Below are 42,996 nucleotides of genomic sequence, written 5' to 3'. Positions count from 1 at the left end.
CACGACGATCGATGTCGTCAGGAGCGACGGCACCGCCATGGCCGGCGTCAGCTCCGGCTTTCTCGATGCCGGCGTCATCGGCAACACGGTCACCTACACGCTGACCTTCGGCAGCGCCGTCAACATCACCCAGTTCCAGATCGGGGAGTTCGCGAACAATACCGGCAGCGGCAACTACGTCTTCACCCCGAACACCGGAACCGCGGTCGTAATCGCCGACGACAGCGGGTCCCTCGCTGGTTCGGTAGCAACGCTAACCCCCACCGACTGGACCGGCGTCACCAGCTTCACCGTGTCGTACACCGGCTCCGTCAGCTATCGGATCGGCCTCGACAACATCAGCTTCACCTCCGCCGGCCCGGCGACGCCGGGCACGCCGGACCTGCTGGCGGCCAGCGACACCGGGGTGTCCAGCACCGACAACATCACCAGCAACAGCCTGCCGACCATCGCCGGCACCGCCGATGCCTCGACCTCGGTGCACATCCTGGTCGGCGGCGTCACCGTCGGAACCACCACGTCGGACGGCGGCGGTAACTGGACCTATGCCTTCACCAGCACGCTGGCGGCCGGCGCCAACAGCGTCACGGCCATCGCCGACAACGGCACGACAGAGTCGAGCGCGTCGACCGCGCTGAGCATCACGGTCGACACCACGGCACCGACGACGCTCGGCACGCCGGATCTGCTGGCGGCCAGCGACAACGGGGTGTCCAGCACCGACAACATCACCAACGCGACCACCCAGCAGTTGAGCGGTTCCGCCACCACCGGCGACATCGTCAGCATCCTGGTCGGCGGCGTCACCGTGAACAACGTGACGGCGGCCGGCGGGTCCTGGTCGTACACCCATACCCTGACGGCCGGCACCTACTCGATCACCAGTCAGGCGACCGACACCGCCGGTAACGCCGGTCCGGTGTCGACCGCACTGAGCATCACCATCGACACCACCGCGCCGACGACGCTCGGCACACCGGACCTGCTGGCGGCCAGCGATACCGGCGCGTCCAGCACCGACAACATCACCAGCTCGACCACCCAGCAGTTGAGCGGCTCCGCCACCACCGGCGACATTGTCAGCATCCTGGTCGGCGGCGTCACCGTGAACAACGTGACGGCAGCGGGCGGTTCCTGGTCGTACACCCACACCCTGACGGCAGGCACCTACTCGATCACCACCCAGGCGACCGACACCGCCGGCAATGCCGGGCCGGCGTCGACCGCGCTCAGCCTGACGGTCGACACCACGGCCCCGGCCACCGCCGGCACGCCGGATCTGCTGGCAGCCAGCGACACCGGGGTGTCCAGCACCGACAACATAACCAGCAACAACCTGCCGACATTCACCGGCACGTCCGAGGCCTCGGCGTCCGTCCACATCCTGCTCGGCGGCACCACCGTCGGAACCACCACGGCAGACGGCGGCGGCAACTGGACCTACACCTTCACCACCACGCTGGCGGCCGGCGCCAACTCCATCACGTCGGTGGCGACCGATGCCGCCGGCAACGCCGGTCCGGCGTCGACCGCGCTCAGCGTGACGGTCGGCAACGCCCCGGTGTTCTCCAGCCTGAACGGCGGGGCCACGTTCACCCAGAACGGTACCGCCGCGACCATCGACAGCGATGTCACGGTCTCGGACACCGAGTTCGCGGCCCTGAACGGCGCCAACGGCAATTTCGCGGGCGGCTCGCTGGTCATCGTGCGCAACGGCGGTGCCGTCACGTCGGATACGTTCGCCTTCAACGCTTCCGGTGGCGTGACCCAGAACGGCACCAATCTGCTGTCCGGCGGCAACACCATCGCCAGCTTCGACACCACGACCGCCGGGCAGCTGACGGTCACCTTCGCCAACAACGGCACGATCCCGACGACCGCGCTGGTCAACACGGTCCTGCAGAACATCACGTTCTCCAACGCGGCAACCGCCCAGGTGGGGACGGCCACGCTCAACTGGACATTCAGCGACGGCACGCTGACCAGCACCGGCACGAACCAGTCAACGGTGACGATCGCTGCGGCGCCCGATAACGGCGGCGGCGGCGGCGGCGGCGGCGGCAGTAGCGGCGGCGACAGCACCGGAACGATCGTGGTGACCCCGACAACGCCGACGGTGATCGCGACCAACACCTCGCAGACCATCACGAACAACGGCAGTGCGGCCGGCAGCGCAGCAATCGTCCAGAACACCGGCAACAACAGCAACCTGGTGACCGCCACCCTGCCGGCATCGGTCAGCATCACCTCCGAAGGTCCCGCAACCGCCCAGTCCGGCACCACAGCCAGCGCCACGCTGGTCACGGCCATCCAGGCCCGCGGCTCGACCGGCCAGACCGGCCTCGTCAACAACGCCGGGACCTTCCTGAACCGGTTGAGCACCACGTCGACCCTCGACATCCGAACCATCGTGCCAACGCAGTCGTCGGGGGCGACCACCAGCGACCCGATCATCATCACCGGCAGCACCGGGACCGGCCAGTCCGAGGCATTCGTCATCGACATGCGCTCAATCACCGGCAAGACCCTGCAACTCGACAACATCGAGTTCGCGTCGATCATCGGCAACGCAACGGTCAGCGGCGGGTCCGGCAACAACTACGCCACGGGCGACGACGCCAGCCAGTTCATCTCGCTCGGCGTCGGCGACGACACGCTGTTCGGCGGCGAGGGCGACGACACGGTCGCGTCCGGCGGCGGTCTCGACGAGTTGTACGGGGAAGCCGGCAACGACATGGTGATCGGCGGAGCCGAATCCGACACCGTATACGGTGGCGCCGACCAGGACGTCGTCTACGGAAACCAGGCCGCGGACGTGGTCTACGGGAACCAGGGCGTCGACACGCTGTACGGCGGACAGGACAACGACACCCTCTTCGGCGGCCAGCACCAGGACCTGTTGTACGGCAACTTCGGCGACGACGTGCTGTACGGCAACCTGGGCGGCGATACGATGTACGGCGGCCTGGGCAACGACGTGCTGTACGGCGGTGACAGCGAAGGCAGCCACCTGAGCACTGAGTCGATCGACTACCTGTTCGGCGGCCAGGGCAACGACACGCTGTATGGCGGCAAGGGTGCCGACCTGATGGCCGGCGGCGACGGCAACGACGTCGTGGTGATCCAGGCCGACGGCGGGGCGGACACGGTGTCCGACTTCGCCGGAGCGTCGGGCGACCGGATCCACATCACGGCCAACGTGAACGGCACCTCGATCGACACCTTCGCCGAACTGCAGGCCGCGGCGGCCAACAACACCGACGGCAACGCGGTCATCACGCTCGGCACCGGAAACACCCTGACACTGACCGGCGTGAACACCAGCCAACTGCAGTCCGACTGGTTCCTCTTCATCTGACGGGGGCGGCCGACCTACGGATGGATCGGGCCGGAACCGGTGGGGTCGTCGGAGCGTAAGCTCCTTCGGCCCCATCGGCTCGTCCGCGACCGGGCCGCGCCTGCACCCCTGCTGACCTCTCTTCGGATCGACTCGGCCCTCTGCCGACGGCCGTGAAAGCGTGCGGCCGCGCCGTCGGCCCGTGCACCCTCGGCACCGATGGCGCGCCGGGGGCGGGATGGGGTATCAGGACGGACGACCGCCTCCCCCACCGCCACTTTCGGGCGCCGGACGGACACGAGGAAACGGCCCGATGCAGAACCTGACGACGTTCCTGCGCTACCACGCCGACCGGCGGCCCGAGGCGCCGGCGATCCTGTACGGCGACGCCCGCATCACCTACCGCGACCTGCTGGACCGGGCGCTGCGGCTGGCCGGGTGGATGCGCGGCGAGGGTGTCGGCGAAGGCACCATCGTGGCGCTGGTGATGAAGAACAGCCCGGCGTTCCTTGAGCTGGCGTTCGCCGTCAGCCACCTGGGCGCGGTCCTGCTGCCGGTCAACTACCGGCTCGCCGCCTCGGAGGTCGCTTACATCCTCGACCACGCCGGCGCCGGCATCGTCTTCGTCGACGACGAGCTGCTGCCCGCCACGGCGGCGACGGCGGTCCGGGTGGTCCCGGTCACCGGCGCGATGCAGGCCGACATGCGCGCCGTCGCCGGCCGCGACACCGAACCCGCCCCGGCGGCGCGGCGCCAGCCGGAGGACCTGTTCCGGCTGATGTACACGTCGGGCACCACCGACCGGCCGAAGGGTGTCACCCACGACTACGCCAACATCTACTGGAAGTGCATGGACCACGTGGTCGACCTGGCGGTGACCCGCGACGACTGCCTGTGCGTGGTCGGGCCGCTGTACCACGTCGGCGCGTTCGACCTGCCCGGCCTGACCGTGCTGTGGATGGGCGGCACCCTGACGATCATCCGCGACTTCACCCCCGAGGCGGTGCTGCGCACCATCGAGCGGCACCGGGTCACCGGCATCTGGATGGCGCCGGTCATGACCAACGGCGTGCTGGCCTGCCCCGGCCGCGACCGGTGGGACGTCTCGTCCCTGCGCTGGTGCATCGCCGGCGGCGACCGCACCCCGGAATCGCGGATCCGCGAGTTCGCCGAGGCATTCCCCGGCGCCCGCTACATCGACGCCTACGGCCTGACCGAGACCTGCTCCGGCGACACGACCATGGAAGCCGGCATGGAGATCGCCAAGATCGGCTCGGTCGGCCGGCCGCTCGCCCATGTGGAGATCGAGATCCGCGACGACACGGGCGCCGCCCTGCCCGCCGGCAGCGAGGGCGAGATCTGCCTGCGCGGCGCCAAGATCACCAGGGGCTACTGGAAGGATCTGGAGCGCACGGCGGCGGCGTTCTGGCCGGACGGCTGGTTCCGCAGCGGCGACGTCGGCTACCTCGACCCCGACGGCTTCCTCTACCTCACGGACCGCAAGAAGGACCTGATCATCTCCGGCGGCGAGAACATCGCCTCGTCCGAGGTCGAGCGGGTGATCTACGAGCTGCCGCAGGTCAGCGAGGCCGCCGTGGTGGCCCGCCCGGACCCGCAGTGGGGCGAGCGCCCGGTGGCGGTCGTGGCCCTCAAGCCCGGCGGCGTCCTCGACTATCCGGCGCTGCAGGCCCACTGCCGCGCCCGCCTGGCCGGCTTCAAGGTGCCCCGGGAGCTGCACCTGGTCGATGCCCTGCCGCGCAACCCCTCCGGCAAGGTGCTCAAGCGGGTGCTGCGCGACCGCTTCCAGTCGGCGCCGCAAGCCGTGCCGCACCACCCAAAACCTTGAAATCCAACATGCCTTTGCGCGCGGATCTTGGTACACTCCCCGCTGCTGATGGGTAAGTGAAACTGCGACCAGAACAGCCCGGATCATCGATGTCGGAACTCACGCCGCTGCGTCCTGTCAAACAACGACGACTGTCCCGGGACGAAAAGGCGCGCGATACCTACAAACGCCTTCTGGAATCAGCCGCTCAAGTGGTCGGCGAGGACGGCTATGCCGACGCGTCGGTCTCGAAGATCACCCGGCTGGCCGGCGTCGCGCAGGGTACGTTCTACAACTACTTCGAAACCCGCCAGGACGTTTTGGACCGGCTGCTGCCCTACATGGGACGGCAGATGCTGGACCACATCGGCCGGTCGCTGGCCCACGACCTGACCGGCGCCGAGCGCGAGGAGGCGCGGTTCCGCGCGTTCTTCGACTACCTGAACGAGCACCCGGCGTTCTACCGGATCCTGTACGAGGCCGAGATCTTCGCCCCCGACGCCCACGACGAGCATTTCCGCATCCTGGTCGACGGCTACAAGGGCGCTCTCGGCCGGGCGGTCGAGCGCGGCGAGATCAAGGGCTACAGCGACCAGGAGCTGGAAGCGGTGATCTACATGCTGCTGTCGGCGCGCTCGTACCTCGCCATGCGCTACGTCCACGACGGCAAGGGCGGCACCGGCCCGCTGCCCGGCCACGTGATCGACGCCTACGTGAAGTTCGTGACCCGGGGGCTGTTCGCAGCGGGATAGCGGCTTTTTTGCTTAGCAGGGCTCAACCCTTAGGTTGAATAAATACAATACCTCACAATCTGATGGAGCGAGAGGCGGCTCCAGCTACCCTCCGGCCACCTTAAACCAGGGCATCGCCGATTCACTCAGGACGTTCTGGAAAGACGCTTTCCAAGAAGGCAAGCACGTAGCCCGCCTTGAGAATATAGAAAGCATTCGCACCGCCCCGTACTATAATGCCCGCGAAAAATGCGCGCGGCACTTGGTGCTCCAATTGGATGACAAATGCTGAACCTCCGCTCATACCGTCAGAGTTCGCACCAAGAGAACGCTCTGGCCGAACAGCTAGGAGCGCTTGGTCAGTCGGCTGCCCATGGGGCAGACAAATGATCTGACGACGGGCAAGACCAAGATGGTTGCCTTCGTGGAGCTCATATTTCTGATCAATGGCCGGATAACCGTTCAACAGCACACCAAGGATATGGTCGCTCGGGACGTTGGGCGGACCGACGGTCAAGTTGAAGAAGCGCTTCTTGAGCTCCGGTCGTTCCTTACAGGGCTCGGTGAAGTCAAATGCAGCGATATCGAATGCGTCAGTATCCGGTCGGGGACTGTAGGCGCGAAGTCCGCCTGAGGTGATGAAATACGCACCAGAGTCGGTGAGCATACCGACCCGTGTCTCGTCAAACCCATTCAGTTGGTGTTGAGTCGCCAGCAAAATCTCGCGACCACGGAAGCGTACGGCTGTTGCAGAGCCAATAAGTAAAACCCTGTAGGTCTGATCATCATCGTAGGCCATCAAATTAAAGGTATGGCGTGCTAGAGTACTTTCGATCAAATGCGCTGGAATTACCACGCCGTTGACGCCAACGCCGAGCTTAACGAACCGACCAAGAATAGTATCGCCGCCTTGATCCGTGTGACCCACTCGCCAACTCGCGTATCATCTCAGGTATGTCCACAGTGGTTCAAACTACCACGATCGAGTGACACCTAGTTACCATTGACATCTATCAACGAGTGGCCGCTTCAAATCCTCAGCGGACACACTACGGTTCAACAACCCAGCGCCCAAGCTCTACGTCCTCCTAAAGCGCCAAATACCGCTTGGTCACCGCCTCGTTCGCCCGCAGCCCCTTGATGGTGTCGCGGTACACGATGTGGCCCTTGTCGATCACCGCGGCGTCCTCGGAGATGCCCAGGCAGAAGTGCATGTTCTGCTCGGCCAGCACGATGGTGACACCCATGGCGCGCAGGGTGCGGATCAAGGCGGCGATCGACTGCACGATGATCGGGGCGAGGCCCTCCGACGGCTCGTCGAGCAGCAGCACCTCGGGGTTGCCCATCAGGGTGCGGGCGATGGTCAGCATCTGCTGCTCGCCGCCCGACATCAGGCCGGCGCGCCGTTCCTTCATCTGCGCCAGGATCGGGAACGCCTCGTAGACCTTGTCCAGCGTCCAGGCGTCCTGGCCGTCGGGGCCGCGCTTGGCGCCGATCAGCAGGTTGTCCTCCACGCTGTGCATCGGGAACACCTGCCGGTCCTCCGGCACGTAGCCGATGCCGGCGCGGGCGATCACGTCGGGCCGGGCGCCGGCCAGCTCGGTGGCGCCGAGCCGCACGCTGCCCTTGCGCGGCCGGGCGATCCCGGCGATCGCCTTCAGGGTCGTGCTCTTGCCCGCACCGTTGCGGCCCAGCAGGGCCAGGGTGCGGCCGCGGCCGATCTCCAGGTCGACCCCGAACAGGATCTTGGAGGCGCCGTAGAACACATCGATGCCCTGGACGGTCAGGATCGTGTCCGTGGTCATGCCGGTACCTCCTCCGGTGTCTCGGTACCGAGGTAGGCCTCGATGACTTCGGGATTGCTGCGAATGTCATCGGCCGAGCCGGTGGCCAGCACCGAGCCGTAGCGCAGGACGTGGATGGTCTCGGCGACCTCGAAGACGATGTCCATGTCATGCTCGATGAAGATCAGGGTCATGCGCCCCTGCTCCCACAGCCGGCGCACCGTCGCGATCATCTGCCAGCGCTCCTCCGGTCCCATGCCGGCGGTCGGCTCGTCCAGCAGCAGCACCCGCGGCTCCAGCGCCAGGGCCAGGCCGATGTCCAGCAGCTTCTGGTCGCCGTGCGAGATGTTCGAGCACAGCAGCCGGGCGACCGGCGCCATGCCGAGCAGATCGATCAGCTCGCCGGCCCGCTCCCGCACCGAGCGCGGCGGAAACGCGGTCAGCAGGCTTTCCGACATGTGGACGTGCGAGGCGACCGCCGCCATCAGCGATTGCTCGACCGTCAGGGTCGGGAAGATGCTGGCGACCTGGAACGCCCGGCCGATGCCCTTGCGCACGATCCCGGCGGGCGCCATGCCGGCGATGTCGTCGTCGGCCAGCAGGATGCGCCCGCTGTCGGGCACCAGGTGACCGGTGATCAGGTTGAACAGCGTGGTCTTGCCGGCACCGTTCGGGCCGATGACCGCGCTCAGCGAGTCGGTCGGAAAGTTCAGCGACACGTCGTTGGTGGCGACCACGCCGCCGAACGACTTCACCACGTTTTCCAGGCGCAGCATGCTCACGCCCCCCGCTGGCGGACGCCGCCGTAGGGGTGCCAGGACCCGGCGCAGAAATAGCCGACGTCGACCGGCATCGCGATGCCGGTGACGGCCGACGCCTCGTCGGACGCCAGGAACGCCACCGCCTTGGCGATCTCCTCCGGCTCGACCATCCGGCCGAGGGCGGAGTTCTCCTCCAACAGCGACGGGTCGCGGTAGCCGCGGTCGATCTGGTCCTGCAGCGCCGGGGTGCGGGTGTAGCCCGGCTCCACCGTGTTCACCCGGATGCCGGCCCGGCCCCATTCCGACGCCAGCCCCATGGTCAGGTTGGTCACCGCCGCCTTGCTGGGCGCGTAGGCGTGCAGCGGCACCGACCGTTCGGCGGTCACCGAGCTGATCGTGACGATCGACCCGGCCCGGCGCTTCAGCATGTGCGCCGCATAGGCTTTCGCGGTCAGGTAGGTGCCGCGCAGGTTCACCGCGATGACGTTGTCGAACAGCTCCAGCGGCAGGTCCTCCGGCGGGTGCGGCGGCTGGACGATGCCGGCGGAGGTGACGAGGATGGCGGTCGGGCCGACCTCCTTCTCGGTGCGGTCGGCGAGCGCCTGCACCGCGTCGGCGTCGCGGACGTCGATGGCGAACGCCACGCCGCCGACTTCCCCGGCCACCCGCTCGGCCGCCTTCCCGTTCAGGTCGGCCACCACCAGCCGGGCGCCACGCGCCGCCATCAGGCGCACGCAGGCCTCGCCGATGCCGCTCGCGCCGCCGGTCACGACCGCGATGCGGCCCTCCAGGGATCCTACGGTCGTATTCATCACTGCTGACTTTCCCGGTTCTCGGCCGCGAGCTTCGCCTGCTGCCGTTCCACCCACCAATCCTTCGCGAAATCGAGCACGCCGCGGCGCAGCCCCAGCACCACGAACAGGATCACCAGGCCGATCACGATCTCGGTGTGGCTGGTGTACATCTGGACCACGTCGTTGAGGATCCGCAGGGCCACCGCACCCAGCAGCGGCCCGAGGAACACGTTCAGCCCGCCCAGCATGATCATGAAGATCGCCTCGCCGGACTGCGCCCAGAACGCCCACTCCGGATAGGCGCCGGAAGTGAACAGCGCCAGGATGACGCCGCCGACGCCGGCGATCGATGACGACACCACGAAGCAGATCAGCTTGACCCGGGTCACGTTCACGCCGAGGAACGCCGCGCGCTGGGCGTTGTCGCGGATCATCCGCAGGGTGTAGCCGAACGGGCTCTCGGTGACGATCCGCATGATCAGCATGCAGAACACGAAGATCACCGCGCAGAACGCGTAGCGGTGATAGGGATCGGCCAGGTCGACCCCGAGGAACACCGGGCGCGGGATGCCGCCCATCAACCCCTGGTCGCCGCCGGTCAGCGCCACCCAGCTCAGGATCACGCTGTACAGGAACATCTGGAACGCCAGCGTCAGGAACGCGAAGTAGATCTCGGTCAGCCGCACGCAGATCGCGCCGATCACCAGGGCGTACAGCGCGGTGCCGGCGACCGCCGCCAGCAGCGCCACCGGCACCGAACCCTGGCCGAGGGTCGCGGTGAAGTCGCCCCACTGCAGCAGCAGGCCGAAGATGTAGCCGCCGAACGCGAAGAACGCCGCGTGGCCGAACGACACCAGGCCGGTGTAGCCGATCAGCAGGTTGAGCGACATCGCCAGCAGCCCGATCGCGAAGATCGAGGTCAGAAAGTCGCGCGGCCAGGCACTGTCGATCCCGAAGCCGATGGCCAGAAGCACGGCAAGGGCGCCGAGCGCGAGCAGGACGTCGCGCCGGAATTCACGGAACAGGCTCATCGCAGCGTCCCCTGGCCGAGCAGACCGGTCGGTCGGAAGATCAGGACCAGGGCCATGATCATGAACATGGCGCCGTCCACGAACAGCGGGAACCCGACGCTGCCGATCGAGCGGGTCAGGCCCAGGATGATCGCCGCCAGGAAGGCCCCGGGGATCGAGCCCATGCCGCCGATCACGGTGACGATGAAGCTTTCCACCAGGATGCCCAGGCCCATGCCGGGAGTCAGCGAGCGCACCGGTGCCGCCAGCGCGCCGGCGACGCCGGCCAGCGCACAGCCCAGCCCGAACAGCAGGGCGAAGTAGATGTTCACCCGGATGCCCAGCGCCGAGACCATCGGGGCGTTGTGGGCGGCGGCGCGGACGATCTTGCCGAACCGGGTCTTGGTGACGATCAGCAGCGAACCGATGCCGATGATCACCGCCATGGCGACCAGGAACAGGTAGAACGGCGGCACGAACCCGCCGGCCAGCCGATATGGCGGCAGCCGGAACTCCGCCGGGATGCCCATCGCCAGATACTCCGCGCCCCAGACGATCTTCACCAGGTCGTCGATGATCAGGATGAACGCGTAGCAGACCAGCAGCTGCATCAGCAGGTTCTGGCCGTACACCCGGCTGATGATGAAGCGCTCGAACACGATGCCGCTGATCGCAGCGCCCAGGGCGCCGGCGGCGGCGGCCAGGAAGTAGTTGCCGGTGACCTGGTACACCGTGAACGCGAAATAAGCGCCCAGCATGTAGAAGCTGCCATGGGCGAAATTGATGACGTGCAGCACGCCGAAGATCAGCGTGACCCCGGAGGCCACCAGGAACAGCAGCATGCCGATGATCAGCCCGCTGGTCGTCTGGTTGACCAGGCAGGCGGGCGTCGACAGGCAGGCCGATAGCGCGTCGAGTTCAAGCATGAGGATCGATCCGGTGGTCACGGAGAGGACGGCGCCGGAGATCCGGCACCGCCCGGGACGTGGGACGGGGCGGCTGCAGCCAGCACGCCCCGCCGTTGAACGCAACCTCAGAGGTAGTTGTTCCGCTTCTTCCAGTCTTCCTCGTGCTTGTAGATCTCGGCCCAGTCGGTCTGGGTGAAGCCGACGATGTACGGCTCCTTGGCGATCGTCTTGCCGTAGCCGACCATGTAGTTGACCAGGGTGTGGTCGGCCGCGCGCATGGTCAGCTTGCCGCCGACGCCGAACGGCGAGTCGATGGTGCGCCCGGCGGTCGCCGCCGCCATCTTCTCGGCATCGGTGTTGCCGCCGGTCTCCTGCAGCGCCGCCACGATGAAGTCCATGCCGGTCGCGTTCTCCCAGCTCCAGTTGGTCGGCAGGACCTTGGAGTTGGCGATGAACTCCTCGTACCACGCCTCGTTCTCGGCGGTGTCCGGGATGTCCTTGTGGTAGCGGCTGCCGGAGTGCACGCCCTCGGGTCGGCTCTTGATCGCCGTGATCACCGGGTAGTCGCCGAGATTGACCGCGAACGCCTGGAACTGGTCGAACAGGCCGTACAGGCTGGCCTGGTCGAAGAACGCCACCAGGTCGCCACCCCACAGCGCCGAGTACACGGCCTGCGGCTGGGCGTTCAGCAGCGCCGTCACGTTCTCGGTGTAATCCGGCTGGAAGATCTTCGGCCAGGTCTGCTCGACGATCTCCACGTCGGGCGCGAAGATCTTGACGTACTCCATGAACTCCTTGGTGTTGTCGCGGCCATAGGCATAGTCCGGCGACACCGTGGCCCACTTCTTCAGGCCCTTCTCCTTCGACACCTTGGCGGCATAGAGCCCACCGCCGACGGCGTCATGGATGCCCTGGCGCGCGGTCCGGAACACCCACGGCACCCGGTTCTTCGGATCCGCGGTCAGCGACGAGGTCTCGGAGTTGGTATGGATGCAGAACTTCTTGACGTCGCGAACCACCTCGTTGACCGCGAACGAGGCACTCGACGCCTCGGCGTCCAGGATGATCTCGCAGCCTTCGTTGTTCACCAGGTCGCGGGTCATGCGGGCCGCTTCGTCCGGCTTGCCGCGGGAGTCGCGCACCACCAGCTCGAGCATGCGGCCGTCGATGCCGCCGGCCTTGTTGACCCGCCGGACCGTGACCATGGCGGCGTCAACCGACGACTCGCCCAGGATCGCCACCCGGCCGGACATGATCGTCGGCATGCCGATCTTGATCGGCTTGCCGGCAGCCTTCAGGTACGCCGGAAAGCCGGTGATCGCGGTGCCCAATGCCGCGGCGCCGACCGCGCCCTTGAGAACGGTGCGCCGGTCGATGCCCTGACGCAGGCCTGTGCTTGTCTTCTTCATTGCGCTCCTCGCTGGGTTGCATGCCTCGCCATGGCGTCGATTTCGGCCGGCACGTCATTTTGTTCGTATGAATTCGATCGTCGGGAGTCTGGTGACCCGGCCGCTCGGCTGTCAAGGTAAATGAACTCTGACTCATTGGTCATTTACACTTCTCTCGTGCCTGCGGTTCACCTTCCGCCTTCGCCGTTACTCCGACGCCGCTGCGGCTCGCGATTCCGCGATCCGTTCGCGCAGCAGATCGATGCGATCACCGCCCCAGAACAGTTCGCCCTCGAACACAAAGGTCGGCACGCCGAACACGCCCATCGCCTCGGCTTCGGTCACGATCGCATCCTGTTCCGCCCGGCCCGGCCCCTCAGCGTACGCTTCGAACGCCGCCGGGTCGCCGCCGACCGACCCGATCAGCGCGGACACCTCCGACAGCACGTCGATGTCCAGTTCGCGCTTCCAGAACGTCTCGAACACCGTGTCGTGATAGGGCCGAAAGATCCCGGTTCGCTGGGCGAAGACCATGCCGGCGCTGGCGTAATAGCCGTCGTAGACCCGTTTCGGCCCCTTCAGCGTCAGGCCCTGCTTGTTGGCGTAGCGCCGGGCGTCCATGTACGAGTAGCGGACCCGCCGCCAGGAGTGCTCGGTACGCTCTTCCACCGACCCCAGGTACTCGGAGATCCTCAGGGTGTAGGGCAGCCACTCGAGCTCGAGGTCGAGCGCCTCGGCCAGTTCATAGGTCGGCTTGACCGCGATGAAGGCATAAGGGCTCTTGTAGTCGGTATAGACCCGCACGACGGGCTTGCTCATAAGGTGTGTTCCTTTGTCTGACGGTCCCGGTCCCAGCACTCCGGTGTCAAACCGGTGCTGCGCAGCACGTGCTTCTCGACTTTCGCGGTCGGGGTTTTGGGCAACTCGTCGATCACCCGGATGAACCGCGGGAGCATGAAGCGCGCCAGTCGCGGCTCCAGATGGGCGATGATCGCGGCCGGATCGATGGTCCGCCCCGGCACCGGTGCAAGGACGGCGAGCACCTCGTCCTCGGTGTACTCGCTGGGCACCGCGACCACGGCGGCCTCGCGCACGTCGGGATGGGAAAGGATCTCCAGTTCCACCTCGTAGGACGAGATGTTTTCCCCGCGGCGGCGGATCGCGTCCTTCAGCCGGTCCACGAACGCATAGTCGCCATCGGCGTCGCGTACGAACACATCGCCGGTGTGGAACCAGCCGTTGCGCCACGCCGCCGCCGTCGCCTCGGGCCGGCCGTGATAGCCGTGGGTCATGGTCCAGGGCATGTCGGTGCGGATGACCAGTTCGCCGGGCGTACCGTCCGGCACCCGGCAGTCGTGCTGGTCGACCAACCGGACGTCGACCCCAGGGCGCGGGCGGCCGCAGATGTTGGGCTTGGCCGGGTTGGCGCCGGAGATCAGCGGCGTGCTGATCTCCGTCATGTTGAACAGCGTGAACACGTCGACCCCGAACCGCTGCCGAAACGGCGGCCCCGCCTGGTCGAGCGGCACGATCATCACCGCGCGCAACGGATGCCGTCCATCGTCCTCGGACGGCGGCTGCTTCAGCAGGAAGGTCGCCATCGCCCCAAGCAGGAACACCGAGGTCACCTCGAGGCGCCGGACCGTCGACCAGAAACGGTCGGTGCGAAACCGGTCGACGACCGCGACCGATGCACCGACGCACAACGCCATGCTGGCGATGAAGGCGCCGCCGATGTGAAAGATCGGCATGTGCAGCAGGTGCCGGTCGTCCGCCCTGGTGCAGGTCCAGGTAGCAGGATTCATCGCGGTGTAGCTGTGCAGGTAGGATGACAGCACGCCTTTCGACCGCCCGGTGGTACCGGAGGTGAAGATGATCGACTGGGTATCCCAGGGCTGGATCGGCCGCTCCAGCGGCCCCAGCTCGGCAGACGGGTCGAGCAGGACCTTCTGATCGTGGATCTCGATCGCCGCCGACGTGCGCGACGGCAGGTCATCGCCGGCCACCACGATGCGCTTCACCGGGCCGGTTGGAACTGCCAGCACCTGATCGAGCACCTCGGAATGAACAACTGCCAACGCGGCGCCGGCATCCGAGATCACATGCTCCAGCAGGGCGCCTCGATAGGCCGTGTTCACCGGAACCATGACGGCGCCGATATAGTTGGCGGCGAACATGGCCTGCAGGCCGAGGGCGCCGTTCGGCAGCATGATCAGCACGCGGTCGCCCTGCCGGACGCCGAGCCGCTGCAGTCCGGCCGCCATGGTCCGTACGGCCGCCAGGGCGTCGGCGAAGCTCCACCGCCCGCCATCGTCGAATACCGCAAAGATATCGGCGCCCCGCGTCTGGGCGTGACGCTCCAGCGCGTATCGCAGTACGCACGCGTCGACGGGTCGCAGTGGTTGGGTGCTGTCCGGCATCCGGCGGTCCCTTGGCTGGACCTCTTCCTATCGGCTCAGGACGAACCCTTCATAACCCTTGGCCGCCACATCGTTGCAGATGCCGCGGTAGCGCGCCATGCCGCCGGCGTAGGGCATGAACACCCGCGGCTTACCGGGGACGTTGGCCCCCAGATACCAGGAATGGTTGGCCAGCGGCAGCAGCGTGGCATTGGCCGCGGCGTTCACTTCGTCGACCCATTGGTCCGCGGCGTCGGCCGAGGCTTCGATCCGCTTCACACCGCTGGCGCGCAGGTGCGCGATGCAGTCGGTGATCCACTCGACGTGCTGTTCGATCGCCACCGGCATGTTGCACAGCACCGACGGGCTGCCCGGCCCGGTGACCGTGAACAGGTTCGGGAAGCCTGCCACCTGCAGGCCCAGATAGGTGCGCGGCCCGGCGCTCCAGGTGTCCTTGAGCGACTGGCCGTCCCGCCCGGTGATGTCGATGCTGAGCAACGGGCCGGTCATCGCGTCGAAACCGGTCGCGAACACGATGACGTCCAGATCGTAGGACGCCCCGTCGCGGGTGACGATACCGGTCGGGGTGATGCGCTCGATCGGCGCCGCCCGCACGTCGACCAGCGACACGTTCGGGCGGTTGTAGGTGCCGAAGTAGTTGCTGTCGATCGGCGGCCGCTTGGTGGCGAACGGATGGTCGATGTCCGACAGTTTCGCCGCGGTCTGCGGATCCTTGACGATCTCGCGGATCTTGCGCTTCAGGAAGTCGGCGGCCGTGTCGTTCGCCGCCTTGTCGACCAGAAGGTCACGGAAGCTGGCCCGGAACTGCAGCCCGCCCTTGGCCCAGGCCGCCTCGTACACCGCCTCGCGCTGCTCCGGCGTCAGGTCGTGGGCCGAGCGGTCCTCAATCGCGAACGGATGGCCGTTGGCGGTGGAGTGCATCAGCTCGCGGATCGCCGGATGGTTCTCCTTCACGTACCGCTTGAACTCGGGCTTAAGCGGCGCGTTGTGGGCCGGGATGCTGTAGTTCGCCGTGCGCTGGAACACCGTCAGGTGCTTGGCGGTCTCGGCGATCACCGGGACCGCCTGGATGCCGGTGGAGCCGGTGCCGATTTGGCCGACCCGCTTGCCGGCGAAGTCCACCCCGCCATGCGGCCACAGGCCGGTGTGGTACCACTCGCCCTTGAAGTCCTCGAGCCCTGGGATCTTCGGGATATTGGTGGACGACAGGCAGCCGACCGCGGTGATCAGGTAGGTTGCGGAGTATCGCTCGCCCGCCTCGGTTTCCACCGTCCAGCGGTTCGCCGCATCGTCGAAGCGGGCGGTGGTCACCCGGGTACCGAACCGGATGTCACGGCGCAGGTCGAACCGGTCGGTCACGTGGTTCAGGTAGCGCATGATCTCCGGCTGTTCCGGATAGCGCTCCGACCACTCTTACTCCTCCAACAGTTCCTTGGAGAAGGTGTAGCAGTAGGAGTGACTCTCCGAATCGCAGCGCGCACCGGGGTAGCGGTTCCAGTACCAGGTGCCGCCAACCCCGTCGCCGGCCTCGAGGACCTGAGCGGACAAACCCAGACGATCGCGCAGGCAATACAGCTGATACAGGCCCGAGAAGCCCGCACCGATGATCAGCGCGTCAAAGTCGGCGGCAGGCGTGGTGCCACTCACGGTCGATCCAAGGGTCATATCCGGCAGCGCTCCATTCGAACAAAAATGACTTATGAACCATTATTCATTTTTATCGCAAACCTCCGCCTGCGTCGACTCATAATGCAGTCACGGGGCAAAACACCACGCCCACCGGCATCGCGGCCCTCTCCCCGCGATTCGGGCTATAGAGGTCTGGCCTGTATCAGGCGGCTGCCAGCGGTTCCGTGGATATCGCGACCTGCTTCCAAGCCGGGTTCCATGGCCGTGCTGCGGACACCAAGAAGCCCACTAAACCGTTGGTCTATCGGGCCAATCCTCGTTGTAGGGGGCTCGGTTCCACCTATACCGAAGGGCCTTCAGGTTGTGATCCGGGGAACGATACCACCCGTGTGGCCTGTTGCCAGTTCCGCAGGCACTCAACGATCGACTACCTCAGCCCCGTCAAGTTCGCGATACGCGCCATGTTAGCCAAACCGCGTATCCACGGAACAGGCAGCAGGCCACATTTTTAATCCCAGACACCACCATCGATCAGGTTGAGTCCCAACAAACGTTCGCTGTTCAACGCTGGAGCCACAGGTCGAAGGACCAGTCGATCAAAGTACCCGGCGAGGCGCCGGAGACCATCAGCGCCCTGTTCTGCCGAGGTCGGCCGGAAGCGCACCGTTGCTCCAGGCGGGCGCTGAGCAAACCGGAACATGTCTGCGCGTGCGATCACCGCAATCTTCGGGTAGCCGCCGGTCGTCTGGCGGTCGGCGCCAAGGACAATCGGTTGACCATTCCCAGGCACCTGGATGCTTCCCAGCGCTATTCCGTCAGAGACAATGTTGTAGCCCTTCTCGGTGTGGGTGAGGGTCGGTCCCTCCAACCGAACGCCCATCCGGTCGGACCTGACACTGATCCGATAAAGCGTGGAAACCAGCATTTCACGCACGCCAGGCAGAAAATGCTCGCTCTGCGGGCCCTCGATGACACCGATATCGGCGCTGACCTCGCCGTGCACCAACGGCCCGCCGAGCTCCAATTGCGGGGATGTCCCCGGCCGTACCGGTATGAGACTGCCCTCCTGAAGAGGCTGGCCGTCGAGCCCACCCACACCGGATCGGCCGTGAAACGACACGCTACCGAAAATCGATGGCGCTTGGATGCCACCGCGCACTCCGAGGTAGGCGTATGCGGACGAGCGACCTGGACGGACAGCGACGCGGGAGCCCCGCTCGACCGTCAGGCTTCTGTTCGGCGCTACGGGGTGGCCATCGACCAGCCAAATTATGTCCGGGCCGACGGCACTTAGCGTTAGTGGATCCGAATCAGCCACCAATTCCATGCCCAGAACACCGATCTCCAGCGCGCCGGCACCGTCCGGGTTAGCCACCAGACGGTTGGCAATCCGCAATGACACTGGATCCATCGCCCCGGATTCCGACAGACCAAAGCGCTGGAAACCCGGACGCCCGAGATCCTGAATTGAGACCCATGGTCCGCCCTTGACGATCCGCAGCCTGTTCATGCCGACGCGCGGTCCGGCCCCGGGACGACCTCACCGCGCTGAAGCCGCCCGGAAAGGCTGTGCCAGTCGGCAGGGCTGATCGCCGTGAAGCGAATGATGTCGCCCGGCTGAAACAGGAAGACTTGGTCTCGCTTCGGATCGAACGACACGAACGGCGTGCGCCCGATCATGTGCCAGCCGCTTGGCAGCGGAACAGACGCAATTGCTGACTGAGCCCCGCCGATCGACACGCTGCCCGCTGGCGTCAGCATGCGCGGCTCGCTGCGCCGAGGGGTATGCAAGCCTTCGGGCAGCCCTCCCAGATAGGCAAAACCCGGTGCGAACCCTATCATGTATACATGATAGGTCGCAGAGACGTGGATCGCGACGACCGCCTCCTCGCTGAGGCCGTGACGGACGGCGATATCCGACAGATCCATCCCGAACTCGCCGCCATAGCCGACCGGAACCTGCCATCGGCGTCCATCGGAAGGCATTGCCCCGGCCGAATCCTCAGCCAGACAGCGCTGAATGGCGGCTGCAAGCGCTGACGAATCGATCTGAAGCGGATCAAAATGGACCATCAAGGATCGATAGGTCGGCACCATCTCGACAACACCCGGCAGCGCCGCGGCCGTGAGATTGCGATCCAGCGCCAGAACCTTGGCATTGGTCGACAGATCCACCGCCTCCCCAAACTGCACCGACACCGCGCAGTCGCCAACCGGCAATATCATGGGCCTTGTGCTATCAGTCATCAGCTACCGGACACCGCCGGTTCACCCGCTTGCTGGCCGGCTCATCGACATTCAACGCGTGGCATTGGCAGCTCTGACCTTACCGAGCTCCGGGATGGGGCCCGTGTAGTATGGCAATTGGTCCACCCGCGGTGTCCAGCTACCGTCGTCGATGACCCGCTGTACATGGGCTGTGATCTCATCCAACCGGGCGAACCAGACATTCCCCTTGCCGTTCATGTATTCGATCAGTTTGGTGATCATCACCGCTCGGGATAGTCGGCCGCTCAGGAACGGATGCCAGACTCCGATCCAAAGGCCACCGTACTCCCACATCGCATCGAACTCGGCGGCGTAGACTGCCATTGCCTGTTCCGGCGGCTTGATCGTGGCCCGGTAGTCAAGTTCGCGAGACGTCTGGAAATGCGGCCAGTCGTCCAGGCCGATGTGCGACGGCAGCTCGATGACCTGCCCTTTGTCGTTTCGCAGGATGTACGGCACATCATCGCCCATCAGCGACGCGTCGTAGAGGAAGCCTTCAGCGACCAGATGCGACAAGGTGTTGCGCGAGAACTGATAGGCTGGTGCCCGGAAGCCCTTCGGTCGCCCCCCGGTCATCCGTTCGAACACCTCGGTTGCACGCTGCATCCAGTACAGCTCGTCCTTGGCGTTGAAGCTGTTCGGCTCCTCGTGAAGGTAGCCGTGGTGCCCGATTTCATGACCACCATTGAGGATGACCTCGACCGCTCTCGGATAGCGTTCCATGCACCAAGCCGGCAGAAAGAAGGTCTGGCGCATGCCGAACCGCTTGTAGATCTCGACGATCCGCGGGATCGCGATTTCCGGCCCGTAGCGCAACATGGACATCGCCGCTATCCGGGTGTCCGCCGATGCGTGGTGGGCCAGATGCAGCAGACTGTCGGCATCCATGTCGAAGGTGAAGGCCACGGCGCAACGCGCGCCATTCGGCCAAGGAACCGGGTTGCTGATCACGTCGAGCCTCCTAGAGACCTGTTGATGCTGTCTGACGAACGAATGCGTCCCAATTGCCCGTCGGTTCCCAACCCAGCACGCTCCGTGCGCGCGCGTTCCCGAATGCAGCCGCGCGCGGATCGCGCACGAAAACGGTTGGGTCTTTCGGGGGAATCGGTCTGCCGAAGACCTTCTCCATGAAGGCCAGGGTCGGCGCCCGACTCATGGTGTCCGACGCTCCGACGTTGAACACATCGTACGCGCCTACACCGCGCTCAAGCGCGAGTCGGAAGCAGCGCGCGGCATCGTCCGGGCGGACATAGGCGCGGTGCGGCGGCGGTGGGCGATGGCCGGCGGGGAGAGGCCCGCCGCCATCGGCCTCGCGAGCCCTTGCGTCGAAGTCGGCGACCCGGTCCGGGAAGATGATCCACGCGGGCCGCAGGCAAACCACCGACATCCGACCCCGTCGGGCAAACGACTTCGACACGGTCTCACAGACCTGCTTGCTCAGGTCGTAAGCGACGTCAGGGCGCAGCGGATGCTCCTCGTCGAACGGCAGGTAATCCGGCACGCGGCGCGGTTCCACCGCTTCAAGCCCATAAGCGGCAATGCTTGCGCAGACCACGGCCTTGCGCACACCGGCGGCTTCCGCAGCGGCCAGCACGTTCCAGGTGCCTTGGACATTGGTCTCGAAGTAGTCGTGCTCGGATGCCTTCACGCCGGAGTCGATGCCCGCGAGATGAACAACCGCATCGTGGCCCTGGAACGCCTCTGACATTGCCGGCAGATCGAGCACGTCAGCCACCACGCTCCGGACGGGCCGGTCGGTGGGCGCCTTGTCGATCACGGTGACGTCGTAGGCATCCTGGAACTCATCCACGACGAACCGCCCGAACCGTCCGCTCCCGCCAGTGATCGCAACCTTTGGACCGCTCATCCCTTCGACACTGCCTCCCGCCCGACCGCCAGCAAACCAAGGAGTTCGAGCGCGACCGTAGCTCCCAGCAGGGCTGTAATCTGTCCTGGGCCGTCATAGAGCGGGTTCGCCTCGACCACATCGCAACCGACGATGTTCATCGGCTTCATCGCACGCAGCAGCGCCAGGGCCTCCCGCGAGGTAGGGCCGCCGGCCTCGGGCGTCTGCACACCAGGCGCGTTCGACGGGTCCACGAAGTCCAGGTCGAACGTGATGTAGACGGGACGATCGCCCACCCGCTCCGCGATCCGCTGCGCCGTTTCGGCCGGCCCCATCGCGAGCGTCTCGTCGGTCGTCAGAACCTCGAAACCGAGTTCCACCGACTGGCTGACATCGTCGGCGCGAAACAGCGAGCCGCGCATGCCGATCTGGATAGACGAGGACGGATCCAACCCCTTCTCCTCGGCGGCTCGGCGGAACGGTGTACCGGCCGAATACTGCTTACCGGCGAAGTAGCTGCGCCAAGTGTCCGAGTGAGCGTCGAAATGCACCAGGGAGACCGGGCCGTGGCGTTTGGCCACCGCGCGGATCGCCGGCAGGGAGACGGAATGGTCGCCGCCGAGCGAGATCGGAACGACCCCCTGATCAACCAGGCTGGACAGCGAGGCCTCCAAGCGTTGGAGGGATTCCTCAAGATAGCCGGGCACCACACTGGCGTCTCCGGCGTCGGCAATTCGCAGGCGCTCGAAGACGTTGATGTGGTCGCGATACGGATTGATCGGCCGCAGCATCACCGACATTGCCCGGATCGCTCCAGGGCCGAAACGTGCACCCGTCCGATAGGGTGCGCCGGAGTCCGACGGCAGTCCGATGATGGCGGCGTCGAGACTGTCGCCGGCCTGTGCCTGCGGCAGGCGCATGAACGTCGGCAGGCCGCAGAACCTTGGCGTGTCGAGCGCATCGACCGGAAGAAAGCCGGTCATTTCTCGGCCATCAGGAAATCGAGAGCCGAAAGGGTATGGGTCTTGAGAACGTGGAATACTTCCTCGATGTCGACGTATTCGTCAGCCATCGCGACGTTGAACGGGGTGACGCCGTACACGAAGGCGGGAACTCCCTTGCCGCGCCACAGCCGCGCGTCGGTCCCGGGCAGGCTGACAATGGCCGGGGGCGTGAATCCGGCGAGTTCCTGGACATTGCGCTGGATCAGCTTGCACATCTCATGGTTCGGATCCGACCAAAGCGGTTCCTGCCGGCCGATCACCTCCATCTCCGCTTCCGGAAACCGATCGACGATACTCTGGGCCCGGGCGATCACCGCATCCGGCGACAAGCCCACGGGCACGCGGATGTCGGCCGTTACGACGCAGACACCAGGCAACATGTTCTGCTTAACCCCGCCGTTCACGGTGCCGATGTTCAGCGAGACCTTCTGCAGGACCTTGGACGCGCCCGGGGACGCGACCTTATCAATCACGTCTTCGACTCCCTCCAATGCGCGTGCGATGTGCGCGGGGGTCTGCACGTCCATGTTCCGCAATTCGTCGAGTGCCAGGATCAGCCGGGCGGCGATCTCATTGGCGTTCTGACTCTTGTGCGGATAGGCACCGTGCGCCCCGGGCGTGCGAACGGTGAACTTCAGCCAGAGCGGTCCCTTCTCGGCAGATCGCACCGAATGAATGCCGGTCGGCTCGGTCGAAAGGCAGATGTCGCCGTGAATCTCGGGATTGTGTTCGATCAGGTATCGGGCGCCGTCAGGGCCGAACGTCTCCTCGTCGGAAACCGCGGTCATCGTGACCCGACCGCGCAAATGATCGCGCAAGCGATGCAGGTACATGAAGGCGAAGATCACCGAGGCCGTGCCCGACTTCATGTCGTTGACGCCGCGGCCGTACATCTTGCCGTCCACGATCGCCCCGCCCCACGGATCCTGTGTCCAGGTGCCACCGTCGCCGACCGGGAAGACGTCGATGTGTCCGTTGAACACGACGTGGCGGCCGGGGTTGGCACCGTCGAAGGTGCCGACGAAGTTCGGCATCACCTTGTTCGGGGCAATGATGCGATAGGGCAGTTGCCGTTCGGTCAGGAAGTCCTCGATGACCTTGGCCGCCTCCAATGTATCACCCGGAGGGTTCGGGCTCTTGGCTCGGACGAAGTTGCCGAGAAAGTCGAGAAACACCTCGCGGTCTTCGTCGATCCAAGACAGCACCCGCTTGCGCAAGTCATCCATAACCCGGCCTCATCCAGACAGTGGGGGAGTGCCACGCTTCCTGGAGGAAGCGTGGCGTATCGACATTGCCGGCGCCGTCCGCGCCGGACTCGTTCGCTCAGTTGAGCTGACTGCGGATCGGCTCGGCCGGAGCCGGGCTGTAACCGATCAGAGCTTTCGTGAGCTTCGCGTAGGTGCCGTCTGCAACCATTTCCGCCAGGGCCTTGTTCAGCGCCTTGACGAGTTCGGCCCGGTCCTTCTTCGCGGCCCAGCCCTTCTGGATGCGGCTTAGATAACCATCGACGGTGCGAAGCGGCATCTTGGTGTGTTCAGCCGCCCAAGCCGCCGCGATCGAGTCGGTCACCATTCCGTCGATTTTCTTGTCGGCCAGATCGCGCATCGCGTCGCTCTCGGCCTGATAGTACTTGGTCTCGCCGGGCTCCAGCCCCTTGGCCAGCACCGCCCAGGTCGAGCTCACGAGGACACCCATCGTCTTGCCCTTGAACTGGTCGAACGACGTGATGTCGGAGTCCTTGTGAACCACCAGGCGGCCGCCGGACTCGATCCAGCCATCGACGAACAGGACGCGCGCCTGACGCTCTTTCGTGATGTCCATGGTGTCGCACAGGATGTCGTACTGGTCGGCCATCAGACCGACGAGAAGCGAGTCCCACTTGGTGATGACGTATTCCAACTTGAGGCCGGTGCGGTTGGCCATCTCGCGGAAGACCTCGTTGGTCAGCCCGTACCACTTGCCGTCAGAGGTCTGCATCGAGAACGGCGCGAACGCCCCGGTGAACGCGCACTTCAGCGTTCCCGGCTCAAGCAGCTTGTAATCCTGCGCTTGAGCGGCGGTCGCCTGCACACCCAATGCGACAATCGAGAGTGCAGCGATTCTGCGTAGTGATCCCCAGATCTTCATTTTCGCCTCCTTCATTTTGGCCTCCCTTGTTTGGTCTGAACGACCGTCAGAGACACTCGGCGAGATCGGTCAGGCCGCCACTGCGATTAAGTCGGCTAGTACGCGATGGCGTGTCTCCGTTCCGCCCACCGCATTCCCACCATCAGAACAGTGGTCATCGCCAAGTAAATCATCGATACCAGAATATAAAACTCGAAAGGCTGGAATGTTGAATTCACGATTATCTGCGTTTGAAGCATCAATTCCATAATAGTGATCGTTGAGAGCAGCGATGTGTTTTTGAGAGTAGTCGCCGCATCATTGGTCATTGGCGGTATTATGACGCGCACCACCTGTGGAAGAATGATTCTGCGCATCGTCTGCCAGTAGGTCATACCGAGCGCCACGGACGACTCCCGCTGCCCTTTCGGAATGCTCAGGAGACCGCCACGGATGATCTCGGCGACATAGGCTCCACCATTGACGCCAAGCGCGATTACGCCGGCCGAGAATGGATCCAGCCGAATTCCCAATTGTGGAAGTCCGAAATAAACCAAGAAGATCTGGGTCAGCAGCGGTGTGCCGCGAATGAACCAGAGATAAAACTCCGCCGGATACTGGAATATCTTGTACCCGGAGGTTTTCGCCAGAGCACAAATCAGTCCGCAGGCCCACGACAAAAGAATCGACAGAATTGTGACCTGAACCACGATCCAGGCGGCCGGACCGAAGAGCGGCAAGTAGGCTTCGATCTGGTTCCACCAGCCGTCAATGGCCCCGTACATGCCGGAATATGTGGCGACCCCGGATGTCTCTGCGCTCATCAAGATTTCCTTTTCGGCACGGTCTGGCTTTCAGATCAGGGTCGATCCCTGTCGGTCTGCTTCTACTCGGCGATTTCCACATGCAGAACTCGATCGAGAAACCGCTTGGTTCGCTCGCTCTTCGGGTTTGACAGGACCTCACGTGACGGTCCCTGCTCTTCGATCAAACCACCGTCGATGAAGATGGTGCGATCACTGACCTGGCGCGCAAACTGGATTTCGTGAGTCACTACCATCATTGTCATTCCGCCGCGCGCCAGGCGAGCCATCAGCTCCAACACTTCGCCGACAAGTTCAGGATCCAACGAGGACGTGGCCTCATCGAACAGCATGAGCTTGGGCCGCATCGCGAGCGCGCGGACAATGGCGACGCGCTGTTGCTGGCCGCCGGACAAGCGAACCGGATGCTCGTTCCGTTTCTCCAGAAGCCCGATGCTCTCCAGCAATTCCTGGGCATGCGCCGTCGCTTCTGTCCGGCTCAACCCTTTCACGGTCATCGGCGCTTCGATGACGTTTTCCAGAACCGTCTTGTGCGGCCACAGATTGAACTGCTGGAACACCATGCCGATCTCGGAGCGCATGTCCGACAACGCTCGGCCGGAGGAGAACAGACCTCCCCTCGCCTGCTCGTAGGGAACCGGCTTACCGTCGAACACCATCGACCCGCCGCTCGGAACCTCCAGCAGGTTGACACAGCGCAGCAGCGTGCTCTTGCCCGAACCGCTGACGCCGACGATGGCGATCACCTCGCCTTCGTGAACGTCGAGCGAGACGCCTTTCAGGACCTCCAGATCCCCGAAGCTTTTGCGCAGATCGCGCAGCTGCAGGATCGGTTTCCCGGGCTTTGTGGAATGTTCTCTGTCGGCCATGCGGCCTCCCCGTGCGTCGTCCGCATCAATGCTCAACGACACGCCATCGCCTGGCGGGTGGTTCAGCACACCCCCCGTTTCCAGCAGAACGCTGCGGGTTGGCACCTGCGCTACACGATTGTATGTTAATGGCCGGTTTATACAATGCAAGTGCTATTGCCGAACCCGATACCGTTCTTTATGACCCTGGAACTCAGGCATGACGGTTGATCTCAGCATGGCTATTCGCCGCGGGGCTGTACCCTCCGACCAGCTTGCCGGTACGCGCGAGCAACGTCGCGCGTGGCTCGCCAAACGGATCTGCGAGGAACTTGTTCATCTCGACCTGTCGGCCGGTGACCATGTCACCGAGATGACGTTGGCCGACACACTGGGCGTCTCACGATCGCCGGTTCGAGCGGCGCTGCACCTGCTGGCCGAGCACGGCGTGCTGGAACACCGTCGCAACCAAGGCTACTTCCTGACACGGGACGCGCGGACGCTGGACGGGCTGCCACTGCAGACCGGTTCGACGCCGGACAACGCACTGTACCTGTCAATCATCGACGACCGGCTGTCCGAGCGCCTGCCCGACCGCTTCATGCAGATCGATCTGGTGCGCCGGTACGAAGTGCCGGAAAGCCGGGTCGTCTCGGTACTCTCAAGGCTTCGCGAGGAAGGCTTGGTCCGCCGGAATCCCGGGCGCGGATGGACGTTCGAGCCTGCGATCAACAGCAAACAAGCCCTGACGCAAAGCTACGCCTTCAGATTGGTCGTCGAGCCAGCGGCATTAGCCCAACCGACGCTGTCGATCGACCGAGCGGCACTTGCCCGATCACGGGACAAGCATCTGGAGCTATTGAAAAGCGCGAACCGCGACGACCTCGTACAAGCGCTGGTGTTCGAGGTCGACGCGAGCTTCCACGAGATGCTGGCGGCGTTTCCCGAGAACCCGTTCTTTCTCGAGGCCATCCGCAATCAGAACCGACTGCGGCGGATGCTGGAGTATCTGGAGTACACCGACCGTCAGCGCATTGGCCTGTGGTGTACCGAGCATCTGGGCATCATCGACGCGTTGGAGCGTGGTCATATCCGCAAGGCAAGAAACCTGCTGCGGGCCCACCTTGAACGAGCCAGCACCAGCATCTTCAACAAGTAACGACGCCCTGGCACCCGTCAAACCACGGCGTACTGGATCTCCCGAGGCGTGCAATCATCGCCGTTGATCGGTGTCACGTCCTGCGGACAGGCCGACAGCACCATGACGACATCCATGTCGGCACGAAGCCGAACCAGATCGCCCGGCTTGGACACCGGTGCGGCGCGAATAACTTCATTCTCGGAGCCGACAGCCACGTTCATGAACAGATTGAGCGGCGCCGGCGTGCACCCAAGCCGAAGCCCGATGGCGGCCAACGCTTCGTGGAAGTTACCCTCGCAACTGCGGTGACCTTCTTCACATCCGAGTTCGCGGTAGATCTCAGGGCTGCAGGCGCACAGCAGCGTGTCGTGAACACCCGGCGAGGTATCGTCAGACAGTGTCAGGATCGGCGCGCGGCGGTTCGATACCAGCGTGTCACCAACCCGGGGCACCACTCGGCTGAGCCGGGACCGGCTGTGCTCCATCGACATGAACTCATCCGGGTTCTGCCGATTGAGCGCCCAGGTATCGATGGCTTGATTGCCGTGGGTGTTGACCACCACAAGCTCTTGCCCCCGATTCAGCGGTATCGCCACGCCGTGCCGCGCTTCCAGGGTTTGCAGGCGTTCGGAGAACACAGGCATCGCGTCAGCTCCTCAGGGTCAGAACAGCGGAAGTCAGGCAGTTTTCGAACTCTCGGTCAACGCCAGCCAGCCATCGTCAACGAACACGCTGCGGACGAAGGGATCGACCGCTACCACTGCGGATGACCGTGTCTCGAGGTCGCCCGCGATCTTGCCTCGTGCCTCCCCCGAGCTTTTTCTCTCAAGTTCGACAATCCCGTAGAAGTGGTGCCCAGACGTTCGGGTCGCCGTGCGACGTCAGTATGGCAAACGACCTCCAATCGTGCGCTGGACGCCCGTGCACACCTGGTCTCCGTCGTTCTGCATGCACAATCAATAACTGAAAATCCTTATTTTCTTCAAAGTGTTACCAAGCGGGCTAACTCCGGCGCAGCGCTCTTTCGGCATCTTCTGTCAGTGAATCCCGATTGCCTGCGCAAGATTTATGATGTTAGCGTTAATGCACCTTATAGCTATCTCACTTAGCGTATACGTATGAATTAATGTTCAACTCCGGGGCCTCGCCCTTGGAGACGGGCTGAGCACGCCAGCGGGCTGAGAGAGGTGGCGGAGATGAGATTGGCGGCATGCGCGGGGACGTCGCTCGGTCTGATGCCGGGGTCCAGTGCGTTTGCCGGTCAGCGGGTCACGCGAACCGACAACGAGGAGGGGTGAGATGAAAATCAAACGTACCGCGATAGCGGCATTATTGGGGATCAGCGGCGCGCTGAGCGGCTTTCAGTGTTTGGACGCCGCAGCGGAAACCGTCATCCGCTCGGTCCCAATCGGCAACCTCAAGGTCGTGGACCCGATCTGGACCACCGCCTACATCACGCGAAACCACGCCTACATGGTGTGGGATACCTTGTTCGCAACGGACGCGAACAACACGATCCAACCCCAGATGGTCGACACTTGGTCGACCAGCGAAGACGGGCTGGTCTGGACATTCACCCTTCGTGACGGGCTGCTTTGGCACGATGAGACGCCGGTAACAGCGGAAGATTGCGTCGCTTCCCTCAAGCGATGGAGCAAGAAAGACGGCATGGGCCGCTCGCTTGCCGGATTCACCAAGGACATAGAGACGGTTGACGGCAAGACCTTCAAGCTGACGCTAACCCAGCCGATCGGCTTTGTTCTGGACGCGCTCGGCAAGATCGACAGCAACGTCCCCTTCATGATGCCCAAGCGTCTGGCGGAGACCGACCCGAACGAGCAGATCAAGGAAGTGATCGGGTCCGGCCCCTTCAGGTTCGTTGCCGAAGAGTGGGTGCCCGGCAGCAAGGTGGTCTACCGCAAGTTCGAGAAGTACGTTCCGCGCTCCGAGCCCGCGAGCCTCGCTGCTGGCGGCAAGGTCGTTCATGTCGACGAAGTTCAGTCGATCTACATGCCGGATGCCGGTGTCGCCATGGCGGCAATGGCCAGCGGCCAGATCGATCTGATGGAGTCCCCGCCAACCGACCTCCTCCCGCTCCTCGAGCAGAACCCGGATGTCACGGTCGCCGCCAACGACCCGCTCGGCTACCAGTTGTTCATGGTGATCAATCACCAACAGCCGCCGTTCGACAATGTGAACGCGCGGCAAGCCCTGCTGTGGGGCAACAAGCAGTCCGACTACATGGCGACGATCGTCGGTGATCCGAAGCGCTGGAACGAGTGCCCTGCCGTCTACGGGTGCGGGACCGGCAGCGAGAGTAGCGCCGGCAGCGATGCGCTGATGGGCTTCGACACCGCGAAGAGCAAGGATCTGCTGAAGAAGGCCGGCTATGACGGACGGCCGATCACCATGCTTGATCCGGCCGACAACTCCACCCTCCATCCCGCCGCACTGGTCGGGGCCCAATCACTGCGCAGGATGGGACTCGAAGTGAAAGTCGAAGCGATGGACTGGTCGACCTTGACCCAGCGCCGGGCTTCCAAGGAGCCGGTCGACAAGGGTGGCTGGAACATCTTCATCACCAACGCCACGGTTGCCGGAATCGCCAACCCGCTGATCCACACGTTCTCGAAGAACTGCGATCAGGCGTGGTACGGCTGGCCGTGCGAGCCGAAGATCGTCGAGTTGAGCCGGGAGTGGGCGCTCGAAGCCGACCCGAAGAAGGCCCGCGCATTGGTGGATCAGATCCAAACCCTGCACATGCAGAACGTCACCTACATCCCGCTCGGCCAGTACCGTCCGGCGATCGCCTATCGCAAGGAGATCTCCGGCGTCATCCAGAGCCCCTCGCTGTTCTACTGGAACCTGAAGAAGTCGAACTGACGTCGACGCGCGCGGCGGCCGCAAAGCGTGGCCGCCGCCGTCAACGGGGGGATGCTCCATGGTCGAATACATTCTGCGCCGACTGCTAGCGACGATCCCGGTTCTCGCCGTTGTGGCAATCGTGGTCTTCTCAATCCTGCATCTGACGCCGGGCGATCCGGCGGCCATGATCGCAGGCGATCAGGGCACGGAAGAGCAGATCCAGCAGATCCGGCAGAAGCTGGGGTTCGATCGCCCGATCCACGAGCAGTTCTATGTGTGGCTCGTCAATGTCTCCCAAGGCAATCTCGGCGTCTCGATCTTCTCCAACAAGCCCGTGACGGAACTCCTCGCCCAGCGGATCGAGCCGACCATCGCCCTGACCGTGACCACGACAATCGTCACCGTCTTTCTGGCGCTTCCCCTGGGAGTCCTGGCCGCATGGCACGCTGGATCACTGATTGACCGCTCGGTCATGTCTTTTGCCGTGCTCGGATTCGCCTTTCCCGTATTCGTGATCGGCTACATTTTGATTTATGTGTTTGCCCTTAAATTATCGATACTGCCCGTCCAAGGATATGTAAGCATATCCGAGGGATTTTGGCCTTTTCTTCAACACTTGATATTACCAAGCTTCGCTCTTGGCATGAGCTTCACGGCACTGATCGCACGGATTACCCGCGCCAGTGTTTTGGAAGTTCTTTCGCAGGATCACATCCGGACGGCGAAGGCGAAGGGAGTTCCCACCGCGCCATTGCTGTGCAGCCACGCGCTAAAGAATGCGGCGGTTCCGATCGTCACGATCATCGGCGTGGGTATCGCCCTGCTGTTGAGCGGCGTGGTCGTGACGGAGAGCGTCTTCGCGATCCCGGGCGTCGGACGGCTGGTTGTGGATGCGATCCTGAGCCGCGACTACCCGGTCATCCAGGGCGTCCTGATCGTCTTCGCGCTTGTCTACGTCCTCATCAACCTCGTCATCGACGTCAGCTACGTCTTCCTCGACCCCCGCATTCGGTACTGAGGCCGGGAGAAACAGACAATGAGCAGCGCCACGTATCGGGACATCGTCGCTGGGAACGCCGGATACTTCGTGCGGTCGAACCCAACGCTCTGCTTCGGTGGGGTCATCCTTCTGCTCGTGATCGCGTCGGCGGTGTTTGCCGAGGCACTCGTGGGTGTCGACCCGCTTGAAATCAATCCCCTGAACAGAATGAAGCCGCCGTCGGCCGAACACTGGTTCGGAACGGACATGTTTGGGCGGGACATCCTCAGCCGAACGCTGCATGGCGGTCGGATCTCGCTCCTCGTCGGCCTGGTGGTTTCGGCATGCGCGACGGCGAGCGGCCTGACCCTGGGTCTGCTCGCAGGCTACAACAGGATTGCGGACGCACTGGTAATGCGGGTGATGGATGGCCTGATGTCGATTCCCGCTATCCTGCTGGCAATTGCGCTGACCGCCGTAACCAATGCAAGCACCGGGACGGTGATCTTCGCCATCACCGTCGTGGAGTTGCCGCGCGTCGTCCGTCTGGTACGCAGCGTGGTCCTATCGGTGCGCGAACAGGCATACGTGGAAGCGGCGGTAATCGCGGGCACGCGCCCTCTGAAGATTGTGGTTAAGCACATACTGCCCAACACGATCGCCCCTCTCACGGTGCAGGCCACCTACATCTGCGCGGCCGCAATCCTGATCGAGTCCCTGCTGTCGTTCCTGGGCGCGGGCACCCCGCCCGAAATCCCGAGTTGGGGAAACATCATGGCCGAGAGTCGCATCTACTTTCAGTTGGCACCCTGGATGATCCTGATCCCCGGCGTGTTCCTGGCGGTCACCGTCTTGGCCGTCAACCTGATGGGCGACGGCTTGCGCGACTTGCTGGACCCCAGGCTTTCCGGAACGCGGTGAAACCATGTCAATGAGCGCCCCCGATCGAAGCGACGCCCTGACCCACGTGCTGGACGTCAGCGGTCTCAAGACACACTTCCGGACGCGGACCGGACTCGTCCGCGCCGTTGACAACGTCTCCCTGCAGCTGAAAGCGGGAGAGACGCTGGGCGTGGTCGGCGAGTCCGGTTGCGGAAAGAGCATGACCGCCTTGTCGATCCTGGGCCTGGTGCCACGGCCCCCGGGCCGGATCGATGGCAGCATCCGCCTGAACGGCCGCGAACTCGTGGGCCTTTCCGAGACGGAGTATCGGGCGCTCCGCGGCAATCAGATCTCGATGATCTTCCAGGAGCCGATGACCAGTCTGAATCCTGTCATGAAAATTGGCCGACAGGTGGCCGAACCGCTGATCTTCCATCGCGGCATGTCCGAGAGGGAGGCAACGAACACAGTAGTCGCCCTATTGGACCGGGTCCGGATACCGGACGCCCGACGCCGCATGGACGAGTACCCGCACCAGCTATCGGGCGGAATGCGGCAGCGCGTGATGATCGCCATGGCCCTGGCCTGCCGACCCAAGGTCCTGATCGCCGACGAACCGACAACCGCACTCGACGTAACCATCCAGGCCCAGATCCTTCAACTCATGAAGGAGATCCGGCGTGAAACGGGAACTGCCATCATGCTGATCACCCATGACCTGGGTGTGGTTGCGCAATCCGTCGAGCGCGTCGTCGTGATGTATGCCGGACGCAAGGTCGAGGAGGCTCCCGTCAAGGCCCTGTTCCGGCGGCCGCGCCATCCCTACACAGCCGGCCTGCTTGGATCAGTTCCGAAGATCGAGCGTACCGGCCCGGACGCTGCCAGGACGCGTCTCACCGAAATCCCAGGGATCGTTCCTGCGCTTGATCAGGTTCGTCCCGGTTGCTCGTTCGCACCCCGTTGCCCCCTTGCATCCAAGCAGTGCCACGAGGAAGAGCCGGATCTCGAACTGAAGGCCGACGGGCATATCTCCGCGTGTTGGCACGCCGACAGGGCGATGGAGGCCTGGCATGCCTGATCACACCGACACCCTGCAGCCACCGCTCCTGGAAGTTCAGGGTCTCAAGAAGGACTTCCCGGTGAAGCGGGGCCTGTTCGGCGGGCCGCGAAAATATGTCCACGCCGTCGACGACCTCAGCTTCACGCTTTCGCCCGGCGAAACCATCGGTGTCGTCGGGGAATCGGGGTGCGGCAAATCCACGGCAGCGCGCATGATTGTTCGGCTCGTCGAACCGACCGCTGGTCGGGTGCTTCTGAACGGAGTCGACATCACGGCCCTGCCGCCAGCGAAGATGCGCGAGTTCCGGCGCTCCATCCAGTTCATCTTTCAGGACCCGTACTCGTCCTTGAACCCCCGCCTTCGCGCCGGAGACATCGTAAGCGAACCGCTCGTCAACTTCGGGATCGCCCGGGGCTCCGAACTGACCGAGCGCGTTGAATGGCTGTTCGATCGCGTCGGGCTGCGCCGCGAGCTTATCGACCGGCTGCCGCACGAGTTCTCAGGCGGTCAACGTCAGCGCCTCGGAATTGCTCGTGCGCTCGCCGTGAACCCCAAGGTCATCGTCGCGGACGAGGCCGTGTCGGCCCTGGACGTGTCGGTTCAGGCGCAGGTCATCAACCTGTTGCGCGATCTGCAGGACGAATTCGGCATTGCCTACATATTCATCGCCCATGACTTGGCGGTGGTGCAGCACATCAGCCACCGGGTCGCGGTGATGTATCTCGGGCAGATGGTTGAGTTCGGAGCCCGCGACGCCGTCTTTCGCAGTCCGCAGCACCCGTACACCGAAGCATTGATGAACTCGGTCCCCATCCCGGACCCGGAGGTCACCACCACCGACGTGGTGCTGTCGGGCGAGGTACCGAGCCCCATGAACCCGCCGCCCGGTTGCCGTTTCCACACGCGTTGCCCTCTGGCGATCGACAAATGCCGGTCGGTCCAGCCGCCGATCAAGGAGGTCGCGCCGGGCCACCGGGTCGCCTGCCATCTTCGATAGTCCCCGTACGGAGTATCCCGTCATGCCAACGACACTGATCAGGAATGCCGAATGGCTCGTGGCCTGGACCGGCACCGAGCACGTTTATCTACGGAATGCCGACATCGCTTTTCGTAACGACCAAATCGTATTCGTCGGCAAGAACTACGACGGGCCGTCGGACACGGTCGTCGATGGCGCCAATCGCATGATCATGCCCGGGTTGGTCAACGTTCATTCGCATCCCTCGCATGAGCCCGCCTACCGCGGCATCCGCGAAGAGCACGGCGTATCAAACATGTACATGTCGGGGCTCTACGAGCGCTCCGGCGCCTTCGACACGTCCTCCCTGGCGCTCAGACATTCCAGCCTGGAGGTGGCGCTTTGCGAGCTCTTGAAGTCCGGAGTGACGTCGCTCTGCGACATCTCACCGGAGTTCGACGGGTGGACCGACATCTTCCACAAGGCCGGCATGCGCGGGTTCCTGGCCCCCGGATTCGCCTCGGCCCGCTGGAAGCTCGAGAACGACCACGATCTTGGATTCGACTGGAGCGCCGACAACGGCAAGGCACGGATGGACCGCGCCCTGGCTTTCATCGACTCCCTCAAGAACGATCCGACCGGACTCCTCTCCGGCGTGGTCTCGCCGATGCAGATCGAGAACTGCACCGACGACCTTCTGCGCGATAGCTTCGAGGCGGCCAAGGAGCGTGGCATTCCGTTCACCCTGCATATCTCGCAGGGCGTCCTGGAGGTTCACGAAATGATCCGGCGGCATGGCCGCACCCCAATCCAGCACGCCGCCGATATCGGAATCATGGGACCGCACAGCGTCTTCGGGCACGCGATCTTCATTGACCGCCATTCCTGGATCAACTGGTGGACCAAGGAAGATCTGCGGCTTCTGGCGGACAGCGGCTGCTCGGTCGCGCACTGCCCGACGCCGTTCGCCCGCTATGGCCAACTCCTGGAGAGCTTCGGCGAGTATGTGCGCGCCGGCGTCAACATGGCCTTCGGCACGGATACGACACCGCACAACATGCTGGAGGAGATTCGCAAGGCGGGCACGTTCTCCCGGATTGCCTCGCATGACGTTCACGACGTCTCCACCGGCATGCTGTTCCACGCGGCGACCGTCGGCGGTGCGAGGGCCCTGATGCGGGACGACATCGGCCGCCTGGCAGAGAACTGCAAGGCCGACATCGTGGCTGTCGATCTCGAGCAACCCGAGATGATGCCGGCCCGCGACCCTCTGCGGTCGCTCATCTTCCATGCCGCTGACCGGGCGGTGTGCGATGTCTGGATCGGTGGCCGGAAGGTGCTTGAGAGTGGAGAGGTGCTCAACCTCGATCCAACGGCAGCCGGCCGAACCCTGACCGCCGAGCAGGTGACGATGATGGAGTCCACGCCGAAGCGCGACTACCGCAAGCGCACGACGGATGAACTGGCCCCACTCAGCCTTCGGATCGGATGACCCGGTGCCGCCTCGTGCGGCTCCGCAAGAAAAGCCAAGGGAGAATCAATTGACTCGAATACTGACAGCCGCGGCCGCGCAGCTTGGCCCCATAGGGCGCAACGAGACGCGTGCATCAGCGGTGAAGCGCATGATCCAGATGATGAGGCGCGGCAAGGAACGCGGCGTGCGCTACATGGTGTTTCCTGAACTCGCCCTGACCACCTTCTTTCCCCGCTGGTACATGGAGGACTGGAAGGAGGTCGAGCGGTTCTTCGAACGCCAGATGCCGTCTGCAGACGTCCTTCCCCTGTTTGAAGCGGCCCGTGAGTACGGCATTGGTTTCTATCTCGGCTATGCCGAACTGACCGATGACGGCCAGCACTTCAACACCTCTATCTTGGTCAACGACAAGGGCCGGATCGTTGGCAAGTACCGGAAAGTGCATCTTCCGGGCCACTCCGAGCACGAGCCCCAACGCCCGTGGCAGCATCTTGAGAAACGGTACTTCCAGCCGGGCGATCTCGGGTTTCCCGTATGGCGCAGCATGGGCGCCATTCACGGCATGGCGATCTGCAACGATCGGCGCTGGCCGGAAGTCTTCCGGGAAATGAGCCTTCAGGGCGTAGAGGTCGTTAGCCTTGGGTACAACACGCCGGACGAGAACACCTCGGCGAGCGAGCCGAAACACCTCCGCAACTTCCACAACGACCTGGTGCTGCAGGCAGCCGCGTACCAGAACTCCTGCTACGTCATCGCCACGGCAAAGGCCGGGATCGAAGAGGGTGTAGGATTGATCGGCGGTTCCCTGATCGCGCAGCCGTCAGGGGAGATCGTTGCCAAGGCGCAGACCCTGGGAGACGAGATGGTGGTCGCCGACCTCAATCTCGATGCCACACGGATGGGCAAGGAAACCATCTTCAACTTCGCGCGCCACCGAAGGATTGAGCACTATTCGCGCATCACCGGCCAGACCGGTGTTGTCCTTCCGCCCGAGGGCGAAGTTCAAGGCGATCCAGTGCCTTCGCGACACGCCCCCGCATAGCGCCGGAACCGGCCTGCCAGTGCCACGAGTGCCCGGTTGGCGGCAGTGGCAGGCCGATCTCCAACGTCCAACCGGTATGCCGCCCTCGCGTGACGCGGCGGGCAAAAGCTGAGAGGAATTCGAGATGCGGACCGTCATTCACAACACGCACGTCGTCACCGTCGATGATGCGGATTCCGTCCACTACGATTGTGCCATCGCGATCGAAGGCTCCAGGATCGCGGCGATCGGGCCGAACGAAGAGATCCTCGCCCGGTTTCCGGACGCCGAGCGTGTCGACGGGTCAGGCAAGGCGGTCCTGCCGGGGTTCGCCAACAGCCACACCCACTTCACCATGACGCTGGCACGCGGGATCTTCGAAGACCTGTCGCCTCCACACCACCCACCGTTCTCGGGCGGGTTGTCTCCGATCCCGATGCCACCGCTGTCGATCGACGGGCGACAGGTCATGGCGCAACTCGGCGCTCTCGAGGCAATACGAAGCGGCACGACACTGGCGCTCGAGGACACCCACGATGTCGCAGACTATGCGGAGTCGATGGTTGACACCGGCATGCGGTTTCTGTTCGGCGAGCGCGCTCATGACCGGACCGGGACGTCAATCGGTGATCCGGCGCCGTTCCGGCGCGACGAGAGCCTCGGCAAACGGTGTCTGAAGACCATCGAGCGGACGTTCCGCGACTGGAACGGCGCTGCCGACGGCCGCATCCGGATCGCCATCTCCGCCTGGGCCCCGGATATGTGCTCGCCGGAGCTCATTGGCGAGCTGCGTGATCTGCAGGAACGCCTTGACGCCTATGCCACCATTCACCTCAACCAGATCTGGGGCGAGGTTGCAGCCGTCCAGGCGCATCGCGGCCGGCTTCCGACCGAGTACCTGGCCGATCTCGGTTACCTGAACGAGCGTGTCATCTGTGCCCATTGCCGGTGCATGGATCCGCGCGAGGAGGAGATCCTCGGCCGTACCGGCGCGGTCGTCGCCTTCAACTCCGCGATTGCTGCCCGCCGCGGGCTCAGCCCGCGGATCGCCGATCTCGAAGCCCATGGCTGCACGATCACCATGGGATCGGACAACATGGCCGAGGACATGGTGGAGGTGATGCGGACCGGGCTGTTCATGGAGCGGGTGCGCCGCCAGGACGGCTGCAGCCCGACACCGGAGCAGGCGTTGAGATGGGCCACCAGGAACGGCTATCAGGCCCTCGGGGTTCCGGATGGCGGCTGGCTTGCTGCCGGTAATCTTGCCGACATCATGGTCATCGATCTTCGTCGTGCGCACATGGTGCCGGTCATGCGTGTGGTGTCTGATTTCGTCCATCAGGGCCAAGCGCGGGACGTGGTTTCCGTCATGGTGGATGGTCGATGGACCATGCGGGACGGCAAAGTGTTGTCCATGGATGAGGACGGCCTGCTCTCACGCGCCCAGGAAGTTGCGGAACGAGCCTGGGCACTGCAGTTCCGGGACCGACCCGACCTGACGCCACCTCCCGGCTTCTCGCCCAAAGGTATCGCGCAATGCCCGCGCTCTGGGGAGGTGCTATAAGCGCGGGATCCTATCGCGATGGCGATAGCATCCGATGGAGCGCAGATGAGCCTCAGCCTTCGCCAAATGGAAGTGTTCCGGGCAGTCATGATCTCCAGCTCACATGCCGCCGCTGCGCGAATGCTGAAAGTATCCCAACCATCGATCAGCCGGATGCTCAGCACGGCTGAAGAACGTCTCGGGATACAGTTGTTCGAGCGGGTCGGTCGCAGGCTGAAGCCGACGCCCGAGGCAGAGCGGCTGATCATCGCAATCGATGACGTCTACAAGCAGGTCCAGCGCGCCAATGACATAGCACGCGACCTGCTGCTGCAGCGCTCTGGCGGCTTGCGGGTGGTGGCTAGTGCCAGCGTCGGGCATTACGTCATACCGAACACGATAAAGGCACTGCACGACCGCATCCCGGACATTCAGCTCGAGATCGAGGTCCAGACAGCCAGCGAACTCGTAAAGAATGTTGCGAACGGGCATGCCGAAGTGGGTGTGGTCAACCTGAACGCCGATCACCCCGGCCTCGAAGGAACCAGGATCTACGATGCCAGGCTGATGTGCATCTTTCCGGTCGATCACCCGTTGGCCCGCAAGGCTACCATTCGCATAGAGGATGCGGTCGAGCATCACATGATCACCTACGAACCGGACACTCCCTACGGCATGCTCGTCGAGGGGTTTCTGTCGCAGGCCAGAACGCCTCTGATATCGAACATCCGGGTCCGTACGTCGCAGATGGCGTGTTCGCTGGTCGAAGCCGGAGCGGGGATCGCCTTCGCCGACGAGCTTGCCGTGCATGGCAGCGTGTCCAGCACGGTTACAGCCCGACCCGTCGAGCCGTATCAGTCGGTTCCTGTTAGCTACCTGTCGGTCCGCGGTCAGCCGATATCAACCACCGCCAAGCTGTTCATTGAGCTTCTTGGGGTGGAACTGAAATCCATTGCTGCGGCCTTGTCGGACGAGGGCGCTGTCACACGAACCAACGGCTGACGCCTGGCGCCGTCGGCAAGCTCGTACGACGAAGCCGGTCTCATATGCTCGCCTTCACTATTCGCCGTCGATCGTTCAGCACGCCGTCTGGCTGTATTTGCGATTCGGCGTAAGCCTGCGCGACGTCGAGTGATGTGCTGGCGGACCGCGACCTTGATGTCAGCTACGAGACAGTCCAACGCTGGGTCGGTCCGGCGGGCTCTCAGCGGCTCCGCACCACGCGGCACCGGCGCTGCTACACATGACATCTGGACGAGGCCTTCATCTGGGTCGGCGGCCGAAAGATGTACCTGTGGCGAGCGGTCGACGCCGAGGGCGAGGTGTTGGACGTTCTGGTTCAGCACCAGTTCGGATTACGCCCCAGGGACCCGGGAACATTCATCCGCTTCCTATATGCTTCCTGGAATGCAAAAACGGCTTAGCCTGGATTGGCTAAGCCGTTGATATTTTTGGTTGCGGGGGCCCGCAACCAACGATTCTTGCGGCTGATGGAGAGCGAAGTTCCGCGGGTTGCGGCGTAGGTCAGTGCGCACTCGTAGCACCGCGCCGAGGATCTACCGAGAACGGGGTCCGCGCTGCCAGCTAACGACAATGACCCCCTATCGCTAGTTGGCGGGTAGCGGCTGGCAACGTAAGGCGCTGCCGCCGTCGCGGAGCGCTACCGCCGGTTGCGACGAAGAAGCGGCTCCAAGGTGGCAAGGACCCACTCGACCCCGACCTCGGTGGTTGCGACGTCCTTTGGTCTCAAGCCTAGCTGCGGGACGGTACGCTGAAGCGCCATGGCCGAATTGTTCTCTCCGCGATAGTGTCGCGCCGTTCGGACAACCAGCCGTTCGAACAAGGCATCCGGTTGTGGGTCCGGCACACTGTCTGCTTGCAAGGCCTCTAGCGCGGCGTAGAGACTGACCACCCCGCGGAGCACCGATTGCTCTGGCGGGAGATGAGCCAGCCGCGGATTTGGCCGAGAGAGCCAATACTCGGCAAGCTTGGTGATGGCAAAGGCTCGTGCGGCGGCCTTGCGCAGGCGCTCCCGGTCAGCTGCCAGCGATGACTGCCAAGCTGCCTGTGCCTTCCTTTCCAAGTGTTGAGCGTATGCCGAGCGAATTTCGGACAGCTCCGACGTGAACGCCGACTCCTCCAAATCTAGAAATCCATCCAGCGGCCTTTGCCAGCCTAGATCCTCAAGAAGCTGCGCGAGATTAGGCTCGTTGGTGCCGTGAAACGCCGATAGCAGTCGACGCCGGTTCCGATAGCGCCGAAGAGCAACTTGCGCGTCTGCCTCAAGCTCGGTGACGGCATTGTCGAACCTTTCGTCGCTCTCCTGCTCAATCAGCTGGATCGGCGTGCGCCCAAGCTTCGGGTGGACAACGCTAGACCATTGCGGCTCCCCTGGTTCACGCATGACGCCCCAGACGCGATCAATCTTGAGAACACGCTGCTTCCGCGCCCAAAGGCGGCGACAGCGCTCTTGCGCATGCTCGATCGGCAAGCCCAAGAGGTCGACTTCAGGCGATCCGTCGATGAGGAGCATTTCACCGACCCGGCGCAGCATAGAGGCGATGGATCTCCATGCATCCTCATCCAGCTGGCGCATCGCTTGATGGAGCGACAGGCTTCGGCCGTACACGTCAAACCGCGGCTGGCAGAACCAGGTTTTCTTGTCGAAATCGACGGGTAGAACCTGAGCTATGGCTTCCTTGTAAGCGTCGAATTCCGCCTGCCGACGCCGAGCGCGACCTTTGCGGAACGCTTCCGCGGCAGCGACCTGAGCGCGATGCTCGGTAAGGCGTCGTTGGGTGGTCGCATGCCAGGCCTTGACTGTGACAGGCTCTTGGCTGGGAACGGGTTTGAGGCGCCAGCCGGCGAGACGTTCCGCGCGCTCGACCAACTCGGCCGTCGGAAAACGAATTGGGATCCGCTCGCTCACGGGTGCCTTCATGAGCGTGGTGGCGGCCATCGGGATCTCCGGGTGCGCAAGACCGCAGTGCGGGCACATCAGCAGCAGCCACCTCGGGCGTTCGCCTCGGCGTGGCCCATAAAATCCGCACACCAGCTCAGCGTCACGATAGTCGGGTGGTCGCCAGCGCACCGCTGAGTGTCCGTCGCGTTTAGCCAAGAGCGTCGGCACCCATGAAGGACGATGATTAAGGAAGTCGGATGCGACCACCTTTGGCCCCCAATCGGCTCGAAGCCGCGAGAGGTCGATCACCGCGCCGAACGTGCCCGTGTACAGCTGCCCGCATCCTGCACAGGCGACTGCTGCGACCACCAGGAAGCCTCGGGCTTCCTTCAGCTGATCCGCCGTCATGTGAACCAGCTTGCTATCGAGCAGGTCCTCGAGGGCGCGGCGCGCTTCAGCCAGCTTCCCAGCGTCGCTCTTTTCCTTCAGCCAAACGACAGGATCCGCGTGCACCTCGTCGGGCAGCTCCGTGACGTTGATCCGTTTGCCAAAGAGCCAGACGGTCGTCACGCTGGCTGCCCGGCGCCGACGGGTCCTCTCCATGGTCTCGATCGCGATCTGGGGCGACAGCTGAATTTCTACGGCATGGGTACGCGTCGTCGTCGAATCGCGGAACAACACATCGGCAACGAACCCCTCGCCTCGGCGCTCGAGCCAAGCCTCGAGCCCACGCGCACGTACTGTCTGCAGCACGCACGCCTTTAGGGCGCTGTGAAGCGGCGTTTCTTGCGCGGCGGACGGGCACTTCCTAACATCTGACTTCCGCGGCGGATGCCGGAAGAAGCGCACGGTGGCACGATGACGACCGTACCCGTAGTGCCTCGACACCGGGACCGCCTTGGACTCGCAACGGCAATGAAGTTTTAAGCCACCGGCTTTGGCGAGCTTGCAGATCTCAGCCCATTTTTCGCGCGTGTCGACGCTCTCAGCATCGATAGCTTCCCCCTCGCTCGTCACTGCCAGGAACATCGGAGCCTCAGCGGGTTACCAACGCGGATCCGGGCACTCGTACTGGTCCCATCGATCAACTTCGGTGGGATCGACGAGATTGCGGACGCCACGCTCGACGTGGAAGCGGTATGCCGATTCGTATGTATGATCGAGGCTGGCCAGCAGCTGCGCTAACAGTCGCTTGCGTTCGGACCTCTTCCACGAAGCGCAAATCGCGATACGGCTGCGGAGCTTTTCGAATACCCGGGGGTCGCCAGGATCAATCCGCCGCCACTTCTCAATGATGCCGTCCGCGCGATCGCCGAAATCATCACGCAGACCGTGCTCCAGCACGTGCTCCAAGGCGTAGGTCATTGCCTGGTGCAGCGGCTGGCTGTTGAAATACGCCATCGACGTCCGCAAGATGCGTTGTTGCACGATGATCGCCGGCCAGAGAATCTTCGCGCCGAATCGAATGCCTATCTCTTCGTACCCCTGAGGCGCTGAGATGATCTCGCGTTGTTGCTCAAACGCCCTTCGAATTTCGTAGGCAAGGTCCATCAGCGGACCGTCGTCGCTGCGAACCAGGGGAGACGCGGAACCCACCTCGTGAACCGCCTCGTGAAAGCAGCGAAGCGTTGTATAGTCGCCAATCAGCAGGATACCTGCGTGCCCACGTAATAGCCTGTACTCGAGCATTATCGGCTAGGTCCAGATCTGGTTGCGCAGTCTTAGACTCAATTCTACCGAGCGAAGGGCGCTCTCCCTAGCACCTTCGCTGCCGCGGTGTTCCGGAAGGCGTCAGCCGTGTCGATGCAGCGGTGTCCGAAGGTCTGTTCACCAATCCTCAATTGCTCGGACAACCGCGAACCTCCCCGCGGAGAGGACTACCCATCACCGCCAATCGCGGGCGTCCAACAACGCTTCCTGCTCAGTCGTGACCACAAAGAAAACAGATAGGGTCGTGTGAATCGAATTCCGCCCGCGTTTTGGCACCGCAGTTCTCACAACCTTTGCCGACCATTTTAACCACTAGTTTTTCTTCGCACATGGCGCATACCGCTGTATTAGCACTCGTTCGATATGCGGTAGCGTGACCGTCGACATCCCACTTCGTTGCTCTGTTGTAGAGGCAAACAGGACAGTACCCTTTTAGTTTTGCCTTAGACACACCAAGAATTTTCTTGAATGCGGTGCTCTTTAACAAATCGATTGTGTAAGGCAGCTCCAACATTACATTGCTTTCCACCGACGAGTACCGCTGATCATGGAAAAATCGCCGAGCGCTGTTACCATCAAAGCGAACTCGTCGACACAGCCAACGGCCATCCGGCCATAGCGATATATATTGCTGACTGAGAATCTCGATCAGCTGGCGGGGCGTGAGAGCCGCTTTATGTGAACCGAGATGAGTAATTTGGTTTCGCAGCCGCCGCATATTGCTGTAGTGCGCGATGTATGCCTCTGGAAGAGCGAACTGCGTTAATGCACGCACGGCACTTGGCAGATCGACAGCGTCTAATGTTCTGAGCTCAGAGAAGTCGATGTCTTGTTGCTTAGGCTCAGGACCCATAAACGGGATTCCCATGTGGTCGGGAATGTGATTCAAACTTCCTAAATGTGGGGAGTTTGCCATGATCAACCACCATTTCTGGCTTTCGGACGCTCAGTTCTCCCGACTTCAACCGCTTCTGCCGA

At 63.7% G+C, this 42,996-nt stretch carries 36 protein-coding genes and 2 pseudogenes; 14 read left to right on the top strand and 24 right to left on the bottom strand.

What is annotated here, in order from left to right; genetic code table 11:
• From RIC54_RS01445 to RIC54_RS01435, 3 genes are all read left to right on the top strand, one after another.
• On the top strand, positions 1-3,358 hold a 3,358-nt coding region (locus RIC54_RS01445; RefSeq protein ID WP_350150443.1), incomplete at its 5' end, for a beta strand repeat-containing protein.
• Between the two features lie 292 nt (positions 3,359-3,650).
• Positions 3,651-5,183, top strand: coding sequence for an AMP-binding protein (locus RIC54_RS01440; RefSeq protein ID WP_350084653.1), 1,533 nt, complete (start codon positions 3,651-3,653; stop codon positions 5,181-5,183).
• A gap of 89 nt (positions 5,184-5,272) precedes the next feature.
• Positions 5,273-5,914 carry a TetR/AcrR family transcriptional regulator gene (locus RIC54_RS01435; protein ID WP_350084654.1) on the top strand — a complete coding sequence of 214 codons (642 nt, stop codon included), beginning with the start codon at positions 5,273-5,275 and terminating at the stop codon, positions 5,912-5,914.
• Positions 5,915-6,035: 121 nt separating this feature from the next.
• Here RIC54_RS01435 and RIC54_RS01430 read toward each other — a convergent pair whose 3' ends face one another.
• From RIC54_RS01430 to RIC54_RS01335, 20 genes and pseudogenes are all read right to left on the bottom strand, one after another.
• On the bottom strand, positions 6,036-6,821 hold the full coding sequence (locus RIC54_RS01430; protein ID WP_350084655.1) for a hypothetical protein: 786 nt from the start codon (positions 6,819-6,821) through the stop codon (positions 6,036-6,038).
• 160 nt (positions 6,822-6,981) lie between these two features.
• Positions 6,982-7,698 carry an ABC transporter ATP-binding protein gene (locus tag RIC54_RS01425; RefSeq protein WP_350084656.1) on the bottom strand — a complete coding sequence of 239 codons (717 nt, stop codon included), beginning with the start codon at positions 7,696-7,698 and terminating at the stop codon, positions 6,982-6,984.
• Positions 7,695-8,453 (bottom strand): ABC transporter ATP-binding protein, encoded by a 759-nt coding sequence (locus RIC54_RS01420; RefSeq protein WP_350084657.1) that lies wholly within the window; start codon positions 8,451-8,453, stop codon positions 7,695-7,697. Before RIC54_RS01420 ends, RIC54_RS01425 begins: the two co-directional genes overlap by 4 nt.
• Before the next feature lie 2 nt (positions 8,454-8,455).
• Positions 8,456-9,250, bottom strand: coding sequence for an SDR family NAD(P)-dependent oxidoreductase (locus tag RIC54_RS01415; protein ID WP_350084658.1), 795 nt, complete (start codon positions 9,248-9,250; stop codon positions 8,456-8,458).
• Positions 9,250-10,263 (bottom strand): branched-chain amino acid ABC transporter permease, encoded by a 1,014-nt coding sequence (locus RIC54_RS01410; protein WP_350084659.1) that lies wholly within the window; start codon positions 10,261-10,263, stop codon positions 9,250-9,252. Before RIC54_RS01410 ends, RIC54_RS01415 begins: the two co-directional genes overlap by 1 nt.
• On the bottom strand, positions 10,260-11,168 hold the full coding sequence (locus tag RIC54_RS01405; protein ID WP_350084660.1) for a branched-chain amino acid ABC transporter permease: 909 nt from the start codon (positions 11,166-11,168) through the stop codon (positions 10,260-10,262). The genes RIC54_RS01410 and RIC54_RS01405 overlap by 4 nt, the downstream gene beginning before the upstream one ends.
• A 107-nt stretch (positions 11,169-11,275) precedes the next feature.
• Entirely contained in the window at positions 11,276-12,559 is a 1,284-nt protein-coding gene (locus RIC54_RS01400; RefSeq protein WP_350084661.1) for an ABC transporter substrate-binding protein, read from the bottom strand.
• Positions 12,560-12,745: 186 nt separating this feature from the next.
• The gene (locus RIC54_RS01395; RefSeq protein WP_350084662.1) at positions 12,746-13,357 is read right to left on the bottom strand and encodes a 2-hydroxychromene-2-carboxylate isomerase; all 612 of its coding nucleotides are present in this window, start codon (positions 13,355-13,357) and stop codon (positions 12,746-12,748) included.
• Positions 13,354-14,958 (bottom strand): AMP-binding protein, encoded by a 1,605-nt coding sequence (locus tag RIC54_RS01390; protein ID WP_350084663.1) that lies wholly within the window; start codon positions 14,956-14,958, stop codon positions 13,354-13,356. The genes RIC54_RS01395 and RIC54_RS01390 overlap by 4 nt, the downstream gene beginning before the upstream one ends.
• A gap of 27 nt (positions 14,959-14,985) precedes the next feature.
• Positions 14,986-16,353: pseudogene (locus RIC54_RS01385) on the bottom strand (flavin-containing monooxygenase); the annotation flags it as partial.
• Between the two features lie 18 nt (positions 16,354-16,371).
• Entirely contained in the window at positions 16,372-16,623 is a 252-nt protein-coding gene (locus RIC54_RS01380; RefSeq protein ID WP_350150441.1) for an NAD(P)-binding protein, read from the bottom strand.
• A 472-nt stretch (positions 16,624-17,095) separates the two neighbouring features.
• Complete coding sequence (locus RIC54_RS01375; RefSeq protein ID WP_350084665.1) at positions 17,096-18,097, bottom strand: 5-oxoprolinase subunit C family protein; 1,002 nt, start codon at positions 18,095-18,097, stop codon at positions 17,096-17,098.
• A complete protein-coding gene (pxpB, locus tag RIC54_RS01370; RefSeq protein WP_350084666.1) occupies positions 18,094-18,813 on the bottom strand; it encodes a 5-oxoprolinase subunit PxpB in 720 nt (239 codons plus the stop codon). Before pxpB ends, RIC54_RS01375 begins: the two co-directional genes overlap by 4 nt.
• A gap of 72 nt (positions 18,814-18,885) precedes the next feature.
• A complete protein-coding gene (locus RIC54_RS01365; RefSeq protein ID WP_350084667.1) occupies positions 18,886-19,806 on the bottom strand; it encodes a polysaccharide deacetylase family protein in 921 nt (306 codons plus the stop codon).
• 10 nt (positions 19,807-19,816) lie between these two features.
• Positions 19,817-20,722 (bottom strand): NAD-dependent epimerase/dehydratase family protein, encoded by a 906-nt coding sequence (locus tag RIC54_RS01360; protein WP_350084668.1) that lies wholly within the window; start codon positions 20,720-20,722, stop codon positions 19,817-19,819.
• Positions 20,719-21,684 (bottom strand): agmatinase, encoded by a 966-nt coding sequence (speB, locus tag RIC54_RS01355; RefSeq protein ID WP_350084669.1) that lies wholly within the window; start codon positions 21,682-21,684, stop codon positions 20,719-20,721. Before speB ends, RIC54_RS01360 begins: the two co-directional genes overlap by 4 nt.
• A complete protein-coding gene (locus RIC54_RS01350) occupies positions 21,681-22,931 on the bottom strand; it encodes a M20/M25/M40 family metallo-hydrolase (protein ID WP_350084670.1) in 1,251 nt (416 codons plus the stop codon). Before RIC54_RS01350 ends, speB begins: the two co-directional genes overlap by 4 nt.
• Before the next feature lie 97 nt (positions 22,932-23,028).
• Positions 23,029-23,847, bottom strand: a complete 819-nt coding sequence (locus tag RIC54_RS01345; protein ID WP_350084671.1) for a transporter substrate-binding domain-containing protein — start codon at positions 23,845-23,847, stop codon at positions 23,029-23,031.
• Positions 23,848-23,927: 80 nt separating this feature from the next.
• Positions 23,928-24,635 carry an amino acid ABC transporter permease gene (locus tag RIC54_RS01340; protein WP_350084672.1) on the bottom strand — a complete coding sequence of 236 codons (708 nt, stop codon included), beginning with the start codon at positions 24,633-24,635 and terminating at the stop codon, positions 23,928-23,930.
• 62 nt (positions 24,636-24,697) lie between these two features.
• A complete protein-coding gene (locus tag RIC54_RS01335) occupies positions 24,698-25,573 on the bottom strand; it encodes an amino acid ABC transporter ATP-binding protein (RefSeq protein ID WP_502989642.1) in 876 nt (291 codons plus the stop codon).
• A gap of 130 nt (positions 25,574-25,703) precedes the next feature.
• Here RIC54_RS01335 and RIC54_RS01330 point away from each other — a divergent pair, with 130 nt between their 5' ends.
• Positions 25,704-26,642, top strand: a complete 939-nt coding sequence (locus RIC54_RS01330; RefSeq protein ID WP_350084673.1) for a GntR family transcriptional regulator — start codon at positions 25,704-25,706, stop codon at positions 26,640-26,642.
• 17 nt (positions 26,643-26,659) lie between these two features.
• On the opposite strand, the gene RIC54_RS01325 is transcribed toward RIC54_RS01330, so the two are convergent.
• Positions 26,660-27,268 (bottom strand): DUF1989 domain-containing protein, encoded by a 609-nt coding sequence (locus tag RIC54_RS01325; protein ID WP_350084674.1) that lies wholly within the window; start codon positions 27,266-27,268, stop codon positions 26,660-26,662.
• Positions 27,269-27,923: 655 nt separating this feature from the next.
• On the opposite strand from RIC54_RS01325, the gene RIC54_RS01320 reads away from it, so the two are divergent.
• From RIC54_RS01320 to RIC54_RS01275, 10 genes and pseudogenes are all read left to right on the top strand, one after another.
• On the top strand, positions 27,924-29,507 hold the full coding sequence (locus RIC54_RS01320; RefSeq protein WP_350084675.1) for an ABC transporter substrate-binding protein: 1,584 nt from the start codon (positions 27,924-27,926) through the stop codon (positions 29,505-29,507).
• Positions 29,508-29,565: 58 nt separating this feature from the next.
• On the top strand, positions 29,566-30,507 hold the full coding sequence (locus RIC54_RS01315; protein WP_350084676.1) for an ABC transporter permease: 942 nt from the start codon (positions 29,566-29,568) through the stop codon (positions 30,505-30,507).
• Positions 30,508-30,525: 18 nt separating this feature from the next.
• Positions 30,526-31,389, top strand: coding sequence for an ABC transporter permease (locus RIC54_RS01310; RefSeq protein ID WP_350084677.1), 864 nt, complete (start codon positions 30,526-30,528; stop codon positions 31,387-31,389).
• Positions 31,390-31,399: 10 nt separating this feature from the next.
• The gene (locus RIC54_RS01305) at positions 31,400-32,428 is read left to right on the top strand and encodes an ABC transporter ATP-binding protein (protein WP_350084678.1); all 1,029 of its coding nucleotides are present in this window, start codon (positions 31,400-31,402) and stop codon (positions 32,426-32,428) included.
• Positions 32,421-33,407, top strand: coding sequence for an ABC transporter ATP-binding protein (locus RIC54_RS01300; protein WP_350084679.1), 987 nt, complete (start codon positions 32,421-32,423; stop codon positions 33,405-33,407). Before RIC54_RS01305 ends, RIC54_RS01300 begins: the two co-directional genes overlap by 8 nt.
• 22 nt (positions 33,408-33,429) lie before the next feature.
• Positions 33,430-34,860, top strand: coding sequence for an amidohydrolase family protein (locus tag RIC54_RS01295; protein ID WP_350084680.1), 1,431 nt, complete (start codon positions 33,430-33,432; stop codon positions 34,858-34,860).
• A gap of 4 nt (positions 34,861-34,864) precedes the next feature.
• A complete protein-coding gene (locus RIC54_RS01290) occupies positions 34,865-35,884 on the top strand; it encodes an N-carbamoyl-D-amino-acid hydrolase (protein WP_350084681.1) in 1,020 nt (339 codons plus the stop codon).
• 124 nt (positions 35,885-36,008) lie between these two features.
• Positions 36,009-37,427 carry an amidohydrolase family protein gene (locus RIC54_RS01285; RefSeq protein ID WP_350150438.1) on the top strand — a complete coding sequence of 473 codons (1,419 nt, stop codon included), beginning with the start codon at positions 36,009-36,011 and terminating at the stop codon, positions 37,425-37,427.
• 45 nt (positions 37,428-37,472) lie between these two features.
• Positions 37,473-38,408: a LysR family transcriptional regulator gene (locus RIC54_RS01280; RefSeq protein ID WP_350084683.1), complete on the top strand. Its 936-nt coding sequence runs from the start codon at positions 37,473-37,475 to the stop codon at positions 38,406-38,408.
• A pseudogene (locus RIC54_RS01275) lies at positions 38,386-38,749 on the top strand (DDE-type integrase/transposase/recombinase); the annotation flags it as partial. The gene RIC54_RS01280 and the pseudogene RIC54_RS01275, both read left to right, overlap by 23 nt.
• A 317-nt stretch (positions 38,750-39,066) precedes the next feature.
• On the opposite strand, the gene RIC54_RS01270 reads toward RIC54_RS01275, so the two are convergent.
• The 3 genes from RIC54_RS01270 to RIC54_RS01260 form a co-directional block, all read right to left on the bottom strand.
• Complete coding sequence (locus RIC54_RS01270; protein ID WP_350084684.1) at positions 39,067-41,337, bottom strand: competence protein CoiA family protein; 2,271 nt, start codon at positions 41,335-41,337, stop codon at positions 39,067-39,069.
• A gap of 15 nt (positions 41,338-41,352) precedes the next feature.
• Positions 41,353-41,997: a DUF6904 family protein gene (locus RIC54_RS01265; protein ID WP_350084685.1), complete on the bottom strand. Its 645-nt coding sequence runs from the start codon at positions 41,995-41,997 to the stop codon at positions 41,353-41,355.
• Between the two features lie 232 nt (positions 41,998-42,229).
• Positions 42,230-42,934: a hypothetical protein gene (locus RIC54_RS01260; RefSeq protein ID WP_350084686.1), complete on the bottom strand. Its 705-nt coding sequence runs from the start codon at positions 42,932-42,934 to the stop codon at positions 42,230-42,232.
• Positions 42,935-42,996 lie beyond the last annotated feature (62 nt).

This window comes from Thalassobaculum sp. (genome assembly GCF_040219215.1).
GTDB lineage: Bacteria > Pseudomonadota > Alphaproteobacteria > Thalassobaculales > Thalassobaculaceae > Thalassobaculum_A.
The sequence above is the reverse complement of the archived record's forward strand: the minus strand, read 5'-3'. Positions and strand labels throughout refer to the sequence as shown.

Coding starts and splice junctions, on each gene's coding strand:
- RIC54_RS01440 (WP_350084653.1), top strand. CDS start 3,651: ATGCAGAACCTGACGACGTTCCTGCGCTACCACGCCGACCGGCGGCCC.
- RIC54_RS01435 (WP_350084654.1), top strand. CDS start 5,273: ATGTCGGAACTCACGCCGCTGCGTCCTGTCAAACAACGACGACTGTCC.
- RIC54_RS01425 (WP_350084656.1), bottom strand. CDS start 7,698: ATGACCACGGACACGATCCTGACCGTCCAGGGCATCGATGTGTTCTAC.
- RIC54_RS01420 (WP_350084657.1), bottom strand. CDS start 8,453: ATGCTGCGCCTGGAAAACGTGGTGAAGTCGTTCGGCGGCGTGGTCGCC.
- RIC54_RS01415 (WP_350084658.1), bottom strand. CDS start 9,250: ATGAATACGACCGTAGGATCCCTGGAGGGCCGCATCGCGGTCGTGACC.
- RIC54_RS01410 (WP_350084659.1), bottom strand. CDS start 10,263: ATGAGCCTGTTCCGTGAATTCCGGCGCGACGTCCTGCTCGCGCTCGGC.
- RIC54_RS01405 (WP_350084660.1), bottom strand. CDS start 11,168: ATGCTTGAACTCGACGCGCTATCGGCCTGCCTGTCGACGCCCGCCTGC.
- RIC54_RS01400 (WP_350084661.1), bottom strand. CDS start 12,559: ATGAAGAAGACAAGCACAGGCCTGCGTCAGGGCATCGACCGGCGCACC.
- RIC54_RS01395 (WP_350084662.1), bottom strand. CDS start 13,357: ATGAGCAAGCCCGTCGTGCGGGTCTATACCGACTACAAGAGCCCTTAT.
- RIC54_RS01390 (WP_350084663.1), bottom strand. CDS start 14,958: ATGCCGGACAGCACCCAACCACTGCGACCCGTCGACGCGTGCGTACTG.
- RIC54_RS01380 (WP_350150441.1), bottom strand. CDS start 16,623: ATGACCCTTGGATCGACCGTGAGTGGCACCACGCCTGCCGCCGACTTT.
- RIC54_RS01375 (WP_350084665.1), bottom strand. CDS start 18,097: ATGAACAGGCTGCGGATCGTCAAGGGCGGACCATGGGTCTCAATTCAG.
- pxpB (WP_350084666.1), bottom strand. CDS start 18,813: ATGATATTGCCGGTTGGCGACTGCGCGGTGTCGGTGCAGTTTGGGGAG.
- RIC54_RS01360 (WP_350084668.1), bottom strand. CDS start 20,722: ATGAGCGGTCCAAAGGTTGCGATCACTGGCGGGAGCGGACGGTTCGGG.
- speB (WP_350084669.1), bottom strand. CDS start 21,684: ATGACCGGCTTTCTTCCGGTCGATGCGCTCGACACGCCAAGGTTCTGC.
- RIC54_RS01350 (WP_350084670.1), bottom strand. CDS start 22,931: ATGGATGACTTGCGCAAGCGGGTGCTGTCTTGGATCGACGAAGACCGC.
- RIC54_RS01345 (WP_350084671.1), bottom strand. CDS start 23,847: ATGAAGGAGGCGAAAATGAAGATCTGGGGATCACTACGCAGAATCGCT.
- RIC54_RS01340 (WP_350084672.1), bottom strand. CDS start 24,635: ATGAGCGCAGAGACATCCGGGGTCGCCACATATTCCGGCATGTACGGG.
- RIC54_RS01330 (WP_350084673.1), top strand. CDS start 25,704: ATGACGGTTGATCTCAGCATGGCTATTCGCCGCGGGGCTGTACCCTCC.
- RIC54_RS01325 (WP_350084674.1), bottom strand. CDS start 27,268: ATGCCTGTGTTCTCCGAACGCCTGCAAACCCTGGAAGCGCGGCACGGC.
- RIC54_RS01320 (WP_350084675.1), top strand. CDS start 27,924: ATGAAAATCAAACGTACCGCGATAGCGGCATTATTGGGGATCAGCGGC.
- RIC54_RS01315 (WP_350084676.1), top strand. CDS start 29,566: ATGGTCGAATACATTCTGCGCCGACTGCTAGCGACGATCCCGGTTCTC.
- RIC54_RS01310 (WP_350084677.1), top strand. CDS start 30,526: ATGAGCAGCGCCACGTATCGGGACATCGTCGCTGGGAACGCCGGATAC.
- RIC54_RS01305 (WP_350084678.1), top strand. CDS start 31,400: ATGAGCGCCCCCGATCGAAGCGACGCCCTGACCCACGTGCTGGACGTC.
- RIC54_RS01300 (WP_350084679.1), top strand. CDS start 32,421: ATGCCTGATCACACCGACACCCTGCAGCCACCGCTCCTGGAAGTTCAG.
- RIC54_RS01295 (WP_350084680.1), top strand. CDS start 33,430: ATGCCAACGACACTGATCAGGAATGCCGAATGGCTCGTGGCCTGGACC.
- RIC54_RS01285 (WP_350150438.1), top strand. CDS start 36,009: ATGCGGACCGTCATTCACAACACGCACGTCGTCACCGTCGATGATGCG.
- RIC54_RS01280 (WP_350084683.1), top strand. CDS start 37,473: ATGAGCCTCAGCCTTCGCCAAATGGAAGTGTTCCGGGCAGTCATGATC.
- RIC54_RS01270 (WP_350084684.1), bottom strand. CDS start 41,337: ATGTTCCTGGCAGTGACGAGCGAGGGGGAAGCTATCGATGCTGAGAGC.
- RIC54_RS01265 (WP_350084685.1), bottom strand. CDS start 41,997: ATGCTCGAGTACAGGCTATTACGTGGGCACGCAGGTATCCTGCTGATT.
- RIC54_RS01260 (WP_350084686.1), bottom strand. CDS start 42,934: ATGGCAAACTCCCCACATTTAGGAAGTTTGAATCACATTCCCGACCAC.